This window comes from Streptomyces sp. UF-297, from assembly GCF_058245575.1.
Map to the genome: position 1 here is coordinate 1 of NZ_JBSIBZ010000023.1, position 55,938 is coordinate 55,938.

Annotated in this window: 50 protein-coding genes and 2 pseudogenes (1 of these 52 only partly in view); 24 read left to right on the forward strand and 28 right to left on the reverse strand. The window is 72.0% G+C overall.

Annotated elements, in window-relative coordinates; translation table 11 throughout:
* Window positions 1-216 precede the first annotated feature (216 nt).
* Window positions 217-1,029, forward strand: coding sequence for a glycerophosphodiester phosphodiesterase (locus AC4IJH_RS15855; RefSeq protein ID WP_490852337.1), 813 nt, complete (start codon window positions 217-219; stop codon window positions 1,027-1,029).
* Window positions 1,030-1,096: 67 nt separating this feature from the next.
* Here AC4IJH_RS15855 and AC4IJH_RS15860 read toward each other — a convergent pair whose 3' ends face one another.
* Window positions 1,097-2,461, reverse strand: coding sequence for a DUF2254 domain-containing protein (locus tag AC4IJH_RS15860; RefSeq protein ID WP_490852338.1), 1,365 nt, complete (start codon window positions 2,459-2,461; stop codon window positions 1,097-1,099).
* Window positions 2,462-2,627: 166 nt separating this feature from the next.
* Window positions 2,628-3,768: pseudogene (locus AC4IJH_RS15865) on the reverse strand (bifunctional acetaldehyde-CoA/alcohol dehydrogenase); the annotation flags it as partial.
* A gap of 497 nt (window positions 3,769-4,265) precedes the next feature.
* Between AC4IJH_RS15865 and AC4IJH_RS15870 the strand changes: the two are divergent.
* A complete protein-coding gene (locus AC4IJH_RS15870) occupies window positions 4,266-4,691 on the forward strand; it encodes a subtilase-type protease inhibitor (protein WP_490852339.1) in 426 nt (141 codons plus the stop codon).
* 74 nt (window positions 4,692-4,765) lie between these two features.
* Window positions 4,766-5,529 (forward strand): annotated as a pseudogene (locus AC4IJH_RS15875) (metallophosphoesterase family protein).
* Window positions 5,530-5,609: 80 nt separating this feature from the next.
* Here AC4IJH_RS15875 and AC4IJH_RS15880 read toward each other — a convergent pair.
* A complete protein-coding gene (locus tag AC4IJH_RS15880) occupies window positions 5,610-6,686 on the reverse strand; it encodes a helix-turn-helix domain-containing protein (protein ID WP_490852340.1) in 1,077 nt (358 codons plus the stop codon).
* Between the two features lie 148 nt (window positions 6,687-6,834).
* Here AC4IJH_RS15880 and AC4IJH_RS15885 point away from each other — a divergent pair, with 148 nt between their 5' ends.
* The gene (locus AC4IJH_RS15885; RefSeq protein ID WP_490852341.1) at window positions 6,835-9,651 is read left to right on the forward strand and encodes a M4 family metallopeptidase; all 2,817 of its coding nucleotides are present in this window, start codon (window positions 6,835-6,837) and stop codon (window positions 9,649-9,651) included.
* A gap of 146 nt (window positions 9,652-9,797) precedes the next feature.
* Window positions 9,798-10,373, forward strand: coding sequence for a DEAD/DEAH box helicase family protein (locus AC4IJH_RS15890; RefSeq protein WP_490852342.1), 576 nt, complete (start codon window positions 9,798-9,800; stop codon window positions 10,371-10,373).
* Window positions 10,374-10,440: 67 nt separating this feature from the next.
* Here the strand turns inward: AC4IJH_RS15890 and AC4IJH_RS15895 are convergent, their stop codons facing one another.
* The 15 genes from AC4IJH_RS15895 to AC4IJH_RS15965 all read right to left on the reverse strand — a co-directional run bounded on the left by AC4IJH_RS15895 (window position 10,441) and on the right by AC4IJH_RS15965 (window position 28,616).
* A complete protein-coding gene (locus AC4IJH_RS15895) occupies window positions 10,441-12,132 on the reverse strand; it encodes a dipeptide ABC transporter ATP-binding protein (RefSeq protein ID WP_490852343.1) in 1,692 nt (563 codons plus the stop codon).
* Window positions 12,129-13,121 carry an ABC transporter permease gene (locus AC4IJH_RS15900; protein ID WP_490852344.1) on the reverse strand — a complete coding sequence of 331 codons (993 nt, stop codon included), beginning with the start codon at window positions 13,119-13,121 and terminating at the stop codon, window positions 12,129-12,131. Before AC4IJH_RS15900 ends, AC4IJH_RS15895 begins: the two co-directional genes overlap by 4 nt.
* 3 nt (window positions 13,122-13,124) lie before the next feature.
* Entirely contained in the window at window positions 13,125-14,894 is a 1,770-nt protein-coding gene (locus tag AC4IJH_RS15905; RefSeq protein ID WP_490852345.1) for an ABC transporter substrate-binding protein, read from the reverse strand.
* Window positions 14,895-14,943: 49 nt separating this feature from the next.
* The gene (locus AC4IJH_RS15910; RefSeq protein ID WP_490852346.1) at window positions 14,944-15,912 is read right to left on the reverse strand and encodes an ABC transporter permease; all 969 of its coding nucleotides are present in this window, start codon (window positions 15,910-15,912) and stop codon (window positions 14,944-14,946) included.
* A 535-nt stretch (window positions 15,913-16,447) separates the two neighbouring features.
* A complete protein-coding gene (locus AC4IJH_RS15915) occupies window positions 16,448-17,512 on the reverse strand; it encodes a S1 family peptidase (protein ID WP_490852347.1) in 1,065 nt (354 codons plus the stop codon).
* A 393-nt stretch (window positions 17,513-17,905) separates the two neighbouring features.
* The gene (locus AC4IJH_RS15920; protein WP_490852348.1) at window positions 17,906-18,796 is read right to left on the reverse strand and encodes a slipin family protein; all 891 of its coding nucleotides are present in this window, start codon (window positions 18,794-18,796) and stop codon (window positions 17,906-17,908) included.
* 199 nt (window positions 18,797-18,995) lie between these two features.
* Entirely contained in the window at window positions 18,996-19,910 is a 915-nt protein-coding gene (locus AC4IJH_RS15925; RefSeq protein WP_490852349.1) for a S1 family peptidase, read from the reverse strand.
* Window positions 19,911-20,164: 254 nt separating this feature from the next.
* Entirely contained in the window at window positions 20,165-20,956 is a 792-nt protein-coding gene (locus AC4IJH_RS15930) for a DUF1684 domain-containing protein (protein WP_490852350.1), read from the reverse strand.
* A gap of 5 nt (window positions 20,957-20,961) precedes the next feature.
* Window positions 20,962-22,266 (reverse strand): NtaA/DmoA family FMN-dependent monooxygenase, encoded by a 1,305-nt coding sequence (locus AC4IJH_RS15935; protein WP_490852351.1) that lies wholly within the window; start codon window positions 22,264-22,266, stop codon window positions 20,962-20,964.
* Window positions 22,263-23,273 carry an LLM class flavin-dependent oxidoreductase gene (locus tag AC4IJH_RS15940; protein WP_490852352.1) on the reverse strand — a complete coding sequence of 337 codons (1,011 nt, stop codon included), beginning with the start codon at window positions 23,271-23,273 and terminating at the stop codon, window positions 22,263-22,265. Before AC4IJH_RS15940 ends, AC4IJH_RS15935 begins: the two co-directional genes overlap by 4 nt.
* Entirely contained in the window at window positions 23,270-24,268 is a 999-nt protein-coding gene (locus AC4IJH_RS15945; RefSeq protein ID WP_490852353.1) for an ABC transporter substrate-binding protein, read from the reverse strand. The genes AC4IJH_RS15940 and AC4IJH_RS15945 overlap by 4 nt, the downstream gene beginning before the upstream one ends.
* A 2-nt stretch (window positions 24,269-24,270) precedes the next feature.
* Window positions 24,271-25,032: an amino acid ABC transporter ATP-binding protein gene (locus tag AC4IJH_RS15950; protein WP_490852354.1), complete on the reverse strand. Its 762-nt coding sequence runs from the start codon at window positions 25,030-25,032 to the stop codon at window positions 24,271-24,273.
* Entirely contained in the window at window positions 25,029-25,916 is an 888-nt protein-coding gene (locus tag AC4IJH_RS15955) for an amino acid ABC transporter permease (RefSeq protein WP_490852355.1), read from the reverse strand. The genes AC4IJH_RS15950 and AC4IJH_RS15955 overlap by 4 nt, the downstream gene beginning before the upstream one ends.
* On the reverse strand, window positions 25,900-27,765 hold the full coding sequence (locus AC4IJH_RS15960; RefSeq protein ID WP_490852356.1) for an FAD/NAD(P)-binding protein: 1,866 nt from the start codon (window positions 27,763-27,765) through the stop codon (window positions 25,900-25,902). Before AC4IJH_RS15960 ends, AC4IJH_RS15955 begins: the two co-directional genes overlap by 17 nt.
* Window positions 27,762-28,616 (reverse strand): amino acid ABC transporter permease, encoded by an 855-nt coding sequence (locus AC4IJH_RS15965; RefSeq protein ID WP_490852357.1) that lies wholly within the window; start codon window positions 28,614-28,616, stop codon window positions 27,762-27,764. Before AC4IJH_RS15965 ends, AC4IJH_RS15960 begins: the two co-directional genes overlap by 4 nt.
* Before the next feature lie 437 nt (window positions 28,617-29,053).
* On the opposite strand from AC4IJH_RS15965, the gene AC4IJH_RS15970 reads away from it, so the two are divergent.
* Genes AC4IJH_RS15970 through AC4IJH_RS15980 form a run of 3 tightly spaced genes read left to right on the forward strand, consistent with a single transcriptional unit; the run spans window position 29,054 to window position 31,661 of the window.
* On the forward strand, window positions 29,054-30,175 hold the full coding sequence (locus AC4IJH_RS15970) for an LLM class flavin-dependent oxidoreductase (RefSeq protein WP_490852358.1): 1,122 nt from the start codon (window positions 29,054-29,056) through the stop codon (window positions 30,173-30,175).
* Window positions 30,172-30,678: a GNAT family N-acetyltransferase gene (locus AC4IJH_RS15975; protein WP_490852359.1), complete on the forward strand. Its 507-nt coding sequence runs from the start codon at window positions 30,172-30,174 to the stop codon at window positions 30,676-30,678. Before AC4IJH_RS15970 ends, AC4IJH_RS15975 begins: the two co-directional genes overlap by 4 nt.
* Complete coding sequence (locus AC4IJH_RS15980) at window positions 30,675-31,661, forward strand: ABC transporter substrate-binding protein (RefSeq protein WP_490852360.1); 987 nt, start codon at window positions 30,675-30,677, stop codon at window positions 31,659-31,661. Before AC4IJH_RS15975 ends, AC4IJH_RS15980 begins: the two co-directional genes overlap by 4 nt.
* 36 nt (window positions 31,662-31,697) lie before the next feature.
* Here AC4IJH_RS15980 and AC4IJH_RS15985 read toward each other — a convergent pair whose 3' ends face one another.
* Window positions 31,698-33,152: a DUF5685 family protein gene (locus AC4IJH_RS15985; protein ID WP_490852361.1), complete on the reverse strand. Its 1,455-nt coding sequence runs from the start codon at window positions 33,150-33,152 to the stop codon at window positions 31,698-31,700.
* Between the two features lie 231 nt (window positions 33,153-33,383).
* Between AC4IJH_RS15985 and AC4IJH_RS15990 the strand changes: the two genes are divergently transcribed.
* Window positions 33,384-33,848, forward strand: a complete 465-nt coding sequence (locus AC4IJH_RS15990; protein WP_490852362.1) for a cell division protein SepF — start codon at window positions 33,384-33,386, stop codon at window positions 33,846-33,848.
* 84 nt (window positions 33,849-33,932) lie between these two features.
* Here the strand turns inward: AC4IJH_RS15990 and AC4IJH_RS15995 are convergent, their stop codons facing one another.
* Both AC4IJH_RS15995 and AC4IJH_RS16000 read right to left on the reverse strand, forming a co-directional pair.
* Window positions 33,933-35,129: an acyl-CoA dehydrogenase family protein gene (locus tag AC4IJH_RS15995; protein WP_490852363.1), complete on the reverse strand. Its 1,197-nt coding sequence runs from the start codon at window positions 35,127-35,129 to the stop codon at window positions 33,933-33,935.
* A 148-nt stretch (window positions 35,130-35,277) separates the two neighbouring features.
* Window positions 35,278-36,906: an MFS transporter gene (locus tag AC4IJH_RS16000; protein WP_490852364.1), complete on the reverse strand. Its 1,629-nt coding sequence runs from the start codon at window positions 36,904-36,906 to the stop codon at window positions 35,278-35,280.
* Window positions 36,907-37,135: 229 nt separating this feature from the next.
* On the opposite strand from AC4IJH_RS16000, the gene AC4IJH_RS16005 reads away from it, so the two are divergent.
* Together AC4IJH_RS16005 and AC4IJH_RS16010 are read left to right on the forward strand one after the other, a co-directional pair.
* Entirely contained in the window at window positions 37,136-38,338 is a 1,203-nt protein-coding gene (locus AC4IJH_RS16005; RefSeq protein WP_490852365.1) for a glycosyltransferase family 39 protein, read from the forward strand.
* Between the two features lie 304 nt (window positions 38,339-38,642).
* The gene (locus tag AC4IJH_RS16010; protein ID WP_490852366.1) at window positions 38,643-39,674 is read left to right on the forward strand and encodes a phosphatase PAP2 family protein; all 1,032 of its coding nucleotides are present in this window, start codon (window positions 38,643-38,645) and stop codon (window positions 39,672-39,674) included.
* 124 nt (window positions 39,675-39,798) lie between these two features.
* Here AC4IJH_RS16010 and AC4IJH_RS16015 read toward each other — a convergent pair whose 3' ends face one another.
* Entirely contained in the window at window positions 39,799-40,014 is a 216-nt protein-coding gene (locus AC4IJH_RS16015; protein WP_490852367.1) for an I78 family peptidase inhibitor, read from the reverse strand.
* A gap of 456 nt (window positions 40,015-40,470) precedes the next feature.
* Between AC4IJH_RS16015 and AC4IJH_RS16020 the strand changes: the two genes are divergently transcribed.
* The 11 genes from AC4IJH_RS16020 (at window position 40,471) to ctaD (ending at window position 47,523) form a co-directional block, all read left to right on the forward strand.
* The gene (locus AC4IJH_RS16020; protein ID WP_490852368.1) at window positions 40,471-40,788 is read left to right on the forward strand and encodes a gas vesicle protein GvpO; all 318 of its coding nucleotides are present in this window, start codon (window positions 40,471-40,473) and stop codon (window positions 40,786-40,788) included.
* On the forward strand, window positions 40,785-41,213 hold the full coding sequence (locus AC4IJH_RS16025) for a gas vesicle structural protein GvpA (protein WP_490852369.1): 429 nt from the start codon (window positions 40,785-40,787) through the stop codon (window positions 41,211-41,213). Before AC4IJH_RS16020 ends, AC4IJH_RS16025 begins: the two co-directional genes overlap by 4 nt.
* On the forward strand, window positions 41,210-41,953 hold the full coding sequence (locus AC4IJH_RS16030; RefSeq protein ID WP_490852370.1) for a GvpL/GvpF family gas vesicle protein: 744 nt from the start codon (window positions 41,210-41,212) through the stop codon (window positions 41,951-41,953). Before AC4IJH_RS16025 ends, AC4IJH_RS16030 begins: the two co-directional genes overlap by 4 nt.
* Window positions 41,954-41,964: 11 nt before the next feature.
* On the forward strand, window positions 41,965-42,225 hold the full coding sequence (locus tag AC4IJH_RS16035; RefSeq protein ID WP_490852371.1) for a gas vesicle protein GvpG: 261 nt from the start codon (window positions 41,965-41,967) through the stop codon (window positions 42,223-42,225).
* On the forward strand, window positions 42,222-42,884 hold the full coding sequence (locus AC4IJH_RS16040) for a DNA primase (protein WP_490852372.1): 663 nt from the start codon (window positions 42,222-42,224) through the stop codon (window positions 42,882-42,884). Before AC4IJH_RS16035 ends, AC4IJH_RS16040 begins: the two co-directional genes overlap by 4 nt.
* A complete protein-coding gene (locus tag AC4IJH_RS16045; protein WP_490852373.1) occupies window positions 42,877-43,941 on the forward strand; it encodes an SRPBCC family protein in 1,065 nt (354 codons plus the stop codon). The genes AC4IJH_RS16040 and AC4IJH_RS16045 overlap by 8 nt, the downstream gene beginning before the upstream one ends.
* Window positions 43,938-44,291 carry a gas vesicle protein gene (locus AC4IJH_RS16050; RefSeq protein WP_490852374.1) on the forward strand — a complete coding sequence of 118 codons (354 nt, stop codon included), beginning with the start codon at window positions 43,938-43,940 and terminating at the stop codon, window positions 44,289-44,291. Before AC4IJH_RS16045 ends, AC4IJH_RS16050 begins: the two co-directional genes overlap by 4 nt.
* Window positions 44,288-45,151 carry a GvpL/GvpF family gas vesicle protein gene (locus AC4IJH_RS16055; protein ID WP_490852375.1) on the forward strand — a complete coding sequence of 288 codons (864 nt, stop codon included), beginning with the start codon at window positions 44,288-44,290 and terminating at the stop codon, window positions 45,149-45,151. Before AC4IJH_RS16050 ends, AC4IJH_RS16055 begins: the two co-directional genes overlap by 4 nt.
* A complete protein-coding gene (locus AC4IJH_RS16060; protein WP_490852376.1) occupies window positions 45,148-45,354 on the forward strand; it encodes a gas vesicle protein in 207 nt (68 codons plus the stop codon). Before AC4IJH_RS16055 ends, AC4IJH_RS16060 begins: the two co-directional genes overlap by 4 nt.
* Window positions 45,351-45,626, forward strand: a complete 276-nt coding sequence (locus tag AC4IJH_RS16065) for a gas vesicle protein K (protein ID WP_490852377.1) — start codon at window positions 45,351-45,353, stop codon at window positions 45,624-45,626. Before AC4IJH_RS16060 ends, AC4IJH_RS16065 begins: the two co-directional genes overlap by 4 nt.
* A 130-nt stretch (window positions 45,627-45,756) precedes the next feature.
* The gene (gene ctaD / locus AC4IJH_RS16070) at window positions 45,757-47,523 is read left to right on the forward strand and encodes an aa3-type cytochrome oxidase subunit I (RefSeq protein ID WP_490852378.1); all 1,767 of its coding nucleotides are present in this window, start codon (window positions 45,757-45,759) and stop codon (window positions 47,521-47,523) included.
* Here the strand turns inward: ctaD and AC4IJH_RS16075 are convergent.
* The 6 genes from AC4IJH_RS16075 to AC4IJH_RS16100 all read right to left on the reverse strand — a co-directional run bounded on the left by AC4IJH_RS16075 (window position 47,492) and on the right by AC4IJH_RS16100 (window position 52,868).
* On the reverse strand, window positions 47,492-48,451 hold the full coding sequence (locus tag AC4IJH_RS16075; protein WP_490852379.1) for a helix-turn-helix transcriptional regulator: 960 nt from the start codon (window positions 48,449-48,451) through the stop codon (window positions 47,492-47,494). The two genes, ctaD and AC4IJH_RS16075, sit on opposite strands and share 32 nt — an antisense overlap.
* Window positions 48,452-48,514: 63 nt before the next feature.
* Entirely contained in the window at window positions 48,515-48,685 is a 171-nt protein-coding gene (locus tag AC4IJH_RS16080) for a hydrophobic protein (RefSeq protein ID WP_490852380.1), read from the reverse strand.
* A 63-nt stretch (window positions 48,686-48,748) separates the two neighbouring features.
* On the reverse strand, window positions 48,749-49,723 hold the full coding sequence (locus tag AC4IJH_RS16085; protein WP_490852381.1) for a helix-turn-helix domain-containing protein: 975 nt from the start codon (window positions 49,721-49,723) through the stop codon (window positions 48,749-48,751).
* Window positions 49,724-49,776: 53 nt separating this feature from the next.
* Window positions 49,777-50,682: a hypothetical protein gene (locus tag AC4IJH_RS16090; RefSeq protein ID WP_490852382.1), complete on the reverse strand. Its 906-nt coding sequence runs from the start codon at window positions 50,680-50,682 to the stop codon at window positions 49,777-49,779.
* A 289-nt stretch (window positions 50,683-50,971) separates the two neighbouring features.
* Window positions 50,972-52,306: an ABC transporter substrate-binding protein gene (locus AC4IJH_RS16095; protein ID WP_490852383.1), complete on the reverse strand. Its 1,335-nt coding sequence runs from the start codon at window positions 52,304-52,306 to the stop codon at window positions 50,972-50,974.
* Window position 52,307: 1 nt separating this feature from the next.
* Window positions 52,308-52,868 (reverse strand): MTB12 C-terminal domain-containing protein, encoded by a 561-nt coding sequence (locus tag AC4IJH_RS16100; RefSeq protein WP_490852384.1) that lies wholly within the window; start codon window positions 52,866-52,868, stop codon window positions 52,308-52,310.
* Between the two features lie 134 nt (window positions 52,869-53,002).
* On the opposite strand from AC4IJH_RS16100, the gene AC4IJH_RS16105 reads away from it, so the two are divergent.
* Both AC4IJH_RS16105 and AC4IJH_RS16110 read left to right on the forward strand, forming a co-directional pair.
* Complete coding sequence (locus AC4IJH_RS16105; protein ID WP_490852385.1) at window positions 53,003-53,497, forward strand: hypothetical protein; 495 nt, start codon at window positions 53,003-53,005, stop codon at window positions 53,495-53,497.
* A 2-nt stretch (window positions 53,498-53,499) separates the two neighbouring features.
* A protein-coding gene (locus AC4IJH_RS16110; protein ID WP_490852421.1) for an ABC transporter permease subunit crosses the window boundary here: on the forward strand, window positions 53,500-55,938 show its 5' portion. It continues 339 nt past the right edge of the window; 2,439 of the gene's 2,778 nt are visible here — the first part of the coding sequence; it begins with the start codon at window positions 53,500-53,502; its stop codon lies beyond the right edge, outside the window.

Genomic DNA, 55,938 nt, shown 5'->3' on the forward strand with positions numbered 1-55,938 from the left:
GCGAACACCGCGATGCGCATCGCGGTGGAGACCTGGGCCGAGCAGGAGGACACCGGCCGCCACCGCAGCCCGGCGGCCCTGGCGGTGCGCTGCCTGCGCGATCTGGGCTCGGGGCTGTCGGTGCCGGGCGGGGCACAGGGCGCCTGAAACCGGGCCGGGAGCGGCGGGACACCGCCCGTTCGTCCCGCCGCAGGAGGCGCGTGTGAGACTGGCCGGGTGATCGACAACGCTCCCCGCACGCTCCGTACGACCCGCATCGTCGCCCACCGCGGCGCCTCGCACGACCACCCCGAACACACCCTGGCCGCCTATGAGCAGGCGATCGCCGACGGCGCCGACGCCCTGGAATGCGATGTCCGGCTGACCGCCGACGGGCGGATGGTGTGTGTGCACGACCGGCGGGTGAACCGCACGTCCAACGGGAGCGGCACCGTCTCCGCCATGACGCTCGCCGAGCTGTCCGCGCTGGACTTCGGCACTTGGAAGGGCACCGGGCCCGCGCCCGTACTGCTCTTCGAGGACCTGCTGGAGCTGGTGGCCTCCGCCGGCCGCCCCGTCGGCCTGAACATCGAGACCAAGCACCCCACCCGGTCCGCGGGACGGGTGGAGCGCGAGCTGGTGCGGCTGCTGGAGCGCTACGGGCTGACCGCGCCGCGCGCGGACGGCGCGGCGCCCGTGGAGCTGATGAGCTTCTCCCGCCTGGCGCTGGCGCGGCTGCGACGGCTGGCCCCGGCCCTGCCCACCGTCCTGCTGACGGAGCGCACGGGACGCCTGACGGGCCCGGCCAAGCTGCCCTCGCTGCCGGGCCGGATCCCCTCCCTGCCGCCGGGCGTCGGCATCGCGGGCCCCGGCATCGATCTCGTACGGGCCCGCCCCGACCTCGTCCCCCGGCTGCGGGCCGCCGGGCACCGGGTGAACGTGTGGACGGTCGACGAGCCCGCCGATGTCGAACTGTGCCTGCGGCTGGGCGTGCACGCCCTGATCACCAACCGGCCGCGGCAGGTGCTGGAGATGCTCGGGGAGGGGTGAGCGCCGGTGCCCCGGCCGGGACCGGGACACCGGCGATGAGCGCGGCGGACGGGGCTCCCCAGGCGGATCAGCTCGCGCAGGCCCGGCCGGCGGTGTCCAGTTCGCTGCCGCCCTCCGTGCCCAGCCCCTGGGAGTCCGGGCGGCGGGCCAGACAGCGGTCCAGCTCCTGCGGCCACTGGCCGCCGACCTCGGCGTCCATCGTCTCCAGCCGGGCGGTCAGGGGCCCGGTCTGCTCGGGGGTGCACACCAGGGCCACCGTCGTACACAGCGCCCGCAGCCGCCGCTGGACCTGCATCGAGGTGGCGCCGAAGTGCCGGATCTCGTCCGTGCCGATGCAGACGTAGTCGGCCCAGGAGCGGGTGCGGTGGCAAAAGGCGGCCCCCTCGCCCGCCTCCTGGGCGGCGGCCAGGCGCGGGGCCAGCTCGGCGAGCAGGTCCTCGATGTGGTCCAGCGCCTGCACCGCCCGCCCCGGGTCGTTGACCGCCGGGGACAGCGCCTTGAGCGCGATGTCGACCAGGGTGCGCAGCGCACCGGCCGGGTCCGCGGTGGAGCCGTGGGTCTCGCCGAACAGCAGGCAGCGCAGCAGCGCCGGGCGGCGGACCCGCTCGACGGGCCCGTGCACGAGGAAGAGCGGGGCCTGGAGGGCCACGAAGTCGCCCACCACCGGGACCAGTTCGATGCGTACGCCCCAGGTGCGGGCCAGCTTCTCCAGCCGCTCGGCATGGAAGGCGAGCAGGATCTGGCCGGAGCGCGGCGGCCTGCCCAGACTCAGGGCGGTCGGCTGCGCGGCGTCGGGGGCGGCTGCGCCGGGGGCGTTTGCCGCGCCGTGCGGTGCGGCCGGGTCCGGGAAGGGATGCGTACGGGCCACCGCGCGCCGGCCCTGCAGGGCGACGGTCCGCAGCAGCGTCCCGGAGTTGAGCACGCCGCTGACCCTGGCCACCAGGGCGAAGAAGAGGACGGCGCAGACCACGGACAGCGCGATGGCGAACAGCATGGACAGCACCGGCCGGTAGTCCTCCTCGTGGACCGCCAGCCGTACCGAGATCATCAGCGTGTAGACGAAGGTCGTCATGAAGGTGCCGGTGGCCCAGCGCATCAGCGGGTCCTGCTGGAGGAGCGGTACGACCCGTACGGACAGCTGCCCGGCGCCGAACTGCATGGCCAGGGTCAGCGCGGTGAAGACCAGACCGGCCAGGGTGATCATGCCGCCGGCGACGGCGCCGAGCAGGGTGGCCATGGCGCCGGAGTCGATGTTCGGGACCAGTCCCTCCCCCATGTCCCGCGCCACCTCGAAGCCCACCCGGTCCAGGAACGGCAGCAGCCAGGCCAGAAAGATGCCCACCGCGAGCAGGAACACCGGCAGCTTCCAGATGCGGTGGGTGCGCAGCCTGCGGCAGGTGCGGCGCCAGCGCCAGTCGGCCTTGCCAGCCATGGGGTCCTCTTCTCGGATGGATCATGCATATTGCCGGGTGTATACCGTAATGCGGCATACGGCAGAGCCGCCCGGCACGGTAGCCGGACGGCTCATCCTGCGGCGCTGGCTCAGCGCCCGTAGTACGCCTGCCGCATCAGCCGCTGCGTCTCCTGGAACACCGGCAGGCCACCGTCGAGGCGTTGTGCGTCTTCTCGCGCGCCTCGGGCGCGAAGGCGCCGTCCACCACACAGCGCTCCAGGTTCTCGAAGATCAGCTTGATGGCCGGGAGGCACAGCCCGTCGGTGTAGTCGTTGGCGTAGACCGAGACACACGCCTCGGTGGCGTGCGTCAGCGCGTCGGAGCCGGAGTCGGCGGTGACCTCGCTGCCGGCGCCCGAGGGGGTCGGAACGGCGACCAGCCGCGCCTTCTCGCCGAGGCCGGGGAAGGTGAAGGCGCGCTTGCGGATGTCGGAGAACTTCTCCTTGGTGTCGGCGAATTCGACCTCCGGGTGCTCGTACATCAGCGATCGTGTCGGGGCACAAGCCCCGCATCCGCGCGGCGCCGCTGCGTACGGCCGCCGGCTCGGGGTGGGGCTCGACGGCGCCGATGACCTGGAGGGCGACGCCCGAGGGCCGGGGCCGGAGGATGTCGATGACCTTCTGGACGCAGCCGAGCCCCCCATCGTCCGGTCGGTGACGAGGGTGACCCGCTCGATGCCGTCCGTCTCCCCCCAGGTAGCGAAGGGAGCTGCGCTCGAAGTAGATCTTCGGCGGGACCTTGAACCACTGCATGCCGGTGTTGCGCCGTCCGATCCGCTGGATGTTGATCAGGTGCACCGCGCTGACGTTGCCGGAGACGGAGTGGTGCCCGTACGAGCCGCAGCCGAGCGTCAGGGAGGGCAGGAAGGCGTTGCAGACGTCGCCGATGCCGCCGAAGGTGGCGGGGTCGTTGACGATGACGCGTACCGCCTTGACACGCCTGCCGAACTCCTCGGCCGGCTCCTCGTCCTCGGTGTGGATCGCGGCGCCGTGGCCCAGGCCGTGGAACTCCACCATCCGCGCGGCCGGTTCGAGCCCGTGCCAGGCGCCCCCGGCCTTGAGCGCGGCCAGGACCGGGGAGAGCGTCTCGAGGGTCAGCGGCTCGCCCTCGCACGCGGGGACGTTGCCCGCGCCGGCCCCGAGGGCCGGCTTGCCGCAGGAGTGGGCGGACTTGACCATCGCGTTGCCGCCGGTGGCCAGGATGGTGGAGACGCCCTCGTGGCGCATCAGCGGCGCGGTCGCCGCCATCGAGGGCTCCTCGATCCACTGCACACAGTGAGCGGGCGCGCAAGATCGGAGGAGGGGCCGAGGAACCCGCTTTGAGCTGCGGTGATTCAGGGGACCAAAGACCCTTGCGGGCTTGCGAAAACTTTCACAAGTTTTCCGCCAGTCCGCGTTGCGCCTTTTACCACCACGCCCGCGTACCCCTGCGCATCTGACCCCAATCGCCACACCACCCTCACCACGCCCCCACCCCCGGCCACGGTTCGCGCCATAACTGCCGCCCTGTCAAAGCCCTTCAGACCCACACCGACCGTCAGGTATGGCACCTTTCCGGCCGGTCGACCGAACGGTCGGCAGGGCGAGCGGCCACCATTCCCGCTGGCCGCACCGCGACCCGTCGGTCCCGCCCCGAAACGCGTGTCCCGTGCGTTCGCGCCATTACCCTCGGTTTTCAAGCACTGACCAGAAGCGATCGAGCGATGTGCGTTCACTCCCCGCCTTGGGCCAGACTCCCGATCGTTCGTCCGATATCAGGAACAACGAGCTAAGGAGTGTTCGGAATGCGGTACATCACTGGGGGAATCGCCTTGGGCGCCGCGCTGGTCCTCGGCGGCCTGGCGACCACCGCCCAAGCCCAGCCCGCCGCACCCATGAGCCTGTACGCGCCCTCGGAGCTGGTGCTCACCGTCGGCTACGGCGAGGACGCCGCGACCTCCTCCATCCAGCGGGCGGTCTCGCTCAGCTGCTCCTCCAAGCCGGCCGGCACACACCCCGACGCCAAGGGCGCCTGCGCCCAACTGCGCGCGCACAACGGTAACTTCGACGCGGTGACGCTGGCGAAGTCGGAGCGCGTATGCACCAAGGAGTGGAACCCGATCGTGGTCACCGCCGACGGCGTATGGCAGGGCCGGAGGGTCTCCTACCAGCACACCTTCGGCAACTCCTGCGCGATGACGGACGGCAAGGGCCAGGTCTTCGAGTTCTGAGCGTAGCCGGGCCGCACCGCACGACCGGTTCCCGGGCATCCGAACAGGGTGCCCGGGATACTTATGCTCCGGCCATGACCGAACCCCGCGCCACCGCCGTACTGTCCGACATCCACGGCGTACTGCCCGCACTCGAGGCCGTGCTCGACGAGCCGGACGTACGCGCCGCCGGCACCGTCGTCCTCACCGGCGACCTGCTGGCGGGCCCGCTGCCCCGCGAAACCCTGGCCGCGCTGCACTCGTTGGGCGAGCGCGCGGTATGGGTCCGCGGCAACGCCGACCGCGAGCTGGTCGCGCTGCGGCGCGGCAGGGGCCGCGGCGCACCGGACCGGATATCGCCGTGGGCGGCGGACCAACTGACCGCTCGGGACCTCGACTTCCTCGACGCGCTGCCCGCCACGGCGACCCTGGACGTCCCGGGCCTGGGCCGGGTCCTGTTCTGCCACGCCACCCCGTGCGACGACGAGGAGACGGTCCTGGTCGACTCCCGCAAGGCCGCTGGGCCGAGGTGCTGGCGGCGGTGCCCGCATCCGTACGGACGGTGGTGTGCGGGCACACCCATATGCCCTTCGTGCGGCTCACGCACGGGCGGCTGGTGGTCAACCCGGGGAGCGTGGGCATGCCGTACGGAAGGCCCGGCGCGCACTGGGCGCTGCTCGGCCCCGGCGGCGGCGCCGTCACGCTGCGGCACACCCCGTACGACTACGACGCGGCCTGCGCGCGGATCGCCGACCGCTCCGGCTACCCGCGGGCGGCCGAGTGGGCCGACGCCTACGTGCGCGCCCGCAACTCCGCCGAGGACGCGCTCGCGGCGTTCGCACCGCACGACGGCCGGTAGCGGCACACCTTTTGAGCGCGGTATGTCGCCTGCGGGCACGTCGTGACTGGTCGCGCAGTTCCCCGCACCCCTTGGGGCGCTCAGGTCACATCGGCGGCCAAGGGCGGCGCGCCGCCCGGTGGCTTGGGGCCCAGCCAGCCCTTCAGGGCCGCCTGGGCGCCGGCCTGGAAGCGGGTCTGGGCGTCGAGCTCGTCCAGCAGGCGGGTGATACGGCGGCGGACGGTGTGCACATGGACGCCCAGGCGGCGGGCCATCGCCTCGTCCTTGAAACCGCCGGCCAGCAGGCTCAGCAGCTCGTGGTGCTCCTGAGCCGGGCGCGGCCCGCCGCCGGCCAGCGGCAGCGCCCGCTCCCACACGCCTTCGAAGAGCGGGCCGAGGACGTTCTGGAGGAGTCCGTCGCGTACGACCATGGCCGTACGGGTCGGGTCCGAACCGCTGGTGGGCGGGAGGAGGGCCGTCCGGCCGTCGACCGCGACGAGTTTGGTGGGGGTGTCCGGCGCGACCCTGACCCGCAGCCCCTTGCGCAGTAAGGGCGTCAGCAGGCGCACCCGGCCCGGGAGGGTCAGCCCGTCGCGGGCGATGACGACACGGACGGCCACCCCGCGCTCCAGCAGCGCGGCGAGCGCGTCGCCGGGGTCCGCGCCCTCCGCCGCCCACGGGTTGATGTACGGCGGCCGGTCCAGGATCAGCACCTCGCGCTCGGCGGAGGCCAGCAGCTGGTCCACCCTGCGCAGGATGTCGCGGGCGCCGCCGACCGTCTCGACGGCCGGGACGTCCATGCCCGAGGAGTGCGGCTCCAGGCGCTCGGCGATCCCGTCGGCGTCGCGCCGCAGCCACTCCAATTCCGCGGCCCTGGAGTGGAGTTCGGCCTGGCGCCGGTGGATGAGGGCGCGGACGGCCAGGGCCGGGGGCGCGGGGCAGGGCAGGGATCCGGGGCAGGGTTCCTCGTAACGGAAGGTGAAGCCGTGTTCGCGCAGCCGGGCCAGGGATCCGTCCAATTCGGTCCGGTTGAGACCCAATTCGCGCATGACGTCCTCGGCGGTACCGGGTTCGGCTCCGCGCCGCCGCAGCAGCGCGGCGTAGACCAGCTCGTCCAACTCCCCCAGCCCCAGACTGTGCAGGGCGTTGCCCGTCCGTATCTCGGTCCCCTCGTTCATGTCGGGAATTGTGTTCCGCGCCCCACTTCGCACACAAGTGTTCATCCCCACTTGTGACCAGGCGTTATTCCTTGATCCACATCCGGGCAACGACTTGCATGTGCACGGCAAGTACAGACGTGCGCCGTCAAGGTGTGTGGAGGGGAACGTGACCAACTCGCCCAAGGGAAGAACAAGAGCGGCGACAAAAACCGCCAGAAGCCGAATATCGGGCGGCGCCGCGCTGCTCGGCGCGGCGGCCCTGCTGGCCTCGGCGGCGCCCGCCGGTGCCGCGCCGCAGGAGCCGGCGGCCGAGGTGGTGCCCGGGCAGGGGACGCTCACCCCGGCCCTGGTGCAGGGCATCGAGGAGAGCGCGAAGTCCTCGGGCAGCGCGGCCGACGCGGCCCGCGGCCACCTCGCGCAGAAGAAGGACCGCTACGAGATCGCCGATCCGCAGCGGAATCTGAGCGCCGAGAAGACGCTGCGCAGCGGCTCGGACGAGACGGTGCGCTTCCAGCAGAAGCACAAGGGCCTGCCGGTGCTCGGCGGGCAGTACCTGGTGCGGATGGAGAAGAAGGACGGTGAGCGGGTCGTCACCGGCACCTCCGGCAAGTACTTCACCGGGCTGTCGGTCGGCACCCGGGCCGAGGTCTCGGAGAAGACCGCCGTCGAGCGCGCCACCGCCGCGGCCCGCGACGGGCTCGCCGAGGGCGGGGCGGGCAGCCTGCACAAGCTGAGCCCGTCGGCCAAGGGCGCCAAGGGCAAGGCCAAGGCGGCCGGGGCCGCGGACCAGCTGACGGGCACGTCGCACGGCCTGGTCGTCCTCCCGCAGGGCAAGGGCGTGCTGACGTACCACGTCACCGTCACCGGCCAGGACCCGGCCACCGGAGCGCCCGTCAAGCAGGAGATCTACATCGACGCGGCGGCCGGCTTCCCCGTGCTGAAGTACTCCGGCATCCAGAACTTCGAGGGCGGCCAGGACGGCTTCCCCGGCACCACGGGCAGCGGTACGAAGCTGGACGGTGCCAAGGTCGACCTGGACCTCTACCACGACGCCAAGGCCGGCACGTACCGGCTCATCGACCACCGTCACCAGTGGGGCGGCAGCAAGAACCCGCTGAGCACGTTCGACGCGCGCGGCGTGGACGCCGGGGACGCCTCCGGCAAGTGGCCCAAGGGCATATCCGAAGTGGCCTCCCCCACCAAGGACTTCGGCAAGGACGCCACCGAGTCGGGCGCGGTGGACGCGCACTGGGCGGCCGGCCAGGTCTACGACTACTACAAGACCAAGCACGGCCGGGACAGCCTGGACGGCAAGGGCATGGCCATCAACTCCCTGGTGGGGGTGACGGACCAGGGCCTGCCGTTCGTCAACGCCTTCTGGGACGGCCAGAAGATGGTGTACGGCGGCGGCGACGAGGAGTTCAAGACGCTCTCCGCCGACCTGGACGTGGTGGGCCACGAGATGACGCACGGCGTCGTCGAGCACACCGCGGGCCTGGTCTACACCGGCCAGTCCGGCGCGCTGAACGAGGCGATGGCCGACTACTTCGGCAACGCCATCGACGTGACCGCCTCCGGGACGCCGATGGACGACCCCACGGCCTCGCTGATCGGCGAGGACCTGTGCCGTACCAAGTCCAAGGCCCAGTGCGCGATGCGCGACCTGAACGACGGCCGCACCACCGCCAAGGACTTCCTCGGCGTCACCTACGCCACCGACAGCGGCGGGGTGCACCTGAACTCCACGATCTTCTCCGGCGCGCTGTGGGACATCCGCGAGGACCTGGGCGGCGACCTGGCCGACAGAATCGTCTACAAGGCGCTGTCGGAGTACCTCACTCCCCTCGACGGCTTCACCCAGGCCCGTGACGCGGTCCTCGCCGCGGCCAAGGACCTCGGCGTCAAGGGCGCGCAGCTGCGGTCCATCACCCGCGCCTTCGACGCGCACGGCATCGTCAAGGGCTGGGAGAAGGCCATCGGCGTCGACTCCGACAAGCTCTTCGGCGACCTGAACACCAAGGCGACCGGCGCGGGCGCGGGCGGCGGCTGGTGGGCCGCCTCCAAGTCCGACGAGGAGGGCGGCGAGCCCTACTCGGTCTACGCGGGCCGCACCGACGGCAAGGGCGGCGCCAAGCCGCTCAGCCCCAACGACGGCCGCTACCACGTCTACCCGGCCACCGACGGCAAGACCGCGGCCTGGGCGGCGTACGGCGCGAACAGCGTGGACGTGCTCACCCGCCCGCTGAAGGGCGGACCGGTCAAGAAGCTGTGGTCGGCGGGCACCACCGTCGGCAATGTGCGCGTCTTCGGCACCACCGTCGCCTGGCAGGAGTCCAGCCCCTTCGGGCAGCCCCGGGTCGCCTACATCAAGCCCGGTGAGCGCGAGCCGCACTACGTGGACGGCGGCCGCTACGACGTGGCCACCGCCCTGCCGACGCTGAGCGGCGACAAGCTGGCCTACGCCAAGCTCTACACCGACGGCGACGGACAGCAGCAGGTCTCCACCGAGATCACGGATGTGCGGACCGGCAAGCAGACGCTGGTCCCCGCCAAGGGCGGCCACCTCGGCATCTCCACCCCGGCGGTCAACGGAAAGTACCTGTACTGGCTGGTCGACGACATCGCCGACGACAACCGGCAGGGCCTGCGCCGCGCCAACCTGGACGGCACCGGGCTGACCGACATCGTCCCCGAGAACAGCGACAACGCCTACTTCTGGGGCCTGAACGCCTCCGACCAGGCCCTGACGCTGACGCACTTCAAGCCCGCCACCGGTCCGGGCCAGGGCGGCTGGAGCAACGACAGGCTCCCCAAGCTCGTCCAGACCGACCTGGACGGCAAGGGCCTGGCCCGGGTGTCCTGCAACCGCGGTGAGCAGAGCTTCCCCGCGGCCGACACCGGCAAGCGCGTGGTGTGGATCGACGGCACCACCGGGCACACCGACCTGGTGACCCGGGCGCGCCCGGCCGGCAAGTGCAGCTGAGCCGTACCGCGACCGACGGCTGCCCCGTCCCCTTCCCGGGGGCGGGGCAGCCCGCGTGTGCCCGCTGCGGGTGCGCCGTGGCTGGTCGCGCAGTCCCCCGCGCCCCGTCGGGGCGCGGTCCGGCAAGGCCGCCTAAAGTGATGCGGATGAGCATCGCGGACAGCGAACGGACCGAGGCGGCCCACGACTACGAGCTGCTGCTCATCGCAGGGCGCTCGGGCGTCGGCAAGTCCACCGTCGGCTACGAGATCTCCGCCCAGCTCCAGGAGCTCGAAGTGGCGCACTGTCTGATCGAGGGCGACAACCTGGACCAGGCCTTCCCCGCGCCGGAAGGAGATCCGCACCGGGCGGGGCTGACCGAGGCCAACTTGCGTGCGATGTGGGCCAATTACTCGGCGCTGGGGTACCGGCGGCTGATCTACACCAACACCGTCAGCGTCCTGGAGCCGGAGCTGCTCGTGCGTGCGATGGGCGGGCGCTGCCGGGTCACCGGCGTACTGCTGACCGCCGATGACACCACGGCCGAACAGCGGCTCACCGGGCGGGAGATCGGCAGCGGGCTGGCCGCGCACATCGCGCGCGGCGTCAGGATGGCGCGGTATCTGCAGGCCGAGGCGCCCCGGGACGTGCTGCGGGTGGCGACCGACGGGCGCACGGTGGTGGAGATCGCACGCGAGGCGATCGCGGCATCGGGCTGGGCACGGCCGCCCGTCGCCGCGTGAAGAGGTGCTCGTGCCGCCACCCGCCCCCTCCACGGGTGGCGGCACGAGGTATCGGGCCGCGGTGACGCTAGAGCGTCGCCGCCAGCAGTTCTTTGGTGTAGCCGGCGCGCGGGGTCTCGAAGACCGCGTCGCGCGGGCCGCACTCGACGATCTCGCCGCGGTGCATCACCGCGATCCGGTCACAGAAGTGCCGTACGACGGCCAGGTCGTGGGAGACGAACAGCAGCGAGAGGCCCATCTCCTCGCGCAGGTCCATCAGGAGGTTGAGGACCTGCGCCTGTACGGAGACGTCCAGGGCCGAGACCGGTTCGTCGGCGATGACCAGGCGCGGCCGAAGGGCCAGCGCGCGGGCGATGCCGATGCGCTGGCGCTGGCCGCCGGAGAACTCGTGCGGGTAGCGCGCGAGGTGGTCAGCGGACAGGCCGACCTTCTCCAGCAGCTCCGCCGCGCGCTCGCGCCGCTGCCCCGCACCCATGGCGGTGTGCACCCGCAGCGGCAGGGTGACGGTCTCCTCGACGGTGCGGCGCGGGTTGAGCGAGGCGTACGGGTCCTGGAAGACCAGCTGGACCTCGCGGCTCAGCTCCCGGCGCAGCCGGGTGTCCTCGGCGGCGCGGGCGATGTCCCGGCCCTCGAAGCGCACGGCGCCCGCGGTGGGCTTCTGCAGTCCGGCCAGCACCCGTGCCGTGGTGGACTTGCCCGACCCCGACTCCCCCACCAGGCCCAGGGTCTCGCCCTCGGCGATGTGCAGGGTGATGCCGCGCACCGCGCGGGCCGGTTCACCCCGGCGCCCCAACAGGCCGCGCCGGGCCGGGAATTCGACCCGCAGATCGGTGACCGAGGCCAGCGGGCGGCTGCCCGTGGCGGCCGGGCGGCGGGCCGGGCCCGGCACCGGCTCGGGGTCCTCGACGGTCGGGAGCCGGGTGCCGGGCACGGTCTCCAGGGTGGGTGCCGCGCCGATCAGAGCGCGGGTGTAGGGCTCGCTCGCGTCCGTCAGCAGCTTTCGGGTCGGGCCCTGCTCGACGGTGCGGCCGCCGCGCATCACCAGCATCCGGTCACTGGTGTGCGCGACGACGCCCACATCGTGGGTGACCAGCAGGACGGCGGTGCCCCGGTCCTGCTGCAACTCGGCCAGCAGATCGAGGACCTGGCGCTGCACCCGGGCGTCCAGCGCGGTGGTCGGCTCATCGGCGATCAGTACGTCCGGGTCGTTGACCAGCGCCATCGCGATCATCACCCGCTGGCGCATACCGCCGGAGAACTGGTGCGGGTAATCCCCCGCGCGGGCGGCCGCGATGCCCACCCGCTCCAGCATCGCCGACGCCCGCTCGCGCGCCTCGGCCCGGCCCGCGCCCTTGTGGTGCACCCGGTAGGCCTCGGCCAGCTGGGCGCCGACCCCGTGGAAGGGCGAGAGCGAGGCCAGCGCGTCCTGGAAGACCATGGCGATCCGCCCGCCGCGCAGCGCCCGCAGCCCCGCTTCGGGCGCGCCGACGACCTCGATGCCGCCGACCTCCACGCTCCCGCTGATTCGGGTGCGCGCGGGGTCGTGCAGGCCCATCGCGGCCAGCCCGACGGTGGACTTCCCCGAGCCCGACTCGCCCACCAGGCCCAGGACTTCGCCGCGCGCCAGGTCGAAGCTGATGTCCTCGGCCGCGGTGACGGTGCCGCGCGGACCGGTGAAGGCGACGGTCAGGCCGCGGACCCGAAGGGCGGGCGCCGGGGGCTCGTTCTCGTACGTCATGGTCTCTTTCCCGTACGTCATGCCGGCCTCACCCGCGGGTCCAGCCAGGCGACGACGAGGTCGGCGACGGCCACGAACACCACCACAAAGAAGGCGGCGAGCAGCACGGTGCCCACCACGGTGGGCAGGTCGTTCTGAGTGACCGCGTCGACGGCGAGCTTGCCGACGCCGCTGAGCCCGAAGACCGTCTCGGTGATGAACGCGCCGCCCAGCAACGCGCCGACCTCCAGGCCGAGCAGCTGCACCAGCGGGGCGGCGGCGCCGCGCGAGGTGTACTTCAGGTGGGCGCGCAGCGCGGTCAGTCCCTTGCCGCGCGCGGTGCGCACGTACCCCTCGTGCATGACCTCCAGCATCTGGGCGCGGGAGAGCCGGGCGAAGACCGCGGCGTTGACGAAGCCGAGGACCAGGCACGGGAGCAGGAGCCCGGCCGCCCAGGCGGCCAGGTCCTCGCCCGGCGGCGTGTAGCCGGGCAGCGGGAGCAGCCCGGTGGAGTAGACGAGCAGGTACTGCAGGGCGTAGCCCAGGAAGTAGATCTGCACGCTGGCGCCGATGAGGGTGAAGCCGGACAGCAGCCGGTCGGTGAGGGTGCCGCGGCGCAGCGCGGAGACGAAGCCCGCGCCGATGCCGAGGACCAGGATGACCGCGAGGGCGCCCGCGGCCAGCGAGAGGGTCACCGGGAAGCGGCTGGCGATCGCGCCGAGTACCGGCTCGTGCAGGGTGTAGGAGTAGCCCAGGCAGGGGGCCGCGCAGGCGATCGGGGAGCCGTCGACGTCGCTGATGGTGCGCCCCGCGAACAGGCCGCGCAGATAGTCGGCGTACTGGTGCAGGATCGGCTGGTCCAGGCCCATGCTGTGCCGCACCGCCTCGACCTGCGCGGTGTCGCACTTGGGTCCGCAGGCGATCAGCGCGGGGTCGGAGGGCGCGGCGTAGAACAGCGCGAAGGCGGTGGCGGAGATGGCCAGCAGGACCACGAGGGCCTGCAGCACGCGCCGGAGGAGGTAGCTGAGCATGGGTCAGGGCTTCTTCAGGTACAGCCAGGCGGGGCTGATGGTGCCGTAGATGGGGTGGATGAAGGCGCCGCCGACGTTGGCCCCGCGCACCTGCTGGATGTGGGAGTTCAGGAAGGGCACCACCGGCACGTCCTGCATGATCTTCTTCTCCAGCGCGATCAGCTCGCCGGCCTTCTTTGTCGCGTCGCCGATCCGGGCGATGCGGTCCAGCTCCTTGTCCACGGCCGGGTTCTTGTAGCGCGGGTCGTTGTCCAGGGAGTCGCGGCGGCTGTCGAAGCGGTAGGGGACGCCGGTGGCGGGGGTGGGCCAGTCCACCGAGTTCCCGGTCAGCCACAGGTCGTACTGCGGGTCGGTGCCGCGCAGCACCTCGTTGGTGTAGGCGGCCAGCGGCATCGGCTTGGTGACCAGGGTGATTCCGGCCTTGGCGAAGGCGTCCACCAGGACCTGCGCCATCCGCTCCTTGGCGGCGGTGGCCTCGTAGGCGTAACTCAGCGTCTTGACCGGCTTCTTGGCCCTGGCCAGGTGTTCCTTGGCCTTGGCGAGGTCGCCGGTGGGCGCCACCGGGTGGAGGTCGTACTTCTCCCAGCCGACGATGGCGGGCGAGGAGTAGGTGGTGGAGATCTCGCCGACCCGGGGGCCGCCGAGGGCCTGGCGGGCCTGCCGGCGCGGGAAGAGGTAGTGGATGGCCTTGCGCACCTCGGGGTCGGTGACCCGGTCGTTGCGGATGGCCAGAGAGTCGGTGAAGGCGCCGCGGCGGCCGTCGACGACGAGGTCCTTCTTCTTCGGGTCGCGCTCGGCCTCGCCGATCAGCTCCGGCGGGAACTCGTTCTTGGTGGTGACGGTGTCCGCGCCCTTGCCGCGCCCGTTGAGGATCTCCTGGGCACTGTTGAGCTCCTTCTTCTCGAAGGTGAACTCGAACTTGTCGGCGAACTGGTGGCGGATCGGGTCGCTCTCAGCCTTCCAGTGCGGGTTGCGCTCCAGGGTCATGGACCGGTTCTGCTGGTGCTCCACGATCCGGTACGGGCCGGTGGCGAACGGCTTGAGGTCGTAGGCCGTCCCCGTGTCCTTGTCGGGACGCACCGGCGAGGAGGAGGACTGCGCGGCCATGAACGGGACGTCGGACTGCGGCTCGGGGAAGCGGAAGACGAGGGTCTTCTCGTCCGGCGTCTCGATGGCCTTGAGGTCGCCGTCCTTGGGACCGGCGTACTTCTTGCGCGCCTCGGCGAGGTCCTTGGAGCCGGTCAGCCACTGCGGCCAGTAGGGCGGGCCGAGTTCGAAGCCGGGCGCGAAGGTGCGCTCGATGCCGTACTTGACGTGTCCGGAGGTGATCGGCTTGCCGTCCTCCCAGGCGATGCCGTCCTTGAGCGTGAAGGTCCAGGTACGGCCGCCGTCCGAGGAGCGGCCCGTGTCGGTGGCCAGGTCGCCGACCAACTTCGCTCTGCCGTCCACCACCTGATACTGCGTCAGCTGACGGCCCCACAGCAGCGAGGTGTTGTAGGTCTCGCCCGCGTAGATCTTCTGCGGGTCCAGGTGGGAGGAGTCGCGGAGGTTGGCGATGTGGATGGTGCCGCCGTTCCTGGCGCCGGGGACGGCCGGTGCCGGGCCCCGGCTGTCGCGGGCGGTGCCGATGGTGGCGGTCAGCTTGCCCTGCTTCTCGGGGGCTCGGCCCGTGTCCCCCTCGGCCCCGGCGCCGGCGGAGCAGGAGCACAGCGCGAGCATGGCGGTGGCGGCGATGGCCGGTACGGCGGTGCGGCGCGAGCTGGTCCTGGGCATGGCGGATTCCCTTGAGAGAGACGGGTGTCGGGGGCGGTCGGAGGGTGGGTCAGCGGCTCGTACGGGGATCGAGCGCGTCCCGTACCGAGTCACCGAGGAGGTTGAAGGCCAGGACGAACAGGAGGATCGTCAGGCCGGGGAAGAACATGTAGGTCGGGTCGTCGTAGAAGACCTCGGCACCGCGCGCGATCATGCGGCCCCAGTCGGGGATCGGTTCGCTGATGCCGACCCCGAGGAAGGAGAGCGCGGCCTCCGCGGTGACGATGCCGGGCAGCGCGAGGGTGATGTGCACCAGCACCGGCGCCCAGACGTTGGGCAGCAGCTCGCGGAAGACGATGTGCCGGCGCCCCGCCCCCACCGCCCGAGCGGCCTCGATGAACTCCCGCTCGCGCAGGGACCGTACGGTCGAGCGCAGCACCATCGCCAGCGGCACCCACCCGAAGGCCGAGAAGACCAGCACCAGCACGGTGAACTGCATCCACGCGGGCTGGTTCTCGCCGGGCGAGACGAACCGGGTCTGGATGATCGGGCTCAGCGCCAGGAGGAGCAGCAGCGTGGGGAAGGCCAGCAGGACGTTGCACACGAAGGTGAAGACCCGGTCGGCCAGGCCGCTGAGGTAGCCGACGCCCACGCCGAGGACGACGCCGAGCACGGCGATCACCACGATGGAGGCCACCGCGACCAGCAGCGAGGTGCGGATGCCGTACAGGAGCTGGGTGAACACATCGCGGCCCAGGCCCGGTTCGATGCCGAACCAGAAGTCCGCGGAGATGCCGCCGTTGGGCAGGACCGGCAGCCCCTCCTCGCTGAGCAGTCCGGGGAGGTTCTGCCCGTAGTGCTCGGTGGGGTTCTTGCCGTAGAGGGCGGCGACCAGGGGTGCGGCGAGTGCGAGCACGGTGAAGAAGAGGACGACGCCGAGCGCGACGAGGCCCAGGCGGTCCCGGCGGAAGGCGCCGAGCGCCGTGGCGAGCGGGCCACGGGACTCCTTGATCAGCACTTCGGCCATGCGCTGGCGCACTCCTGGTTCCTTGCGTCCGCCCTTGGGTGCCGCGGGCGGGGCTTTGCGAGCCGGATTCACGGAGGTCTTCCGTTCCGGGTTGCGGATTATTAGAACCAGCGCCGGACGGCTTGGCAAATCCATCGGGAGCGTTCCGCGAGAAGCGCGAAGAAGGCATTTCGAAAAGCATGCGCCACTTAACAGTGCGGCAACATTACTGCCCCTATATTCATGGACGTAACGGACATTTGACCCCACTCGCCACCGAAGCCGCGACCGCCTGAGAGTTGGATCACAGGCATGCAAACAGAAGATCAACAGCAGATTCAACCAAGCTTTCAAAGCTTGAATGCAGTCCACACCTACGCTTCATCGACACCCAGGGGTCAGCATCTACGCGCGTCACATTCCCTGAATACCGGCGCGCAGTTTTGCAACCTCCCTTCTTATTCATGCCGGAAAACCCGGAAACCCCGGGAAACACAGCGCCGGCCCCCGGACGGCAATTGCGTCCGGGGGCCGGCGGTGTACCGGAACTCCGTGCGGCAGAAAGGCGTCAGCCGATCTGCGCGTTGTACGCCTGGAGCGCTTCGGGCACCGGCTGGAAGAAGGTCTCGCCGCCCGAGGAGCAGTTACCGCTGCCGCCCGAGGTCAGCCCGAGCGCGCTCTCGCCGTCGAAGAGCGCGCCGCCGCTGTCACCGGGCTCGGCGCACACCGTGGTCTTGATCAGACCCTCGACCGAGCCCTCCTGGTAGTTGACGGTCGCGTTCAGACCGGTGACCTCGCCGTCGTGGACCTGGGTGGTGCTGCCGCTGCGCTTCACTTTCTGGCCCACCGTGGCCTCGCCGGCCTTGGTGATCTTCTGTGCGCCGCCGCCGTAGGTGTTCACCTCGCTGGGGTGCGGGGTGTCGCCCGTGTACTTCACGATGGCGTAGTCGTCACCGGGGAACTTGGAGTCCTCCGTGGTGCCGATGGCCTGGCCGCCCTGCTGGTCGGACCAGCTCTTGACGGCGTTGCCGCAGTGCCCGGCCGTCAGGAAGTAGGGCTTGCCGTCCTTGACGACGTTGAAGCCGAGCGAGCAGCGCGAGCCGCTGCCCCAGATCGCGTCGCCACCGGCGATCAGCGGCTTGAACTCACCCTTGCTGTGCCGGATTTCGGCCTTGCCGCCCAGGCTCTTGACGACCTGGGTCAGCCGGTCCAGCTTCGCGCCCTTGACCGTGCGGTCGGCGGTGACGACGACCTTGTTGCTCTTGGGGTCGACCGACCAGGACGTGCCGGGGATCGTCGCCTTGGCCTTCAGCGTCTGACGGGCAAGGTTCAGCTCGGCGAGCGAGTGCTGCACGAGTCTGGCCTCGGCCCCCTTCGCCCGTACGGCAGCGGCGCCCGCCTCGTCCAGGACGTTGACCACCAGCTTCTTGGCCTTGGCGTCGTAGTACGCGCCCTCGGTGCCCTTGGTGAGCTTGGCGGCCAGCGTGGAGGCCGCGCTCGCGGAGAGCGTGTCCGGCGTGGGGGCCGGGGCGGCGTTGGCGTTGGCCAGGGTGAGGGTGGCGGTCGCGGCGAGGGCCAGGGCGCCCGCGCCGGCCAGGGCCGCGCGGCGCTTGGGTATGCGTCGGTGCTTCAACTCAGAGCCTCCCGTGGGGGGAAGGGCCCGCCGTGTGGGGGGTGCGCGGGCCCGAGAGTGTGCAGTACGGGACACGGAACACCCCTCCGTACGCACCTGCACCGCCGGAAGACGCGTCCATGCCAATGTGCGCCGCCGAGTATTCCCACCGCTCTCACTCGTGCACAAGGACGAGATCCGGTCTCAGGAGCGGAAGTTCACCAACCCTGCGCACATCCGTCACACCGATATCCGCGCACGTCGCTCCGGTGCGCGAACACGCAGTGAACATGCGCGGGAACCGTCCGGCGCGGGGCGCCGGTTCTTCGCCTGGCCGAAAGTCGCCGCTCCGCATCAACTTTTCGGCCTCGTCCGCAGCCAAACGTCCAATGCCTCACAGAGACCACCGGACGGCTACGCCTCACGCGGAGGGTCCACGAACTCGCGCGGCGGCTCGGTCGGTTGGCTGTCCGTGCGCTCCGGGACGGCCCGCTTCGGGGTGCGCCCCTGCTCCTGCTCGTACGCCTGGGTCTGCGCCTGGGCCTGGAGCCCGGAGCGCTCCAGGAAGCGCAGCAGCTCGACGGGGAAGGGCAGTACCAGGGTGGAGTTCTTCTCCGCCGCGACCGCCACCACCGTCTGCAGCAGCCGCAGTTGGAGGGCGGCCGGCTCGTCCGACATCGCGTGTGCCGCCTCGGCCAGCTTCTTGGAGGCCTGCAGCTCGGCGTCCGCGTTGATCACCCGGGCCCGCCGGTCGCGGGTGGCCTCCGCCTGCCGCGCCATGGAGCGCTTCATCGTCTCCGGCAGCGACACATCCTTGATCTCCACCCGGTCGATCTGCACACCCCAGCCCAGCGCCGGGCTGTCGATCATCACTTCCAGGCCCTGGTTGAGCTTCTCGCGGTTGGAGAGCAGATCGTCCAGGTCGCTCTTGCCGATGATGGAGCGCAGCGAGGTCTGGGCGACCTGGGAGACCGCGAAGCGGTAGTCCTCGACCTCCACCACGGCGTCCGCCGCGTCCACGACCTTGAAGTAGACCACCGCGTCCACCCGGACGGTGACATTGTCGCGGGTGATGCCCTCCTGTGCGGGCACCGGCATCGTGACGATCTGCATGTTGACCTTACGCATCCGGTCGACACCCGGGATGATCAGGGTGAAGCCCGGTCCGCGCACCGACTGGGCCAGCCGCCCCAGCCGGAAGACCACACCCCGCTCGTACTGCTTGACGACCCGGGCCGCGGCGGCCACGTACACCACGCCCGCCGAGGCCAGCGCCACCCCTGCCCCCACCAGTTCCTCGACCATCACGGCCCCCTGCCGTCCGAGTCGCGCGTCATTACCACGGTATGCCCGGCTCGCGAAACGGTCGAGACCCGGGGCGCGTTCACGATCCGGGCCCGCGCGAAAGCGGCGAGCCCCCGTCCAGCGGCGAGGACGGGGGCTCCGGTGCCATCGGCCGCAGCCCGTAGACCGCAGTCCGTTGATCTGAAGTGCTCTCGGTCCGTCAGAAAACGCTCACGTTATAGCGGTTGAGCGCCTCGACGACGGGCTGGAAGAAGGTCGTGCCGCCGGAGGTGCAGTCGCCGCTGCCGCCGGAGGTCAGACCGTGCGCGGTGCTGCCGGAGTACAGCGGGCCGCCGCTGTCGCCGGGCTCGGCGCACACCGTGGTCTTGATCAGGCCGTAGACCACGTCCCCGCCACCGTAGTTGACCGTGGCGTTCAGGCCGGTGACCCGGCCGCTGCGGGTACCGGTGGTGGAGCCGCGCCGGGTGACCGTCTGTCCGACGGTCGGGTTGGCGGCGCGGGTGATGTCCACGCTGCCGACGGTGCCCGGGTGCGGCACCGAGGTGTTGTCGTAGCGCACGATGCCGTAGTCGTCGCCGGGGAAGCTGGAACCGGTGCTCGGACCGATCCGGGTGGTGCGGGCCGAGGTGGTGTACCAGGCGGGCATGCCGTCGGTGCAGTGCCCGGCGGTCACGAAGTAGTACGTGCTGCCGCTGCGGACGTTGAAGCCCGCCGAACAGCGCCAGCTGGGTGCGTAGATGGCGTCGCCGCCGGCGATGAGCTTGGTGAACTTGCCGGGGGTGCGCTCGATGCGCAGCGCACCGGCGTTGCTGCCCGCGGCCCGCCGTATCGTGGCTATCTCCGCCTGGGAGACGGTGCTGTCGGCCGTGACGACGAGCGTGCCGCTCTTGTTGTCCACCACCCAGGCGGTGCCCGCCACATCGGCGGCGCGCACCGCGTCGCCGGCCGCGGCCAGCTGGGCGGCACTGAAGGCCGAACTGCCGCTCTGCGCGGGCACGTTCGCGCTCGCGGTGGGAATGGTGACCGCTCCGAGGGCGGCCAGGCCCGACGCGACGGCGAGCAGCCGGGTCCGTCTGGCGAAGCCGCTGCGGGGGGTGATGCGCTGGTTCCTCACTGAGTCCTCCGAGGGGGATCGGCGGGCCGCCGGTGGGCAGGCCCGTGAGGCGCCGTCAGAGGGCACACAGGACCGATCACTTCCGCTTTGTACGTGCCCCTGACAAGCGTTGGACGGGAGTGTGCGGGCAGTACCCCGCGAGCGCAAGACCGCCTTTCGGACTTGCGTTCCGCCGCACGCAGAGCGCCGCCCCGGCAGCCTCAACTCGGGCTGCCGGGGCGGCGGTTGACCCCCTCGGTCGGGTGTAGGACGTATCAGCGTGCGATGCGGTTCCGCTCGCCGGCGCGCAGCGCGAAGGGCAGGGTGTTGCCCGGCGGCGGGAAGGGGCAGATGAAGTGGTCGGCGAAGGCGCAGGGCGGCAGCTGCGTACGGTTCAGGTCGACCGTGACGCTGCCGTCGGCGGCGGGCGCCCGGGGCCGCAGAAAGCGGAACCGGAAGGACTCGGTGCCGCTGGTCCCGTCGGCCAGCACGGCCCACAGCGAGCCGTCGCCCTCCACCGCGACCTGGAGGGTGTGCTCGTCGCCGTCGAGGGTGAAGGCCAGCTCGCCGGCCAGCCCCAGGCCCCGCTGCTGCCCGTCGGCGTTGGGCACCTGGACCGTGCGGCTGCGCTCGTAGGGGCGGAAGAGGCCCGGCAGCACCCAGCGCTCGTCGTAGTCGAAGGCGTCGATGCCCGCGAAGGAGCGGCGGGCCTCGGAGTCCGGGTCGAAGACGCGCACCGCCCACAGGCCCTCGCGGCGCAGCACCAGCAGGCGCCGTCCGCCGTGCGCGACCCGGCTCTCGGCGGGGCCGCTGTCCTGGCCGAGGCGGACCTCGCCGTCCAGGGGCCGTCCGTCCACGGTCAGCCCGTCGGCGGCGGTGGCGCCGAGCACCACCTCCTCGCCGTCCGGGGTCGTGCGCCACTGCCCCGGAACGCCGTCGATACGGCCCTCGGCGTAGTCGGCGAGCCAGTGCGTACCGGTCAGGGCGAGCGGCCCGTACGGCTGGGAGACCGTCTCGACGCGCTGCTCGCGCCAGGCCTTCCACTCCTGCTGTGCTTCGGTAGTCATAGCGATCAACCCTTCCATATGGGGCGTACGGGATCCGGCAGCCCCAGGTGGGAGCGCAGCGTCGCGCCCCGGTATTCCGTACGGAAGACGCCGCGCTCCTGGAGCAGCGGCACCACCGTGTCCACGAAGTCGTCCAGCCCGCCGGGGGTGAGGTGCGGGACGAGGATGAAGCCGTCGGCCGCGCCGCCCGCCACGAAGGCCGCCATCTCCGCGGCGACCGACTGCGCGGTGCCGATGAAGGACTGGCGGCCGGTGGTCTCGATCACCGTCTCCCGGATGGACAGCCCCTTGGCCTCGGACAGGGCGCGCCATTGGTCGGCGATCGCCTGCGGGTCGGCGATGCGCACCCGGCCCTGCGCCAGCCCGCCGTCGGGGACCGGGTCGATGCGCGGGAGCGGCCCGTCCGGGTCGTGATCGGACAGGTCCACGCCCCAGACCTGCTCCAGGGTCAGCAGGGCGGTCTGCGGCGAGACCTGCCGGCGGCGGATCTCGGCGGCCCGCTCCTGGGCCTCGGCGGCGCTGTCGCCCAGGACGACGGTGACGCCCGGCATGATCTTCAGCGCGTCGTGGTCGCGGCCGTGTGCGGCCAGCCGTCCCTTGACGTCGGAGTAGAAGGCCTGCCCCGCCTCCAATCCGCCGTGCCGGGTGAAGATCACATCCGCGTCGCGGGCCGCGAAGTCCCGGCCCTGCGGGGAGTCCCCGGCCTGGATGATCACGGGGTGGCCCTGCGGGCTGCGCGGCAGGCCGAACGTGCCGCGTACGCGGAAGTGGCGGCCCTCGTGGGCGACCGGACGGGGCCCGTCATCGGTCCAGGAGTCCCACAACTCGCGGGCGGTGGCGAGGAATTCGGCGGCCCGGGTATAGCGGTCCGCGTGGTCCAGGAAGCCGCCGCGGCGGAAGTTCTCGCCGGTGAAGGCGTCCGAGGTGGTGACCACGTTCCAGGCCGCGCGGCCGCCGCTGAGGTGGTCCAGGGAGGAGAAGCGCCGGGCGATGTCGTAGGGCTCGTTGAAGGTGGCGCTGACGGTCGCGGCCAGACCGAGGCGGTCGGTGACGGCGGCCAGCGCGTTCAGGAGGGTGATCGACTCGGGGCGTCCCGCCACGTCCAGGTCGTGGATGCGGCCCTTGTGCTCGCGCAGCCGCAGTCCCTCGGCGAGGAAGAAGAAGTCGAAGAGCCCGCGCTCGGCGGTGTGCGCGAGGTGTTCGAAGGAGGCGAAGTCGATCTGGCTGCCGGAGCGGTCGTGAGCCCAGACGGTGGTGTTGTTCACGCCCGGGAAGTGGGCGGCCAGATGCATCTGCCGGTGTGCACTCATGCCGTCTCCCTGGCGAGCGTGTAGCGGTTGGCCGGGCGCGGCAGACCGAGGTGCTCGCGCAGCGTGGCGCCCGGGTAGAAGCGGCGCAGCAGGCACCGGTGCTGGAGGACGGGGACCGTGCCGTCCACCAGGAGGGCGAGGTCCCGTTCGGGGTCGGCGGGGCGCAGGTGGAAGCCGTCGGCGGCGCCGTCCGCGTGCCAGTCGCCGATCAGGTCGGCGAGCCCGACCGCGTCCCCCGAGGCGTACAGCTCCACCGGCAGCGAGGCCAGGACCAGCAGCCGGTCCGGGTCGCGGCCCAACTCCTCGGCCAGTTGCCGCAGTTCTTCGCGCGTGGCCCGCGCGGTGTCGGGGTCCTCCACCGCCACGAGCGCGATGTCCGCGTGCGCGGCCGCCACCTGCCGCTGCGGCGCCTCGGTGGCGTCGACGGTGATGACGGGGTGGCCCTGCGGGGGCCTGGGGACGATGGAGGGGCCGCGCACGGAGAAGGTGTCGCCCCGGTAGTCGACGTAGTGGAGCTTGTCGCGGTCCAGGAAGCGGCCGGTGGCCCGGTCCCGGATCTCGGCGTCGTCCTCCCAGCTGTCCCACAGCCGGGTGGCCGCCTCGGCGACCTGGCCGGCCTCGCGCCACAGGTCACCGGCGGGCGCGGGCTCCCGGCGGCCGAAGAGGTCGGCCTGGGCCCGCCCGGCCGACACCTCGATGTGCCAGCCCGCGCGGCCGCGGCTGACCCAGTCCAGGGTGCTCACCGCGCTGGAGAGGTGGAAGGGCTCGGTGTGGGTGGTGGTGACGGTGGGGACCAGGCCGATGCGCTCGGTCGCGGGCGCCACCCGGGCCAGTACGGCCGGCGCGTCGGGCCCGGGCCGGGCGAAGGAGTCGCCGAGGGTGACGAAGTCCAGCGTGCCGCGCTCGGCGAGGCGGGCCAGGCGGACGTAGTGCGCCGCGTCGTACTGCCCCAGGTGCCCGGGGCTGTCCAGTGCGACGGCCAGGTGCAGCAGATCGGTGCGGGTCATGAGGCGTCCTTGGGCAGTCCGGGCGGGTTGAACTCGGAGGTCTTGACGGCCTCGCTGCTCAGCCCCCAGCGCTTGAGGACCTTGGCGTACTGGCCGTTGTCGATGACGTGCTGGAGGCCGGCGGAATAGGCCCTGCCCAGTCCGCTGTCCTTGCGCGTGGTGGCGGCGATCTTGCCCTTGAGGCCCGCGCCACCGCCGGAGAAGGTCCCGGCGTTCTCGGTCTGTCCCGCGGTGGCAATGTGGTACGCGACGGAGGGGTTGGGCCCGAAGTAGCCCTGGATACGCCCCGATTGGAGCGCCAGATACACATCGGAGCTCTTCTGGTAGTACTTGATGTCGACGGGCTCGCGGCCGGCCCGCTCGTTGTGCCGGCTCCACTCCACCAGGATCTTCTCCTGGTTGGTGCCGGAGCCGACCGCGATGGTGCGGCCCGCCACATCGGCGGCGCCCCTGACCTTCCACCCGGCGCCCTTCTTCACCTCCATGGCCAGCTCGTCCAGCCGGTAGGTGGCGAAGTCGTACTTCTCCTTGCGCTCCTCGGTGACGGTGACGTTGGAGAAGACCGCGTCCAGCTTTCCGCTGTCCAGGCCGACGAAGAGGTTCTCCCAGGACAGCGGGTCGAACTCGGCCTTCAGGCCGAGGGAGTCGGCGAGCAGCACGGCGATGTCCTGCTCGACGCCGATGAGAGTGCGGTCGTCGGTGGCGTAGAAGGACAGCGGTGGGGTGCTGTCGGCGCCCACGCCGACCTTGAGCGTGCCCCGTTCGCGTATCGCCCGGGGCACCAGCGCGGCGGCCCTGGCGTCCTTGGTGGCGCGGATCCGCTTCTGGTCGGGGCCGATGTTGATCCGCGCTCCGTCCGCGCCCGCGGCGCTCTCCGCGCCTTCCCGCGCCGCCGCGCCGCCGCAGGCGGTGAGCAGCGCGGTCCCGGCGGCGAGGGCGAGGGCGGCGGACAGGGCGCGGCGGCGCTTGAACGGCGTAGTTCTGGTGCTCTTCATGTTCACAGGACCTTGGAGAGGAAGGACGCGGTGCGCTCGTGGGTGGGGTGGTCCAGCACCTGCTCCGGCGGCCCCTGCTCGATGATCCGGCCGCCGTCCATGAAGACGACGGTGTCGGCGACCTCGCGGGCGAAGCCGATCTCGTGGGTGACCACGATCATGGTGGTGCCCTGGTGCGCCAAGTCCTTGATGACGTCGAGGACTTCACCGACCAGCTCGGGGTCCAGAGCGGACGTCGGCTCGTCGAAGAGCAGCAGTTTGGGCTCCAGCGCGAGGGCGCGGGCGATGGCGACGCGCTGCTGCTGGCCACCGGAGAGCTGCTTGGGGTAGGCGTCGGCCTTGTCGGCGAGGCCGACCCTGGCCAGCAGCGTGCGCGCGGCCTCGGCCGCCTGCGCGCGCGGCCGCTTCAGGGCCGATACGGGGGCCTCGGTGATGTTCTCCAGCACGGTCAGATGCGGGAAGAGGTTGAAGTTCTGGAAGACGAACCCGATGTGGGTGCGCTGCTTGAGGATCTCCCGCTCGCGCAGCTCGTACAGCTTGTCCCCGGAGCGCCGGTATCCGACGAGCGAGCCGTCCACGCTCACCCAGCCGCTGTCCACCTTCTCCAGGTGGTTGATGGTGCGCAGCAGGGTGGACTTGCCGGAGCCGGAGGGCCCCAGGACGACGGTGACCTCGCCCGCGGCGACCTCCAGGTCGACGCCCCTGAGCACGTCGAGGGAGCCGAACGACTTGTGGACGGAGCGGAGTTCAACCATGGCGCTCATCGCGTGGCTCCCTTGGAGAAGTGGCGTTCGACGTAGTGCTGGAGGACGGAGAGCACGGTGGTCAGGAGGATGTACCAGGCGGTGGCGACCATCAGCAGGGGGACGACCCGGCCGTTGCGTCCGTAGACGACCTGGACCTGGTAGAAGAGTTCGCCGATCGCCATGACGGAGACGATCGAGGTGCCCTTGAACAGCGAGATGACCTCGTTGGCGGCGTTCGGCAGGATCGAGCGCATCGCCTGCGGCAGCACGATCCGCCGCAGCTGGCGCAGCCTGGGGATGCCCAGGGCGGCCGCGGCCTCCGACTGGCCGCTCTCCACGGCCAGTACGCCGCCGCGCACGATCTCGGCGGCGTAGGCGGCCTGGTGCAGGGCGAGCCCGAGGACGGCCGCGCTCATCGCGCCCACCAGGCCCATCGTCTCGAAGGAGAAGAAGGCCGGGCCGAAGGGAATGCCGAAGTCCAGGCGCTGGTAGAGGTAGGCGAGGTTGAACCAGAACAGCAGCTGGACGATGAGCGGGATGGAGCGGAACGCCCAGATGTAGGTGAAGGCGACCGACTTCAGAAACGGGCTGGCGGACAGCCGCATGAAGGCGAGCACGATGCCGAGGGCGAAGCCGAGCGCGGTGCCGTAGAAGGTCAGCTGGAGGGTGATCCACACGGCGCGCAGGATGGTTTCGGCGGTGAAGAAGCGCGCGAACACCTCCCACTCCCAGGCGGGGTTGGTGATCAGGCCGTGCGCGAACTGGGCGATCAGTACGGCGGTCACGCCGCAGGCGACCCAGCGCCAGGGGTGGCGTACCGGCACGACCTTCAGCCCGGAGTGGTCCCCCGGCGGCGCGGCCCGCTCCTTCACCCGGCCGGGCCGGTCACTGGTCAACGACATGGGGTTCCTTGGGAGTTCGCAGGAGCGGGGCGGCGACGCGCTCGCTCAGGGCGGCGAGCAGGGCGCGGGCCACGGCGTCGTTCTGCTGGAAGGCCGGGGCGTTGGTACGGGGCCGGGCGAAGGCGCCCGAGGAGGCGGCGTCGGTGTGCGGGCCGAGGGCGAAGCGGCGCGGGTGCGGGCGGCCCGCGCGGTCCAGTACGCGCCCGTCGCGCAGGTCCACCTTCAGCAGTCCGGTGGGCGTGGCGGCGGCGCCGTCCGCGTACAGGGCGCGCAGCAGGGCGTCCGTGCTGTGTGCGACCGATGGCCGGGGCAGATAGGCCTCCACCAGGGCGCGGGCCCTCACGCCGCCGGTCGGCGCGCTGGGGCTGTGGGCACGGAAGGTGCCGTCGGCCGCGGTGACGGCGGTGTCCGCGCCCAGGAAGCGCACCACCCCGGCCCGGGAGAGCGCCAGCAGCTGGCGCAGTCGCGGACCTGGCGGGCCGGAGGCGAGATAGCTGAAGAAGCCGTGCCACCAGGTGCCGATGTCGCCGAGCCGGTACAGCTGCGCGTACACCGACAGCAGGCCGAGGAAGACCGCGAGGTCGGGGCTGTGCGCGGGGTCGTGGCGGCGGGCGAGGCCGGCCTCGATGTAGCCGCGCAGCCCGTCCTGCAGGGCGTCGGCGCCGGGGAAGCGGACACCGGCCAGGGGGTGGTCCAGCGCGTCGAGGTCGAGCCGGTCGGCGGGGTCGGGTACGGAGGCGGCGATCAGCGCCTGGAGTTCGGCGCTGCGCGGTTCGGCGGCGGCGTACTTCTCCTCGAAATCGGGCCAGTTCACCCGCGTGCGCTCCGGACGGGCGGTGAACAGGCGGTGGTAGTGGGCGAAGCCCAGCTCCTTGTCGATCAGCGGCCACACATCGCGCCGGAAGTCGAACCCGCCTTTCCTGGCGAGGAGTTCATCGACCTCGGCGGGCCCGAAGAAGCGGGGCAGCGGGGGCCGCTCGCCCGTCCAGGGGTAGCCGAGCTTGGAGTGGTACGGCACGCCGCGGCGGGACCCGACGTGCAGCACGGGCTCACGCCCGGAGGGGAGGTAGTCCAGTTCGCCGTCCGGCCGGGTCCGGTACCGCCCGCCGCGGCCCTCGGTGAGCAGCGCCATCAGGTCGACGAAGGCCAGCCCGAAGCCGCGGACGATCACCGGTTCGCCCGCGGGGAGCCCGGACAGATCGCTGTCGGCGGTGAAGTCCGGTGGCAGGTAGGTGAGTTGGTGTTCGGCGGCGAAGCGGGACAGTGCGCGCTGTTCGGGCGGCGGCTCGGAGCCGAGGTGCCCCAGGGCCAGGACGACGAGGTCGGCGGCCAGGGGCGTGGGGCGCCCCCGCAGCCAGACCTGCTGGCGGCCCTCGCGCGGGCCCACGACCCGCACGGCCCGGTCGCGGTGCTCGTGCACGGCGATGCCCGGCGGCAGGGCCGCCACCGACCGCTCGTACACCCAGGCCATGTAGGCGCTGTGCACCCTGCGGGAGGCGAAGTCCTGCGGCGCCAACCGGGCGATGTCCGCGCGGAGTTCGGGGTCCACGTCGATCGACCCGTGCCGTACCTCGCGGGCCCATTCGGCCAGCGAGGGGCCGTGCCGCACCGGCCCGGTCAGCTGTACGGACTCGTCGGTGAACATGGTGACGTCCTCGGCCATGGAGTTCATCCACAGCAGCGGGGACTGCTCGCGGCGCCAGATGCGGCCGCCGCCGGGCGGGTAGGGGTCGACCAGGTGCAGGTCCAGCGGCGTACCGCCGTACAGCTCGGGGGCGTTGGCGGCGATCCGCTCCACCAGGCCGGTGGTGCGCGGCCCGGCACCCACGAAGACGATCGACCGCCTCATCGGGCACCCGCCGTTCCGCGCGCGTAGCGGCGCTCGACGTAGTGCTGTCCGACGCTGAGCAGCGAGGTGACCACGACGTACCAGATGGTGGCGACCAGCAGCATCGGCACGACCTGGTAGGTGCGGTGGTAGACGAGCTGGACGGAGTAGAGCAGGTCCTGCACGGCGATGACGGAGACGATCGAGGTGCCCTTGAGGGTGCCGATGAGCATGTTGCCCGCGGGCGGCACGATCGAGCGCATGGCCTGCGGCAGAACGATCCTGCGCAGCCGGCGCCCGGCGCCCAGCCCCAGCGTCTGGGCCGCCTCGATCTGCCCCTTGTCCACCGAGAGGATGCCGCCGCGTACGACCTCGGCGGCGTACGCGGCCTCGTGCAGGGTCAGTCCGATGACCGCGACGGTCACGGGCCCGAGGAGGTTGACGGTCTTCACGCCGAGGATCTGCGGGTACAGCGCCCCGATGTTGAACCAGAACAGCAGCTGCACCAGGATCGGCGTGGAGCGGAAGAGCCAGACATAGCCCCAGCTCACCGCGCGCAGCACGGGGTTGGCCGACAGCCGCAGGACGGCCAGGAGCGTGCCGAGGGCGAAGCCGAGCACCATGACCAGGGCGGTCAGCCACAGGGTGAGGCCCAGGCCGCGCAGTACGGCGCTGGAGGTGAAGTAGGCGACGACCACGTCCCATTGGAACGCCTCGTTGCGCAGGACGGAGTTGAGCACCGCGGCGAGCAGCGCGAGGACGACGACGGCCGCCGCCCACTGGCCGGTACGGCGCCAGGGGACGATGCGCAGCTGCGCCGGCGGATCGCCGACGGGGGTGCGGGAGGGGGGCTTGGAGAGGGTCGCGGGCATGCGAAGGCTCCGTGGATTCAGGGATCGAACACGGGAGTTGAGCGCCTTCACACAGGCGAAACACGAGCACCGGGCGCGCCCCTCAGCACGGCCGGACCTTGAGGCTATGGGGTGAACAGGGAGCAATGTCAAGGCTGTCCACACTGTGAGCGGTGGATCACATGCCGGTTGACGGGGAAACGGATGCCTGTTCCACTTATGCGCATGAACCCATGGCAGAAGCTGGTCACCCGCGACCACATCGACTTCGGTCGAGTGTGGTCGTCCTCCTGTTGAGCTGACCTCCTGCCCCCGGGCCCGCTGCCGTCACGGCCGGGCCGTTTCGCGGTTCCCCCTCTTTCGCCGCGCCTTCACACGCCGCGTCACCTCGGTGACGCACCCCTCCCCTCCCTCGTTCCCCCACCAGTTCCTTCGGCATGCTCGAAGAAGGGCGCGGTATGCGCTTCGGCGTCATGACTCTCATCGACAACGTCCCGGACGCGGTGTCCGGACACCTCCTCACCCCGCACGAACGCCTCCGAGAGGTGGTCGAACTGGCCATACTGGCCGAGGAGTTGGGCTTCGACGCGTTCGGCGTCGGGGAGCGGCACGGTCCGCCGTTCCTCTCCAGCTCCCCGCCGACGGTGCTGGGCGCCATCGCGGCCCGCACCGAGCGCATCCGGCTGTTCACCACCGTCACGGTCATCTCCACCCTCGATCCGGTACGGGTCGCCGAGGACTACGCGACGGTGGACCAGCTCTCCGGCGGCCGCCTGGAGCTGATGATCGGCAAGGGCAACGCCCCCGAGCCGTGGCACCTCTTCGGCCGCGATCCCAAGGACCAGTACGCGCTCCAGGAGGAGAACTACGAGCTGCTGCGCCGCCTGTGGCACGAGGAGAAGGTCACCTGGTCCGGCCGCTTCCGCCCGCCGCTGCGCGAGGCCACCGTGCTGCCCCGCCCCTACCAGCACTCCCCCACCATCTGGCACGGCAGCGCCACCAGCGAGCGCTCCGCCGAACTGGCCGCCCTGTGGGGCGATCCGCTGTTCACCTCCAACGTCATCCAGCCGGTGGCCAGTTACGCCCGGCTGATCGACCACTACCGCGAGCGCTGGGAGGCCTACGGCCACGACCCGTCGGCCGCGCTGGTCGGCGCGGGCGGCACGCTGTACGCCGCGGCCGACGACGCCACGGCCCGCAAGGAGTTCACGCCGTACTACGAAAGCGCGGTCATTGCCCGCAACGTACCCGGCAACAACACCCCCTTCCGCACCCTGGACGACGCCGTCGACCACGGCCCGGTCCTGGTCGGCTCGCCGCAGCGGATCGTGGACAAGGTCCTCCAGCAGCACTACGCCTACGGGCACACCGTCCAGTTCTTCGGCGTGGAGAGCGCCGGGCTGCCCTTCGCCCGCAAGGCCGAGGTCCTGGCGCTGACCGCCGCCGAGGTGCTGCCGCAGCTGCGCCGGGAGCTGCCCGACACCCTGCCCTGGCCGGAACCGGAACCGGAACCGGAACCGAAGCCGGAGCCCGCGCCCGGGACGGCAGGTGCGCCCGCCACCGCCGGAGCCGCACGGTGACGGCCACCCCGCCCGCGCCCTCCGCCACGGACCTGACGGTGCATCACACCACCGTCACCGACCCGCTGGCCCGCCCGCTCCTGGACGAACTCACCCACGAATACAGCACCCGCTACGGAAGACCCGTCGACCTGTCCCTGGAGTACCCGCCCGAGGAGTTCGCCCCGCCCGGCGGCGCCTTCCTGCTGCTCCTGGAGCACGGCCGGCCCGTCGCCGGCGGCGCGTACCGGCGCCGTGACCCCCGTACCGCCGAGCTCAAGCGGATCTGGACGCACTCCGCGCACCGCCGCCGCGGCCTGGCCCGGCAGGTGCTGCGCGCCCTGGAGAACACCGCCGCCCGGCGCGGCTACACCCGGGTGTACCTGACCACCGGGCCGCGCCAGCCCGAGGCCAAGGGCCTCTACCTCGCCACGGGCTACCGCCCCCTGTTCGACCTGTCCGCCGACCCCGAGACGATCGGCCCGCTGCCGTTCGACAAGCGCCTGGAGATCCCGATCCGATGAGAACCACCCCGCAGCCCGCCCGGATACCGCGCGGCTCCACCCCCCGTACCGCCCTCCCGCTGCGCGCCGCCGCCCTCCTGGCCACGGCCGCGCTGGCGCTGACCGGCTGCGGCTCGGGCGAGGCCGGGGCCGGCGCCCAGGGCGCGGGCCCGGCGGGCGCCGTCGCCAAGATCCCCACCACCGATGTGGTCTCGGCGGTCACGAAGGACCCGGCCGCCGCGAGGCTGCTGCCCGCCGATGTCCGCGAGCGCGGCACCCTGACCATCGCCGCCAGCGTCGGCACCCCGCCCTCGGCCGCCTACCGGGAGGACGGCCGGACCGTGGCCGGCGCGGACATCGACTTCGCCGACGCGGCCGCCAAGGTCCTGGGGCTGAAGCTGAAGCGCGAGGTGGCGAGCTTCGAGGCGATCCTGCCCGCGCTGGACAGCGGCAAGTACGACCTGGGCACCGGCAACTTCGGGGTCACCGAGGAGCGCCGCAAGACCCTCGACTTCGTCACGTACATCAACGACGGGCAGGGCTTCGCGGTCCGCGACGGCAGCCCGCTGAAGAAGGTCACCGACCTCACGCAGCTGTGCGGCCTGACGGTGGCCACCGGCGCGGGCACCACCTTCGAGGAGACCCTGGAGAAGAACAAGCACCGGTGCACCGACGCCGGTGAGAAGGCGTACGACGTCAAGACCTACGCCGACCAGGGCGCGCTGTGGATCTCGCTCCAGCAGGGGCGCAGCGATGTGGTCATGAGCACCATCAACGGCCTGCGCTACGCGGTCAGCCAGCAGCGGGGCCTTGCCTTCCTCAACGAGTACAAGCGCCTGGACGTCGGCTTCGCCTTCAAGAAGGGCTCCGGGCTCGCCCCCGCCTTCCAGGCCGCCGTCAACCACCTCAAGAAGGACGGTAGCTACGACCGCATCCTGAAGAAGTGGGGGACGGGCGAGTCCGCGATCAAGGCGTCGCAGATCTCGCCGCCCGAGGTGAAGTGACGTCAGGACCGCGGTGGTGACACCGCGGTCACCGGCTCAGGCACCGCAGTCGCAGCACGAGCAGCACTCGCAGCAGCTGCACGAATCACAGCAGTCGCAACAGTCACAGTCGCTGCAGCAGCCCTCGCGCTTCTTGCGCGACCAGGCTCCCTCGTACTCGTCGGCACAGCAGACCTTGCAGGTGCAGCACAGCCCGATGGCCGCCGCGCACCCGGCCCAGAAGCCGCGCGGCGGCTTGGGCGCGTTGGGCAGCCCCGGCAGTCCGCCATGGCTGCCCTGACCACCGTGCCCGCCGTACCCGCCGTGACCACCGCTCCCGCCGAAGCCACCGCCGCCGCCCGAGCCGCCGTGCCCACCGGACCCGCCGTGCCCGCCCGCGCCGCCACCGGCGTACGGATGGTGCTGCGCGTACGGCGGCGCCTGGCCGTGCGCAGGCGGCTGACCGTACGGATTCGGCTGGCCGTAAGGATTCTGCGCCCCGTGCTGCGGCACCTGGTACGGCCCCGGCTGCTGCCCGCCTTCGTAGGGACCACCGCCCTGATACGGGCTGCCGCCCTGGTACGGATTGCCGCCCTGGCCACCGTCCCAGTTCAGCCCGGCCTCCTGGTGCCCGGCATGCCCGCACCCCGTGGTGCCAAAAGCCCGGTCCACCGACTGCCGCAGCTCGTGCGCCAGCAGCACGTGCGCCAGCTTCCCGGCGCCCTCCCCGGCGAATTCCACCTCGCGCAGCGCCAGCCGGACCCCGTGCACCGCGTCGTCGCACAGCCGCCGCACCTCGCCCAGGTCCGTGCCGGTGGCCGCGACCGGGTTCCAGGCGCCGCTGTCGGCGTCCCGCGCCAGGTCCTCGACGGCGTCCAGCAGATGCGCCAGCCGACCGAAGAGCCGGCCCGCCTCCTCCAGCGGAGCGCGGTTGTGCGGCCGCCCGGCCAGCACCGCGGTGTACCCGAAGGCAGCCGCCGTGGCGGTCTCGGTCGGCTCGGTGACGGTCAGCAAGCAGGTTCCGGGGCCCGCGGCGCGCTCGAGCGACTCCTGGCGGCCGACCGCGTCCAGCAGCACCGCGGTGTCGAAGCCGAGGTCCATGCCGCTGCGGGCGCCCGCGCGGTCCCACTTGGCCGCGACCCGGCGCGCGGCGGCCGCCACCGGACGCCGTGCCAACGCCCCGTCGCCGTCGGCGACATGGTCCCTGACCTTGGCCGAGGCCAGCACCAGCGAGACGGTCGCGGCCAGCCGCGCGCCCTCACCCTTGGCCACCGGAGCCGTCCGCATCCCGCGCAGCGGACAGGGCCCGGCCGTGCGCCGCCACCCGGTGCTGCGCTGTGACTGGGCCTCGACGAGTACGGAGATGACCAGCCCGTCGTAGTTGGTGGCCACCCGCGCGAACTGGCCGTGGTCACCGCGCAGCGCGAGACACAGCCCGCACAGATGCGCCATCCACTCGGTCCGCAGCCCCTCCGAAAGACGATGCCGGCAAGGCCGGACAATCCCGAACAACGCTCCCCCGTTCACCCATACGTCCCCGGCGTCACCCGACCGGGCCGATGGATTGTATCCGTCACCCCGTCAGGCCCCTTACCCGGTGGGAACTCTGATCGAATGCCATCCGTTCTGCACCAGTACCGTCACGAATCCCCTGTGCGGCGGCTATCCACATGGCACACCATCCGCATCATGGACGACCATAGAGGGGCGGACACACAACACCGCGGGTGAGAGGAGGCGTCAATGGGATCGGTGCGCAAGGCGAGTGCCTGGCTTGGCCTCGTCGACGACAACGATGACGAGCGCTACTACGGCGGCTACGAAGACGACTCTGTCGAGGAGTCCGAGACCGGCAGCAATGCGGCCGGCAACGCCTGGGTCACCGACCCACGGGTGCGGGTGGCCGACCAGGCCGCGCAGGAGCAGGGCACCCGGATCGCCACGGTCACCCCGGACGGCTTCCGGGACGCGCGCGGCATCGGCGAACTGTTCCGCGAGGGCGTACCGGTCATCGTCAACCTGACGTCCATGGAGCCCGCCGACGCCAAGCGCGTGGTGGACTTCGCGGCCGGGCTGACCTTCGGCCTGCGCGGCTCGATCGAGCGGGTGGCCACCCGGGTCTTCCTGCTCACCCCGGCCGACTACCGGGTCCTCAACGGCGAAGCCGCCGGCCGCAGGGGCGACGGCGGCTTCTTCAACCAGAGCTGAACCGTTTTGCGGCTCCGGCCGGCAGCCCCGGGGCTGCCCCCGGGAGGAACGGCAGCAATCAGAGCTGAGCTCAAGGGCAAGGGCTCACCGGAAAGCGTCCAGGCCGGTGAGTGCCTTGCCCAGCACCAGCTGGTGCATCTCCACGGTGCCCTCGTAGGTGAGCACCGACTCCAGGTTGGTGGCGTGCCGCATCACGGGGTACTCCAGTGAGATTCCGTTGGCGCCCAGGATCGTGCGGGCCGTACGGCAGATCTCGATCGCCTCGCGCACATTGTTCAGCTTGCCGAAGCTGATCTGCTCCGGGCGCAGCCGCCCGGCGTCCATCCGCCGCCCCAGATGGTGGGCGAGCAGGATGCCCTTGTGCAGTTCCACCGCCATGTCGGCGAGTTTGGCCTGGGTGAGCTGGAAGCCGCCGATCGGCCTGCCGAACTGCTCGCGGGTGCCGGCGTACCCGAGCGCCGCCTCGAAGCTGGCCCGCGCCGCGCCCATCGCACCCCACACGATCCCGTAGCGGGCGTGGCTCAGACAGCTGAGCGGGCCGCGCAGTCCGACGGCTTCGGGGAGCACGGCGTCGGCGGGCAGCCGCACCTCGTCCAGGACCAGTTCGCTGGTGACGGAGGCGCGCAGCGACCACTTGTGCTTGATCTCGGGGGCGGAGAAGCCGGGGCTGCCGGTGGGCACGACGAAGCCGCGGATGCCGTCGTCGGTACGGGCCCAGACCACCGCGACACCGGCCACCGAGCCATTGGTGATCCACATCTTGCGGCCCGTCAGCACCCAGTCCCCGCCGTCGCGTTTGGCGTGGGTGCGCATGGCGGCCGGGTCGGATCCGTGGTCGGGCTCGGTCAGCGCGAAGCAGCCGATGATCTCGCCCGCCGCCATGCCGGGCAGCCACCGCTGCTTCTGCTCCTCGGAGCCGAAGCGCCAGATCGCGTACATGGCCAGCGAGCCCTGTACGGACACCAGCGAGCGGATGCCGGAGTCGGCGGCCTCCAGCTCCAGGCAGGCCAGCCCGTACTGGACGTGGGAGGCGCCCGCGCAGCCGTAGCCGGTCAGCGGCATGCCCAGGGCTCCGATGGAGCCCAGTTCGCGGGCCAGTTCGCGGATGCCGGGCAGCTCGCCGCTCTCGTACCACTGGGCGATGTGCGGCAGGACCCGGTCCCCGGCCCACTGGCGGACGGTGCCGCGGACCGCGCGGTCCTCGTCGGTCAGCAGGTCGTCCAGGCCCAGGGGGTCACCGGGGTCGAACGGCGGCAGCTTCGAGGACGGCGTTGCGGACATGGCGGGGCCTCCGGCGCGCGAGCGGATAAAACTAGCGTTGTTAGTTATTGCTCGCGCCCGACGTTACGGCTGATGCCGCCGCAGCGGCAAGGGTCCCCGCCCTCAGGGGCGTCCTGCCGGCCGGCACCGGACCGGCAGGACGCGGTGGCTACGGCCGGGAGCTGGCCGGTGCCGGCTCCGCCTCGCGGCCGGCGCCCGGGGTGCCCTCGCTGTCGGTGCGCTCCGCGGCGTCCGCGGCCCGGCGCGGCAGCCGCAGCGCGATGCCCGCGCCGACCAGCAGCAGCACGGCGCTGGCGACCAGCGTGACGTGCAGCCCGTGGATGAAGGAGCCCTGCGCCGTCTCGCGCAGCGCGCCGCCCGCGAAGTCGCCGAGCTTGGAGGCGACTTGGATGGCCTCGCCCAGCGAGTGGGCGGCGGCCTTGGAGGCCTCGTCGGGAACGCCCTCGACATGGGCCAGGCCCGGCGCGTACACGGCGTTCATCACGCTGCCCAGCAGCGCCACCCCGATGCCCGCGCCCAGCTGGTAGGAGGTCTCGCCGATGGCCGCCGCACCGCCGGCCTGTTCGGCGGGCGCCTCGCTGAGCATGGACTCGTACGCCCCGAAGAGCGTGGTCTGGAAGCCGAAGCCGAGCAGGACGAAGCCGAGGATCAGCAGCCAGGGGCGGTCCTGGCCGTTCATCGCGGTCAGGCACAGCACGGCGACGGCGGTGAGCACGAAGCCGAGCGAGACCATCATCCGGGGCCCGGCGGCCTGGAGCAGCTTGGAGCCCAGCAGGCCCGCCGCCATGGCGGAGAAGACCAGCGGGAGCATCCGCAGTCCGGTCTCCAGGGGGCTGAGGTGCAGCACGAGCTGGAGGTACTGGACGGCGATCAGCTGCAGGCCGACCAGGGCGAGCATCGCCAGGACGATGCAGCCGACCGAGGTGCCGAAGGCGGGACGGGCGAACAGCCGCATGTCGATGAGCGGGTGCTCGCGCTTGCGCTGGCGGCGCACGAAGACGATCAGCAGCAGGGCACCGGCCACGATCGAGACCAGCGTCGTCGGCCCCAGAACCGATTCGCCGCTGCCGATCCGCTTGACGCCGAGCACCAGCCCGAGGATGCCCAGGGCCGCGATGACCGCGCCGACCACGTCCCAGGGGCCGTTGCGGTCGCCCCGGGACTCCGGGAGCAGCCAGCGGCCGAGCAGGAACATCGCCGCCATCATCGGGATGTTGATGAGGAAGACCGAGCCCCACCAGAAGTTCTCGACCAGGAAGCCGCCGAGCACCGGGCCGACGGCGGCGCCGACCGCGGCCACCGCGCTCCACACACCGATCGCCACCGCGCGCTCGCGGCGGTCGGGGAAGACCTGGCGCAGGATCGACAGCGTCGCGGGCATGATCATGGCGCTGCCCACGCCGAGCACGGCGCGCGCGGCCATGAGGATCTGCGGGTTGGGAGCCAGCGCGGCCACGGCGGAGGCCAGGCCGAACAGTCCGTACCCGAGCAGAAGGATGCGCCGGCGTCCGACGCGGTCGCCGAGGGTGCCGAAGAGGATCAGCAGCGACGCCGCGATGAGCGGATAGATGTCGACGATCCACAGAAGTTCGATGGGCCCCGGGCGCAGATCCTCTGTGACGGAGGGCACGGCCACGTACAGGATGGTCGTGTCCAGCGCGACGAACAGAAGGCTGACGCAGAGCACGATCAGCACGGTCCAGCGGTTCGCACCACCCCCTGGCTGCCGGGGAACACCAGCCGTCCGCTCCTTGCCGGACGTGGTTGTCCCTGACATGTACGCACCTCCTGTCATGCTCTCGCGGCCGCGGACCAGGACGTGAAAAAGGCCCCGGGGGAACCGGCGGCACAGGCGAGTTGAGACGTCAGACTACGCGAGGTGCGGCGTGTGACGTGTGGCTCACCTCATGATGAGACGCTCATCGCAGGGTCCTTTGGTTCCCTTACCCACTGCCCAGGACCCGTCTTCGGGCAGCCGGAGGCCGGGCACCTGGATAATCGGCGGGATGAACGATCTTGCCACCACCGCCGCACCGGTACGGACCCCGGGGGGCCCTCGGCTGCGGGCGGCGCTGCACCGCGCCGCCCCCGCCCTCCTGGTCCTCGCCGCGGTCCGGGCGCTGGGCGTCGTGGTGCTGGCCGTGTGGTCGGCGGCCAACGGCAAGGACTGGCACACGCTGCTCACCGCCCGCTGGGACTCGCTGTGGTACACCCGCGTCGCCGAGCAGGGGTACGGATACGCCGTCACGCTCCCCAATGGCGACGTGCACTCCAACATGGCCTTCTTTCCGCTGCTGCCGTGGCTGGAAAAGGGCCTCGCCGCGCTGTCCCCGCTCTCGGCGGCCGACGCGGGCATGGTGGTGAGCTGGCTCGCCTCGCTGGCCGCGGCCTGGGGCCTGTACGCGATCGGCGAGCGGCTGTACGGGGCGCGGGCCGGGGTGCTGCTCGCGGCGCTGTGGGCGGCGCTGCCGGTCGGGATCGTGCAGTCGATGGCGTACTCCGAGGCGCTGTTCACGGCGCTGGCGGCCTGGGCCCTGTACGCGGTGCTGACCGGGCGCTGGGTGTGGGCGGGCGCGCTGGCGTCGCTGGCCGGGCTGACCCGGCCGGTGGGCGCGGCGGTCGTGGCGGCCGTGTGGCTCACCGCCGCGCTCACGCTGTGGCGCGAGCGGCGGGACGGGGGCCGGATCTCCTGGGCCTCCTGGATCTCCTGGCCGCGGCACCGGCGGATGCTGCTGGGCGCCCTGCTCGCGCCGCTGGGCTGGTTCGGCTATTTCCTGTGGGTCGGCGCGAAGGTGGGCAGCCCCACCGGCTATCTGGACGTCCAGGGCGGCTGGGGCAACGGCTTCGACGGCGGGGTGGCCTTCGCCTCCTTCATCGGCAAGCAGCTCACCGGACCCACGGTCCTCGCGGGCCTGGGGCTGCTGGCGGGCGTGGCGCTGGTGATCTGGCTGTACGTGCTGTGCGTACGGCAGCGCCAGCCGCTGCCGCTGCTGGTCTACGGCGGCCTGGTCCTGCTGCTGGCGCTGACCGCCAAGGGCTACTTCGGCTCCAAGCCCCGGCTGATGATGCCCGCCTTCCCGATCCTGCTGCCGCCGGCGGTGGGGCTGGCCCGGTGGCGCCCGTGGCGCGCCTGGCTGCTGCTCGGGGTGGTCGCGGCGGGCTCGGCGGTCTACGGCGCGTTCTGGCTGAACGGGTCGGGCCCTCCGTGACCGGTCCGGGTCCTTCCCGGAGGGTGCCGCACCCCCGGGTAACCGGAAGGTTTCCCTCCGTGAACTCCGTACGGAAAACACGGCGCGACGCCCGCGCGAATCAGGGATAAACTCCGCTCACGAAAAGGGAATAAGGCACCCGGCACGAGGCCTCGCACGGCTCTCCGGATAATCCGGGACCCGCTGAATTTCTCCCTTGAACCAAGGACCGAAGTCCTGTTTGAGACCTATTCCACATCACATCGTCATTACAAAGCTCACAGTTCGACCGAGTGCCTACATCACACGCGGTAACGTCGATTGAGTGCGTACCGATGACAAGCTCGACCAGATGGAGGAGCACCCGACCGACGACCGTGTCCGACCCCGTATGACCCGCACCCGCCTGTGGCTGCTGTGGGGAACGCTGGCGGTCTACGCGGCGATCGTGGTCGGCGTGCTGGCCACCACATGGCTGATCACGCTCGACTGGCAGGTGATGTTCTTCCGGCCGTACAAGCAGTGGCCACAGATCCACGCCTTCCTGGACTACTTCGTGGTCCTGGGCCAGCGCGGCCCGACGGCGGTGGCGGTGGCGGCCTGGCTGGGCTGGCGCTGCTGGCGGCAGAAGAACCTCCACCCACTGCTGGTGCTGGGCACCTCCCTGCTGCTGCTGAACGTCACCGTGGGTGCGGCCAAGATCGGCATGGGCCGCCTCGGCCCGCACTACGGCACCACCGTCGGAGCCAACGAGATGTGGCTCGGCGGCGACATATTTCCCTCCGGGCACACCGCGAACGCCGTGGTCACCTGGGGCGTGCTGGCCTATCTGGCCACCACCCCGCTGCGCCGCCGCACCCTCTCGGTGATCGCCGCCCTCGGCGCTCTCGGCGTGGGCATGACCACGGTCTACCTCGGTACGCACTGGGTCAGCGACGTCCTGCTGGGCTGGGCCGCCGGCCTCCTGGTCCTGCTCGCCCTGCCGTGGTTCGAGCCCGGCATGGCCTGGGTGGAGGGCCGCCTCATGGAGCTGTGGCTGCGGCTGCGCGCCGGCACCCTGCTGGCCCCGCTGCCCGCCGCCCCCACCGGCGTCCGCCCCGGCCTGTCCCCGCAGCGCACCGCCCCCGAGAAGGAGGTGCTGGTGCGCGAGACGGTGGGCGCCGGCACGGGCGGCCGCGGCGGTGCCACCCGCGCCCCGGAGGGCTGGCCGCACCACCCCTCCCGGCCGCACACGACCCGCTCGGAGCGCTCCCCGGTCACCCCGACCGGGAGCCGAAGACCGCCGCACGCGGACCGTACGCCGCGCAGCGCGCCGCTCGCGCCTACCCTGGGGCGCGGTCGCGGCGGGGCCAACTGAGGCCCTCCACCGACCCGCGGGGACCGGTACGCACAGCCTTTCCCCCGCGTACGACGGCCCCGGCCGCTCTTCTGGAGCGACCGGGGCCGTTTCTGTTGTCCGTCATGGGCGCGCCGGCGGGCCGTCAGCCCGGCCACACCTTCGTCACCGCGTCGTTCTGCACCTCGAAGTTGAGACGTCCGACGACGAACTCCATGGTGACGATGGTGCCCGGCGCCAGCGAGCGCACCGTGGTCCAGCCGCGCCCGCGGGCGTGCTCCTCGGCCTCGGACTGCGGCAGTCCGAGATAGCTCTCCAGGTCGTCCTCGGGTGTGTCGGGTGTGTTCGGTACGGGTGCCATGCCTGCCACCGTAGGCGCCCGCGCCGGAGGGCGGAAGGCCGGGGCCCCGCACACCGTGATCCGTCCGTGACCACCCATTGGTCACACTTCTGTCACAGAAAAGCACTCCGGGTTTGCGAGAACTCCCGTCACTCGTACGTGCCTTACGAGCCGGCGCGGGAGCGGCCGATAAAGGCGCCCAAATTCCTTCATGATCAAATTCCGCTACCACTTCCGGTAACTCGCGTCACAGGCGCGAAAATAGCCCCCAGCAGCACCGCATTCCACTTGAGCGGACCGCGCCGCGGAAAGTCCGGGAATTGGCCAACGGCACACATTCCGCACACATTTCCCGCACATGACGGCCCGCGGCCCGCCCCGCCGCCGGGCCGCAACGGCCGGTTTGGGCCCCAGCTCACGCGGTACCCGCCGTCCCGAGGACCCCGGCAGGGCCTCAGAGGACCTCAGAGGACCCCCATGGGAGACAACACGGCACACACACCCGGCAAAGACGACCATCAAGCGGCGGCCGACGGCCCCAGCCCGCTGGAGCTCCTGCGCGCGGCCCGATCCCAGCTCGCCGAGCTGACGGGGCTGCGCCCGGAGACCGTGTCCCGGTTCGAGCGGACCGAGGACGGCTGGGTCCTGGAGGCCGAGGTGCTGGAACTGGCCAGAGTGCCCGAGACGATGAGTCTCATGGCGCTGTACGAGGTGACCCTCGACGCCGAGGGCTCCCTGACCGGCTACCGGCGCGTCAGCCGCTACGAGCGTGCGAGGGGAAGACCACAGACATGACCGTTGTCCCGGCACAACAGACCGGGGGCGGGGGCGGCTCCAGCGGCTTGTACGACGTGCTGGAGCTGATCCTGGACCGCGGACTGGTGATCGACGCGTTCGTCCGCGTCTCGCTGGTCGGCATCGAGATCCTGAAGATCGACGTACGGGTCGTGGTGGCGAGCGTGGACACGTATCTGCGGTTCGCCGAGGCCTGCAACCGTCTCGACCTGGAAACCGGCGCCAACCGAAGCCCCGGACTCCCCGACGTGGTCGGCGAGATCACCGAGTCCGGCGCCCACGGCAAGTCCAAGGGCGCCCTGTCCGGCGCCGCGCAGAGCTTCGCCGACGCCATCGGCCAGGGGCGGGAGAAGGCCGAGGAGGAACAGGGCCGGCGCCGCACCACCAAGCGCTCCGCCTCCAGGACCAAGGAGGAGGGCGAGTGAGCACCTACGTCTACGGCATCGCGCGCGCCGACCACCCGGCGCCCGAGCAGGAACTCCTGGGCATCGGCAACCCGCCCCGCCCGGTGCGGATCGTGCGCGACAAGGAACTGTCCGCCGTCGTCAGCGACTGCCCCGAGAACCTGCGGCCCAAGCGCCGCGATCTGCTCGCCCATCAGCACGTACTGGCCGAGGCCGGCACCCAGGGCGCGGTGCTGCCGCTGCGCTTCGGCTCCCTCTCGGAGAACGACGAGGCGGTACGCGGCGTCCTCGCCGAGCACACCGAGCACTACAGGTCACAGCTGGACCAGCTCAACGGGCGGGTCGAGTACAACGTGAAGGCCGCCCACCGCGAAGAGGCCGTACTGCGCCAGGTCCTGACGGAGGAACCGGAGGTCAGGACGCTCAACGAGGCCAACCGGGCCTCCGGAGGCGGCGCCTACCAGGACCGGCTGCGGCTGGGCGAACTGGTGGCGAGCGCCATCCGGGCGCGCGAGGTACGCGACGCCAAGCTCGCCGAGGCCGCGCTCGCGCCGCTGGCCGAGCGCTCCTGCGCCGGGCCCGAGGGGTCCGGCTGGCTGCTGAACCTCTCCTTCCTGATGCGTCAGGAGTCGGTCCCGCGCTTCCTGGAGGCCGTCGATCAGTTCGCGGCCGCGCACGAGCACATGGAGCTGCTGGTCAACGGGCCGCTGCCGCCCTACAGCTTCGTCAGGCCGGTACGGGCCGAGGCCCGGCAGAGCTAGGCGGCCCGCGGATGGGCCTGATCAAGGAACTGCTGCTGCTCCCGGCCGCCCCGATCCGCGGCACCGGCTGGGTGCTGCGGCAGGTGCTGGCGGACGCGGAGCGCCGCTACTACGACCCGGCCGTCGTGCGCCGCGAACTGCGGGATCTGGCGCGGCAGCTGGACGAAGGACTGATCGCCGAGGCGGAGTTCGACCGGCGCGAGGACGAGCTCCTCGACCGCCTGGAGGCCGCCCAACGGTGGCAAGGACATGAAGGGAATCCACCGAGATGACGAACCGGCTGGCACTGACGCTGGCCGTCGCCGGCGGCTATCTGCTGGGCCGTACCAAGAAGGCCAAGCTCGCCATCGGCATCGGAGGCATGGTGCTCGGCAAGCGACTGCAGCTGAGCCCGCAGCGACTGGTCACCCTGGTGGGCGACCAGCTCAGGGACAACCCGCAGTTCGCCGAGTTGCGCGAGCAGCTGGGCGGCGAGCTGAAGGGAGTGGGACGGGCCGCGACCGACGCGTTCGTCACCCGGCGCATCGACGCTCTGGCCAGCAGCCTGGAGGAGCGCACCCTGGACGTGCGCGAGAGCTTGGACCCCCGTCCCGGGCGAGAGGGCACGCAGGCCGAGGGAGCCGAGGAATCCGAAGAAGACACCGAGCGCGACAAGCCCGCGGAGGACACCTACCGGGCGCGCGCCGGGGACGGGGACGAGGCGAAGGGGACCCGGAAGAAGGCCGCCGACGGCGGTCGCAAGCGCTCCCGTACGGACACCAAGGGCAGCGGCGGCGCGAAGAGCGCGGGCCGGTCCAAGAGCGCGGGCGGCGCCGCCCGCAAGACCGCGTCGGCGGCGAAGCGTACGGAAGCGGGCAAGGCGGCGGGCGCGGCGAAGAAGACCGCGACCCGGGCGGGCTCCCGGCGCACCGGGGGTGGCGAGGGTGACTGACACCGCGAAGGGCTCCCCCGTGGAGACCCTCAAGGAGAGCGTGGCCGGCAGCCCGGCCACCGACCGGCTCAAGGAGGCGGCGACCGCGTTCGCCTCCGCGCAGGCCCAGCGGCTGCTGGTCGCCACCGGGCGCCGCCTGGGCGAGGCCACCGCGCGCCTGGAGGACGTGGCGCAGGGCGGCGGCAAGGGCCTGGTGGGTCCCGTACTGAAGGACACCGTCAAGGGCGCGCTGAAGGACACCGTGCGCAACACCGCCAAGAAGACCGTCAAGGGCGTGTCCGGCAAGCTCACCGGTGGGCGCAAGGGCGGCGGCAAGGGCAGGTTCGTCACCATCGTCGAGGACATCGACGTGGGGGTGCCGGTGCGCGAGGCCTACGACCAGTGGACGCAGTTCCAGGAGTTCAGCGCCTTCGCCAAGGGCGTGCAGGGCGTGGAGTCCGCGGACGAGACCACGACCAACTGGCGGGCCAAGATCTGGTGGTCCACGCGCAGCTGGAAGGCCGACACCACCGAACAGATACCCGACCGGCGCATCGCCTGGACCTCGGAGGGCGCCAAGGGGACGGTCAAGGGCGTGGTCACCTTCCACGAGCTGGCCGACTCCCTCACCCGGGTCCTGCTGGTCCTGGAGTACCACCCCAAGGGCCTGTTCGAGAAGACCGGCAACATCTGGCGGGCGCAGGGCCGCAGGGCCCGTCTGGACCTCAAGCACTTCCGCCGGTTCGTGACGCTGCGCGGCGAGGCGAGCGGTGCCTGGCGCGGCGAGATCCACGACGGCGAGGTCGTCCGCGGCCACGCCGAAGCCGTGGAGGAAGAGGAGGAGGCCAGGGCGGCGCGCGAGGAGGAGCCGGAGGAGGAGTACGTAGAGGACACGGACACGGAAGACCCGGAATACACGGAAGACGCAGAAGAGACCGAAGACGCCGACGACTCCGGGGGCGACGTGGAGGGCGCCGAGGACGACTACGAGGACGAGGACGCCGAGGACGCCGAGGACGCCGACGACGAGCTGGAGGACGTCGAGGAGGACGAGTACGAGCCGGAGCCCGCCCGGTGACCTCCCCCTACTCCTCCGACAGCGGCGGCGGCGCCAACCTCGCCGACATCCTCGAACGCGTCCTGGACAAGGGCGTGGTGATCGCCGGTGACATCCGTGTCAACCTCCTCGACATCGAACTGCTCACCATCAAGCTGCGGCTGATCGTGGCCTCGGTCGAGCGCGCCGAGGAGATGGGCATCGACTGGTGGCGGGACGATCCCACGCTCTCCTCCGGCGCCCGCCGCCGCGAACTCGCCGAGGAGAACGCCCGGTTGCGCGAGCGGATCACCGCGCTGGAGCAGGGCAGCGACCAACAGCGGGCCCCGCTGGACGAACAGCGGGCCGGACGCCGAGAGGAGCTTCAGTGAGCACCGCACCACAACGAGCGCGCGGGCAGGGCAGGTTGCGCTATGTCTACGCCGTCACCCGGGCCGGGTTCCGGCCCCGGGAGGGACTGTCGGGGGTCGCGGGCGCGCCCGTGCACACCGTCACCGAGGACGGTCTGGCCGCGCTCGTCTCGCCCGTACCCGCGGCCGACTTCGAAGAGGAGGCGCTGCACGCCCACTTGGAGGATCTGGCGTGGCTGGAGCAGACCGCCCGCGCCCACAGGTCGGTGGTCGACACGGCCGCCGCTTCGGTGAGCCTGCTGCCGCTGCGGCTGGCCACGGTCTACCGCGACGAGCAGGGGGTGCGCCAGGCGCTCGCGGCCCGTACCGAGCACTTCGCCTGCGCCCTGGCCGCCGTGGACGGCCGCACCGAGTGGGGCGTCAAGGCGTATGCGGAGGACCGCGCGGAGGGGGCGGCGGATCCGGACAACTCCCCCATGGATTCGGCCACTTCGGCACCCGAGGCCGGTTCGGGGCGCGACTTCCTGCGGCGGCGGCTGGCCCGCCGCCAGGCGCGCGAGCGGGCCCAGCAGCACGCGGACGACCTCGCCCGTATGGCGCACGAGGCGCTGGACCGGTTCGCCGAGCGCAGCCGGCTGCACCGGCCGCAGGACGCGCGGCTGTCCGGGCTGCCGGGCCGCAATGTGCTCAACGGCGCCTACCTGGTCCCGCGCGAGGAGACCGGCGCGTTCACCGGCCTGGTCGGCGAGCTGGCGGACCGCTGCGCGGACGCGGGCGTACGGATCGAGCTGACCGGGCCGTGGGCCCCGTACTCCTTCACCCGGCCGCCCGAGCCGGTAGAGCCCGATCCGGCAGAGCCCGAAGGCGCGGAGCCCGAATGAGCATCGTCCCCCAGGACCCCCTCGCCGAGCGGCAGATCGCTCTGGTCGACCTGCTGGACCGGCTGCTGGCGGGCGGCGCGGTGATCGTGGGTGACATCACCCTGCGGATCGCCGAGGTGGATCTCGTACGGATCGACCTGCGCGCCCTGATCAGCTCGGTCGGCGAGGATGTCCCCTCCCCCTTCCAGGAGTTGACGCCATGAGCCGCCGCATCGAACTGGACCAGGACACCGTCGAGCGGGATCTGATGCGCCTGGTGCTGACCGTCGTGGAGCTGCTGCACCAGCTGATGGAGCGGCAGGCGCTGCGCCGCGTCGAGCAGGGCGATCTGAGCGGGGATCAGGAGGAGCGGATCGGGCTGACGCTGATGCTGCTGGAGCGCCGGATGGACGAGCTGTGCGCGCGCTACGGCATCGGCCCGGAGGAACTCAATCTGGATCTGGGCCCGTTGGGTCCGCTGCTGCCCCGGCAATAAGACTCCGCCGATGCCGGCCGCCGGGCGCCGCCCGGCGCAGGAGGCCGGTGACGCCCCCTCGCGCAACGACCATCACGGCGAGCATCATGTGCAGGGCCCGAGTACGTCGTGGACGAACGAGGTGGCGCTGATGGCTGCTCAAACCGCGGAGGCGAGCACCGGTCCGGTCAGGGTGCGCAAGCCCGGAGCGGTGCTGGTGGACTGGCTGACCACGACCGACCACAAGAAGATCGGCCATCTCTATCTGGTCACCGCGTTCGGGTTCTTCCTGATCGGCGGGCTGCTGGCGCTGCTGATGCGGGCCGAACTGGCCCGGCCCGGGCTCCAGATCATGACCAACGAGGAGTTCAACCAGGCGTTCACCATGCACGGCACGATCATGCTGCTGCTGTTCGCCACCCCGGCCTTCGCCGGTTTCGCCAACGAGATCATGCCGTTGCAGATCGGCTCGCCCGATGTCGCCTTCCCCCGGCTGAACATGCTCTCGTACTGGCTGTTCCTCTTCGGCGGGCTGATCGTGGTGGGGAGTCTGCTGACCCCGACCGGCGGCGCGGCCTTCGGGTGGACGGCGTATGCGCCGCTCAGCTCCATGGTCCGCTCCCCCGGCATCGGCGCCGATATGTGGATCATGGGTCTGGCGCTGTCCGGCTTCGGCACGATCCTGGGCTCGGTGAACTTCCTGACCACCATCATCGGCATGCGGGCGCCGGGGATGACGATGTTCCGGATGCCGGTGTTCACCTGGAACGTACTGTTCACCTCGATCCTCGTGCTGATCGCGTTTCCGGTGCTGGCGGCCTCGCTGCTCGTGCTGGAGGCGGACCGGCGCTTCGGCTCCATGGTCTTCGAGGCCGAGTGGGGCGGGGCGCTGCTGTGGCAGCATCTGTTCTGGTTCTTCGGGCATCCCGAGGTCTACATCATCGCGCTGCCGTTCTTCGGCATCGTCACCGAGATCATCCCGGTCTTCTCGCGCAAACCGATCTTCGGCTATGTGATGCTGGTCGGCGCGACCATGGCGATCACCGGTCTGTCGGTGGTGGTCTGGGCGCACCACATGTTCGCCACCGGCGCGGTGCTGCTGCCGTTCTTCTCCTTCATGTCATTCCTGATCGCCGTGCCGACCGGGGTGAAGTTCTTCAACTGGATCGGCACGATGTGGCGCGGCTCGCTGTCCTTCGAGACGCCGATGCTGTGGGCCGTGGGCTTCTTGGTGAGCTTCCTGTTCGGCGGTCTGACCGGCGTCATCCTGGCCTCGCCGCCACTGGACTTCCATGTCACCGACTCCTACTTCGTGGTGGCCCACTTCCACTACGTCGTCTTCGGGACGGTCGTCTTCGCGATGTTCGCCGGATTCTATTTCTGGTGGCCGAAGTTCACCGGGAAAATGCTCGACGAGAGGCTCGGGAAAATTCACTTCTGGACGCTGTTCATCGGCTTCCACACCACCTTCCTCGTACAGCACTGGCTGGGTGTGGAAGGCATGCCGCGGCGCATCGCCGACTATTTGGCGGCCGACGGCTTCTCCGCGCTGAACACCGTGTCCTCCATCGGCGCTTTCCTGCTCGGCCTTTCCACGCTGCCGTTCCTCTACAACGTCTGGAAGACGACGAAGTACGCCAGGAAGGTGGAGGTCGACGACCCCTGGGGATTCGGCCGTTCCCTGGAGTGGGCGACCTCCTGCCCGCCGCCGCGGCACAACTTCACCACCATGCCCAAGATCCGCTCGGAGTCGCCCGCCTTCGACCTGCACCATCCGGAGGTGGCGTCGCTGGACAAGGCCGCGCACGGCACCGACCCCCAGGAGCGCGAGGGACTCGGCCACCCGCCCGGCGAGGCGCCCGGCGAGGTCGGCGGCCCGCCCGGATCTAGCCCAGGGCCCGGGACAGCCGGTCCCTGATCTCCCGTACCTCCTCGATGAGTTCGGCCGGCTCCTGCACCTCGAAGTCGAAGCCCATCAGCACGATGTGGATGACCAGGACCTCCAGGCTGTGGGCGCCGGTGCGCAGCAGGCAGCGCCGCTCGTCGACGGCCTCGATCACACCGTCGGTGGGGGTGATGCGCTCGGCCGCCTCTTCGGCGGAGGCGTGCAGCAGGACGGTGGCCCGCTGCGCGTACACCGCCGTGGACACGCCCTGTGAGACGTAGGCGGCCAGGTCCTCGGCGGGCGGGGTACGGGGCGCGAAGCGCGGGCCGTGCGGGGGCGTGGGGGTGATCCGGTCGGCGCGGAAGGTACGCCAGTCCGCCCGGTCCAGGTCCCAGGCCACCAGGTACCAGCGGCGCTGGGCGCAGACCAGGCGGTGCGGCTCCACGGTGCGGCGGGATGCAGTGCCGTCGTGGGCGGCGTAGGTGAAGCGCAGCCGCTCGCTGTCGCGGCAGGCGTGCGCGAGGTCGGTCAGCGTCGCGGCGTCCACCCGCGGGCCGCCGGAGCGTCCCAGCATGGGGACGGTGAAGGAGTTCAGGGCGCTGACCCGGCGCTGGAGACGGCCCGGCAGGACCTGTTCCAGCTTGGCCAGGGCGCGTACCGAGGTCTCCTCGATGCCCTCGACGCCGCCGGCCGCGGCGGTGCGCAGACCGACCGCGACGGCCACCGCCTCCTCGTCGTCCAGCAGGAGCGGCGGGAGTTCGGCGCCCGCGCCCAGTTGGTAGCCCCCGGCGGTGCCGGGGGCCGAGTGGACGGGATAGCCCAGCTCACGCAGGCGGTCGATGTCGCGGCGGACGGTGCGCGGGGTGACGCCGAGCCGTTCGGCGAGGCCCGCGCCCGACCACTCGCGGTGCGCCTGCAGCAGCGAGAGCAGGCGCAGAAGTCGTGCCGAGGTCTCCAACATGCTCGTGAGCATGCCAGCCCTTGAGGACAGCTGCTGTCCTCGGGCGGATCATCGCGGGCGCGGCTACCAGCGGTACCAGCGCCCGCGGGAACCTCCCGGTCCCGCCGTACGGAAGACGAAGCCCAGCAGCCATACGACGAGTACCGCGATCGCGATCCACCACAGCGCCTTGAGCGCGAAGCCCGCACCGAAGAGGATCAGCGCGAGCAGGAGTACCAAAAGGACAGGAACCATGTGTTCGCACCTCCTCGGACGCGAGTTCCCCTCACGTGCGATCCCATGCCCGCAGTGTGCGTTCTACGCCGGTTGACGGAGCGCGGTCATCAGCCATTCATGGGCGGTGCCCATCGTCGTGAAGCCGCCCTGCACCACCTCGTCGACATGCTGCCAGTAGCGGGCCACCCGGGGGTCCTCGGTCAGCGCGGTCCGCTGGCGCAGCCGGTCGCGGAAACCGGGGGTGTCCCGTGCGCCCTCGGATCCGGCGTGGGCGGCCACGAAGGCGTCCAGCTCGTCGCCGGGCGCCGGGTCCCGCCCGCGGTCGATGGCCGTGACGGCGAGCTCGTAGGCCTGGCCCAGGCCCTGGTAGAGCGCTTCGGGATCGCCCGAGCAGACGGGGGACTTGGCGGCGCGGTGGCGCCGGAGCAGGTCGGCGGAGATGCTGTGGACGTCCCCCGCCAGGGCGTACAGCCGCGCGTAGGCGACCACTTGGGCGGGCGAGGGGTCGCCCGGCGGATCGGGCACGGCGGCGTCGACGACGGTGGCCAGCAGCGGGCGGCTCAGCCCGGGCGGCAGGATGCGCCGCCAGAAGCGCACGAGCGCGTCGTTGTCCGGGGGCTGCGGCGCGCTGCCCAACAGGCGCAGCAGGGCGGGCCGTTCGGGCTCCGGCGCCTGCGTCAGCGCGCGCAGCGACGCCTCGCGCCAGCGCAGCGCGGCCAGCTGGCCGCCGACCTCCGCGAGCTGCGCGGCCAGCGCGGCCTCCAGCGGGGCGGCGTCCGCAGACGCGGCCGCCTCCGGCTCGGGCAGGGCTGCCGAGACCGCGGGCAGGGGCAGGCCGAAGGCGCGCAGATCGCGGATGCGCTGCAGCCGGTCCAGGGCGTGCGGCGCGTAACGGCGGTGTCCGCCGCCGCTGCGCCCGGCGTCCGGCAGCAGCCCCTCGTCGGTGTAGAAGCGCACGGTCTTGACGGAGACCCGGCCGCGCCGGGCCAGCTCCCCGATGCTCAGCAGTTCCTCGCCCGACGGGCCGTGGCCCGCTGCTCTCTCCCCGGCTCTCATGGCACCCCTCCCCCTGTCGGTGCCCTCAGCCTACGGAAACGGGTCCGCGGCGATCACGCGTGGTGCCCGTCGGCTCCGTCCGGCCCCGTCACCCGTACCGCCAGGTCGTTGTCGAGGGTGTAGTACGGGCCGGCCGTCAGCCGCGTCGCGGGGGAGCGTACGGGCTGCGCGGGGTAGGCGAAGACCTGCTCCTTGTCCGCGACGTCGTCCAGGAGGCGGGCGATACGGACCGGCTCGGCGCCCTCGCAGGCCCGCAGCCACAGGTCCCACGGCTCCGTGCCGCCCTCCCAGCGCTCCGCCAGCGGCTCGTAGGGCAGGGTGAAGCTGAAGCGGTGGCCCTCGCCGGACAGCGGGACGGTCACGGGCCGGTCGGGGGCGCGGCGCGGGCGGGCCTCGGCGACGGCGCCGGGGGCCAGGGCCGCGCCGTAGAGGCGGCCGCCGACGGTCATCTCCTGCGCACCGACCTGGACGTCACCGGCCTCGGCGTGCGGTCCGCGCAGCCAGCTGCGCAGCGCGAGCAGGCCGGCCTTGGTGGCGTAGGGGATGCGCACACCCAGGCGGCCGATCCCGGCCAGCGGGCGGCGGTCCACCAGGGACCGCAGGTCGTTGCGGCCGGGCAGCAGGCGCTGCGGTTCGCGGCCCTCGCACAGGTCGGCGTAGGCGTTCCAGCGGCCCTCGGCCAGCGCGACGGTGCTGGGCAGTACGGCGCGCAGCCGCCCCGAGCCGTTGGGCCCCAGCGGCAGCCGCACCTCGTCGGCCTCCGCCGCCTCGCCCTCGCCGCGGCGCAGCCGCAGCACCAGCGCCGCGCTCCAGGAGGTCCGGGTGCCGGCCGGCACGGTGACGTCGAAGGTCAGCCCGCCCGCGGAGTCGGCGATGCAGTCGGCGCGCAGGCCGGCGGCGGCCTCGCAGGCGGGCTCGGCCCCGGGGCCGTGCGCGGGCAGCTGTGTGGAGGCGTTCATGCCCTCCGCCTCCAGACGTGGTCAACCAGGAATGAGATGTGCATCGGTGCCCGTGTCCCGTCCCCTATATGCCGTGGAATCCCCGCGTTCGAGCGTGCTCGTCCGCCTACTGAACGGTTAGACCGGAAGAAGGGTTTCCGGGTTGGGTTCTATGGCCAATTTGTGCCGAAAGATTTAGAAGATCGGTAGCAAAGATCGGGAACCCCGGCTTCCCCTTCGGCGTTCGGCCCCGAAGGTCACCGGGGCACGAGCCGTCGCACGGGCCGTCGCGTGGCCGCCACACGGACCGTCACGGCCGGTAGGCGAGCTGCGGCACGGTGAAGCAGTTCCGCCCCATGTCACCGCCCTGGCCGACCCAGCCGCCCCTGCCGCCGCGCGCCGCATCCTGCCAGCGCGCCACCGACAGACAGGTCCGCCGGGTCCTGGGCGGGGCGCTCTGCGGCACGTACGAGGTGGGCAGGAGGAGGCCGTCCGCGGTGTAGGGCCCGGGCCGCCGCAGGAACCTCTCCACGCACGGGCGGGTCAGGCCGCCGCCGCAGGAGCGGGCCGCGTCGGTGAACCACATCGCCGCGGCCCAGCCCTCCAGCTGCCACTGGGACAGCTGCCCGTCCTTCACCTTCGTATGCCGGGCCATCGCGTCCCGGAAGCGGGCGACGGCGGCGTGCGAGGTGTCGTCGTAGTTGCGGCTGTAGCCGGTCGCCCACAGGGAGTTGCGGCAGCCGGGCGCGTTCTTGTAGTCCTCGGGGACGGTGTCCGACCAGTTCTGCACGTTGGTGACCTTGGCGGTCGGTTTCATGCCGGCCGCGTCCATCGCCTCGCACAGCTGGGAGTTCCCGCGGGTGTCCATCGCGTCGAAGACCAGGTCGGCGCCGCGGGCCCGCAGGTCGGCGGCGACCGCCTGGAAGTTGGGCAGCGCGAAGTCGACCTGCTCGGTGACGACGTCGTAGCCCTCCTCCTCCAGGCCGCGCACCACCAGGCGGGCGTAGGCGGCGGAGGCGGACTGGTTGTAGGAGACGACCGCCGCGGTACGGGCCCGGTGCTCGCGCTTGAAGTAGCGGTAGACCTCCGTACCGCCGTACAGCTGCCCGCCCCAGCCCGGCTTGCCGCCCTTGCGCGGCGCCTGGCTGCCGTAGATCCCGTACAGATGCGGATAGGTCTCATAGGCGGCGCCGATCGGCTGGCCGCCGATGTCGGGGACGCCCGCTGCGCTGACCCGGGGCGCGCCCGCGTAGTCCAGGGCGGTGGTGGCGACCAGCGCGAAGACCTTCCGCTCGGCCACCAGCTTCTGCACGCACTCGTTGTTGCCCACGCCGCTGCCGCCGTCGTCGCAGGTGACCACCTCGATACGGCGGCCGTCGAGGCCGCCCGCCGCGTTCAGCGCCGCGAAGTAGGCCCGCGCGCCGTCGCGCGGGCCGGTGAACGCCTCGCCGCCGACCGGGCTCGTGGCACTGGTGATGATGCCGACTGTGACCGGCTCGGCGGCCTGCGTCCCGGCGCCCGGGGTGCCCCGGCCCTCGAACGCGCTCTCCGGCAGCCGGCTTCCGCACGCCGCGCTCACGCCCGCGGCGAGCAGCAGCGCCACCGCGGCGGTGAGGGCGCGGCGCAGCGGGGAGGGACCCGGCACCTCAGCAGCCCGGTGCCTTGAGGGCGTTCCCGCTCATGCCCACCAGCGCGCACAGCGTCTTGAGCGAGACCTTCCACACCTTGTCCTGATAGACGGAGACGCCCTTGGAGTTCGGCAGGACGGGGGCGTTGTTCAGGCTGAGGGTGTAGGTCACATCGGCCTCGGACGCGGAGGTGAAGTCCACCCGGGTCACCTTCGCGGAGGTCTGCCGGCCCCGCTCGTCCCCGTTGAACGCCTCCAGCAGCAGCCCCAGCTGATCGCCGTTCTCCAGGTACTTCGCCTTCTGGGCGTTGGACAGCTTCGGATCGAAGAACTTTCGCCAGTTCTCCTTGATCTGCCGCTCGGCCGCCCGCGGGTCGTACGGGCCGTTGGGCGCGGGCCGCGTGGAGTCGTCCGGCGAGGTCGGAACGCTCGGCGTGCCCGTGGCACCCGGCCGGCTCGCCGCCGGGGGCGGCGGCTGGCCGTCGTCGTTGTCGTCCGCGCAGCTCGCCGCGACCGTCGCCACGAGCACCGCCGCTGCCACCGCCGCCGGAGCCCGGCGTACGCCGCCCCCTGGGGCCATCTTCCTCACCGCCGCCTGTAGTTGGAGCCTGTGAATGGGATCCGATGGATCAGGCCCGCGGCTGCACGAGCCTTCAGAGGTGCTGTCCCACAGGGCATAGTGCAGCTATTCGCCGAAAGCCGCGAGGGGGTCCGATGCGCAGTGCTCGGTTGCGGTCCGGGGCACGGCTGGTGCAGTGGGCGGGCTGGGCGGCCCTGGCGGGCGGAGCCGTACTGTGCGCGATCGGCTGGTACGGCGTCTCCGGCGAGCGCTTCGCCGAGCGCCAGATCCCCTTCCTGGCCTCCTGCACCATCCCCGGAGCCGCGCTGATCGTGGCGGGAGCGGTGCTGGTGGCGCGCGGTGGCCAGGGGCTCGCTGCGGCGCGCGTGGCCGAGCTGTACGGCCTGCTCGTCACCCACGACGGCGAGGAGCCCGCGGGCGGCGCCGCTCCCCGGCGAGGCGGCGAGGAGGCGGCCGCGGGACCGCCGGGCGCGCTGCTGGCCGTCCCCGGCGGCAGTCTGCTGCACCGCCCCGACTGCCCGCTGGTCGCCGGAAAACCGGCCGCCGCACCCGCCACTTCCGGCCAACTCTCCGACAGTGGCGCCCCATTGACGCCCTGTCCGGTGTGCGAACCGTCGGCGGGGTCCTGACGGTGGACTCCCTCTCGTACGAACTCACCCTGGCGGGGCTGGCGGTGGGCAGCGCCGCCGCGCTCACCGGCATCGGACTGATCGTCACCTACCGCGCCACCGGCGTGCTCAACCTCGCCCACGGTGCCATCGCGATGGTGTGCGCCTACGCGCTGCGGCAGTTCACCGTCGAGTGGGGCTGGCCGCTGTGGCTCGCCGCCACCGTCACCCTGCTCGTCGTCGCGCCCGGCCTCGGCGTCGTCCTGGACCACGCCGTCTTCCGCCCGCTGTCGGCGCTGGGCAGCGACCCGGCCCGCACCCTGGTCGCCTCGCTCGGCGTCTTCGTCCTGCTGGTCGGCGGGGCGGGGCTGCTGTGGGGGCCGGGCGCGCGCGCCGACGTACCCGCGCTGCTGCCCGCCGACCCCTGGGTCCAGCTGGGCAGCGCCCTCGCGCTGGCCCTGGGGGTCGCGGCCGTCACCCGCTTCAGCCGCTTCGGGCGAGAACTGCGCGCGGTGGTCGACAACCGCCGCCTCGCCGTCCTCAGCGGCATCGACGCCGACGGGGTGGCCGCGGCGGGCTGGGCCTTCGGCGCCTTCACCGCCGGACTGACCGGCGTGCTGCTGGCGCCCCTGCTGCGGCTGGACCCCTACGGCCTGCCCCTGCTGGTGATGGAGGTGATGGCGGTGGCGGTCGCGGCCGGGCTGCGCAGCCTGCCGGTGGCCGTCGGCGTGGCGCTGGCGGTGGGCGTCGCCCAGAGCCAGCTCACCCGTCTGCACCCGCGCGGCAGCCTCGAACCGCTCCTGCAGGCCGTCGGCGCCAACCTCTTCGTCGTCGCGCTGCTGGTCGCGGCGCTGCTGCTGCCCCGGCTGCGCACAACGGGCCAGGACGCAGGTACGCCCACCGCGCCGCGCTCCGCCGGGCCCTCCGTGCTGTCCCGCCCGGCCGGCCTGCCCGACCGCGACGGGCGCGCGTGGCTGGTGTGCGGCATCCTCTTCCTGCTCCCGCTGGGCCTGGCGGGCAACGATCTGCACACCGCCGTCCAGGTGCCCGCCCTCGGCGTCATTGTGCTCTCACTGGTCGTCGTCACGGGCCGCGGCGGCCAGATCTCGCTCGGCCAGGCCGCCTACGCCGGGCTCGGCGCGCTGTTCACCGCGCTGCTGGCGGCAGGGCGCTTCCCCGGCCTGCCGCCCGTCCCCGAGCTGCCCGCCCTCTTCCTGGCCACCCTCCTCGTCGCCCCGCTGGGCCTGCTCACCGGCTGGCCCGCGATCCGCCGGCACGGCCTGGCGCTCGCGCTGGCGACGCTGGCGATCGGGGTCGCGGTCAGCCGTTTCGTGTTCGCCCAGCCGTACGCGAGTGCCGGTCTCCCGCTGGGCCGCCCGGCCGGTCTCGGCTCCGACCGTATCTACTACGCCTTCGAACTCGCCCTGCTCACCGCCGCGTTGCTGTGCGTGGCCGCGCTGCGCCGGGGGCGTACCGGGCGGGCGCTGGCGGCGATGCGGGACCACGAGCCGGGCGCGGCGGCGGCCGGTGTGCCCCTCGCCACCCTCAAGATCAAGGCGTTTGTGGCGGGCGCCGCGCTGGCGGCGCTGGGCGGCGGCATGCTCGGCATGGGCCTGCGGACCTTCGACGCGGCCTCCTACGACCCGGTCCGCGGCCTGCTGTGGTTCGCCGCCGTCATCGTCCTGGGCGCGGACAGCCTGCTGGGGGCGCTGGTGGCCGCCGCTCTCCTGGTGGGCCTGGACTCCGGCGCCCGGGGCGGCGCGGCGGCGGCCGTCATCGGGATTCTCGCGGTGCTCTCCGGGCGGCTGCCCCTGGGCCCGTACGCGGCCCTGCGCGCCGCCCTCACCCGCCTGCTGACCGCCCCCGCCCCCCGCCTCACCCCGCTCGGCACCCGCCTGCGCGCCCGCCTGGCCCACCAGCTGCCCGACGACCGCCCCTCCCGCCGCCGCTTGCGCCCGCCGCGCACCCCCGCGCCCGCCACCACCGGCCCCGACCCCCGTTCCGGCCATGACCCGCCGGCCACCTCCCGTACGGGGCCGCCCCACCACCCCCGCATCCGCGTCCACGCCCGCCCCCGTCCCCCGCACCGGGCCCCCGCACCGCCCGCCCGGCCCAGCGGCCGCCTGACGGCACGTCAACTCCGGGCCTGCTACGACGGTTTCACCGCACTCGACGGCGTGGACCTCTGCGTGGCACCGGGCCGGATCACCGCTCTCATCGGCCCCAACGGCGCGGGCAAGAGCACCCTGTTCCACTGCCTGTGCGGCACCCTGCGCCCCACCGGCGGCCGGGTGCTGCTGGACGGCTGCGACATCACCCGGCGTCCCGCGCACGCCCGCGCCCGCCTCGGAGTGGCCCGCACCTTCCAGCAGCTGGCGGTCTTCGAGGGGATGAGCGTGCTGGACAACGTCCGTGTCGGGGCCGAGCAGAGCGGCGGCGCCGACCCGTCGGCGGCCACCGAG

What these genes read in the sequence shown, in the direction of transcription:
- AC4IJH_RS15860 (WP_490852338.1), bottom strand. Translation starts at nt 2,461, where the DNA reads ATGGCTGGCAAGGCCGACTGGCGCTGGCGCCGCACCTGCCGCAGGCTG.
- AC4IJH_RS15870 (WP_490852339.1), top strand. Translation starts at nt 4,266, where the DNA reads ATGCGGTACATCACTGGGGGAATCGCCTTGGGCGCCGCGCTGGTCCTC.
- AC4IJH_RS15880 (WP_490852340.1), bottom strand. Translation starts at nt 6,686, where the DNA reads ATGAACGAGGGGACCGAGATACGGACGGGCAACGCCCTGCACAGTCTG.
- AC4IJH_RS15890 (WP_490852342.1), top strand. Translation starts at nt 9,798, where the DNA reads ATGAGCATCGCGGACAGCGAACGGACCGAGGCGGCCCACGACTACGAG.
- AC4IJH_RS15895 (WP_490852343.1), bottom strand. Translation starts at nt 12,132, where the DNA reads ATGACGTACGGGAAAGAGACCATGACGTACGAGAACGAGCCCCCGGCG.
- AC4IJH_RS15900 (WP_490852344.1), bottom strand. Translation starts at nt 13,121, where the DNA reads ATGCTCAGCTACCTCCTCCGGCGCGTGCTGCAGGCCCTCGTGGTCCTG.
- AC4IJH_RS15905 (WP_490852345.1), bottom strand. Translation starts at nt 14,894, where the DNA reads ATGCCCAGGACCAGCTCGCGCCGCACCGCCGTACCGGCCATCGCCGCC.
- AC4IJH_RS15920 (WP_490852348.1), bottom strand. Translation starts at nt 18,796, where the DNA reads ATGGTCGAGGAACTGGTGGGGGCAGGGGTGGCGCTGGCCTCGGCGGGC.
- AC4IJH_RS15930 (WP_490852350.1), bottom strand. Translation starts at nt 20,956, where the DNA reads ATGACTACCGAAGCACAGCAGGAGTGGAAGGCCTGGCGCGAGCAGCGC.
- AC4IJH_RS15935 (WP_490852351.1), bottom strand. Translation starts at nt 22,266, where the DNA reads ATGAGTGCACACCGGCAGATGCATCTGGCCGCCCACTTCCCGGGCGTG.
- AC4IJH_RS15940 (WP_490852352.1), bottom strand. Translation starts at nt 23,273, where the DNA reads ATGACCCGCACCGATCTGCTGCACCTGGCCGTCGCACTGGACAGCCCC.
- AC4IJH_RS15945 (WP_490852353.1), bottom strand. Translation starts at nt 24,268, where the DNA reads ATGAAGAGCACCAGAACTACGCCGTTCAAGCGCCGCCGCGCCCTGTCC.
- AC4IJH_RS15950 (WP_490852354.1), bottom strand. Translation starts at nt 25,032, where the DNA reads ATGAGCGCCATGGTTGAACTCCGCTCCGTCCACAAGTCGTTCGGCTCC.
- AC4IJH_RS15955 (WP_490852355.1), bottom strand. Translation starts at nt 25,916, where the DNA reads ATGTCGTTGACCAGTGACCGGCCCGGCCGGGTGAAGGAGCGGGCCGCG.
- AC4IJH_RS15960 (WP_490852356.1), bottom strand. Translation starts at nt 27,765, where the DNA reads ATGAGGCGGTCGATCGTCTTCGTGGGTGCCGGGCCGCGCACCACCGGC.
- AC4IJH_RS15965 (WP_490852357.1), bottom strand. Translation starts at nt 28,616, where the DNA reads ATGCCCGCGACCCTCTCCAAGCCCCCCTCCCGCACCCCCGTCGGCGAT.
- AC4IJH_RS15970 (WP_490852358.1), top strand. Translation starts at nt 29,054, where the DNA reads ATGCGCTTCGGCGTCATGACTCTCATCGACAACGTCCCGGACGCGGTG.
- AC4IJH_RS15980 (WP_490852360.1), top strand. Translation starts at nt 30,675, where the DNA reads ATGAGAACCACCCCGCAGCCCGCCCGGATACCGCGCGGCTCCACCCCC.
- AC4IJH_RS15990 (WP_490852362.1), top strand. Translation starts at nt 33,384, where the DNA reads ATGGGATCGGTGCGCAAGGCGAGTGCCTGGCTTGGCCTCGTCGACGAC.
- AC4IJH_RS15995 (WP_490852363.1), bottom strand. Translation starts at nt 35,129, where the DNA reads ATGTCCGCAACGCCGTCCTCGAAGCTGCCGCCGTTCGACCCCGGTGAC.
- AC4IJH_RS16000 (WP_490852364.1), bottom strand. Translation starts at nt 36,906, where the DNA reads ATGTCAGGGACAACCACGTCCGGCAAGGAGCGGACGGCTGGTGTTCCC.
- AC4IJH_RS16005 (WP_490852365.1), top strand. Translation starts at nt 37,136, where the DNA reads ATGAACGATCTTGCCACCACCGCCGCACCGGTACGGACCCCGGGGGGC.
- AC4IJH_RS16015 (WP_490852367.1), bottom strand. Translation starts at nt 40,014, where the DNA reads ATGGCACCCGTACCGAACACACCCGACACACCCGAGGACGACCTGGAG.
- AC4IJH_RS16020 (WP_490852368.1), top strand. Translation starts at nt 40,471, where the DNA reads ATGGGAGACAACACGGCACACACACCCGGCAAAGACGACCATCAAGCG.
- AC4IJH_RS16025 (WP_490852369.1), top strand. Translation starts at nt 40,785, where the DNA reads ATGACCGTTGTCCCGGCACAACAGACCGGGGGCGGGGGCGGCTCCAGC.
- AC4IJH_RS16035 (WP_490852371.1), top strand. Translation starts at nt 41,965, where the DNA reads ATGGGCCTGATCAAGGAACTGCTGCTGCTCCCGGCCGCCCCGATCCGC.
- AC4IJH_RS16040 (WP_490852372.1), top strand. Translation starts at nt 42,222, where the DNA reads ATGACGAACCGGCTGGCACTGACGCTGGCCGTCGCCGGCGGCTATCTG.
- AC4IJH_RS16060 (WP_490852376.1), top strand. Translation starts at nt 45,148, where the DNA reads ATGAGCATCGTCCCCCAGGACCCCCTCGCCGAGCGGCAGATCGCTCTG.
- AC4IJH_RS16065 (WP_490852377.1), top strand. Translation starts at nt 45,351, where the DNA reads ATGAGCCGCCGCATCGAACTGGACCAGGACACCGTCGAGCGGGATCTG.
- ctaD (WP_490852378.1), top strand. Translation starts at nt 45,757, where the DNA reads ATGGCTGCTCAAACCGCGGAGGCGAGCACCGGTCCGGTCAGGGTGCGC.
- AC4IJH_RS16075 (WP_490852379.1), bottom strand. Translation starts at nt 48,451, where the DNA reads ATGTTGGAGACCTCGGCACGACTTCTGCGCCTGCTCTCGCTGCTGCAG.
- AC4IJH_RS16080 (WP_490852380.1), bottom strand. Translation starts at nt 48,685, where the DNA reads ATGGTTCCTGTCCTTTTGGTACTCCTGCTCGCGCTGATCCTCTTCGGT.
- AC4IJH_RS16085 (WP_490852381.1), bottom strand. Translation starts at nt 49,723, where the DNA reads ATGAGAGCCGGGGAGAGAGCAGCGGGCCACGGCCCGTCGGGCGAGGAA.
- AC4IJH_RS16090 (WP_490852382.1), bottom strand. Translation starts at nt 50,682, where the DNA reads ATGAACGCCTCCACACAGCTGCCCGCGCACGGCCCCGGGGCCGAGCCC.
- AC4IJH_RS16100 (WP_490852384.1), bottom strand. Translation starts at nt 52,868, where the DNA reads ATGGCCCCAGGGGGCGGCGTACGCCGGGCTCCGGCGGCGGTGGCAGCG.
- AC4IJH_RS16105 (WP_490852385.1), top strand. Translation starts at nt 53,003, where the DNA reads ATGCGCAGTGCTCGGTTGCGGTCCGGGGCACGGCTGGTGCAGTGGGCG.